Source organism: Cypionkella sp., from assembly GCF_034376685.1.
In the GTDB taxonomy this organism is placed as follows: Bacteria; Pseudomonadota; Alphaproteobacteria; order Rhodobacterales; family Rhodobacteraceae; genus Cypionkella.
Map to the genome: position 1 here is coordinate 1 of NZ_JAXMJJ010000097.1, position 55,010 is coordinate 55,010.

Sequence of the window (55,010 nt, forward strand, 5' to 3'; positions counted from 1 at the left end):
GGCCATTCGGGCTCGCAGACGCCGCAATCGATGCATTCATCGGGGTGGATGACCAGCATGTTTTCACCCTCGTAGAAGCAGTCCACCGGACAAACTTCAACGCAGTCGGTGTATTTGCAGGCGATGCAGTTGTCGATCACCACATAGGTCATGGTCCGCGCTCCTATTTCCGCGAGGTCTGACTACTAAAGCTGCGCCGATCATTCAAGCGGTGCATCGGCGGTTGGCGCAAGATCGTGATAAAGCTCTTGCGCCTCAGAGGCAGGACCACGGCGTTCAGACAGGGCAAGCACGCGGATCAGTCGAATAACCCGGCCCTGCGGAAAGGTCAGCGTATCGCCTTCCATCACGCTATGACCGGGCTTTTTACAGCGTTGCCCATTCAGCCGCAGATGGCCCCTCTCAATCACTTCGGCGGCGAGGTCACGGTTCTTGAAAAATCGCGCCGCGAAAAGCCATTTGTCCAGCCGAAGTTTCGGCTGAACATTTTTTTGTGGTTTTGCCCCCGGCCCGGCCAATCAGATCCCGAAGATCAGAGCTTGGCCTTCAACGCCATCAAAGCGGCGAAGGGATTGTCGGGATCAATCGGCTTTTCAGCGCGCGGCGGGCGCTGTTCGTAAGTCTTCGGCTTGTTGTCACGCTCACCGCCCGGTTTGCCACCATGCGGCTTGTTGCCCTTGTAGCCTTCACGCTTTTCGCCATCGCGGCGCGGGCCACGATCGGCTTGCGCGGGCTTGTCGCCTTCGGCGCGCGGTGCGCGATCCGGGCGAGGACCACGTTCGCCAGCAGGGGCGTCGCCTTCCTTCTTCGGACCGCGATCCGGCCGAGGCCCACGATCCGGGCGCGGGCCGCGCTCGGCTGCGGGCGCATCGCCTTCCTTGCGTGGAGCACGTTCGGGGCGCGCGGGACGTTCCGGGCGGGGCCGCGGTTTTGGTGCCCAAGTGAAGGTATAGAACGACTCCATCTCAGGTGCCGCTTCCGGGTCGGGCAGAACGAAAGCCGATTCGCCTTCCGGGATCGGCTGAACAGGTGCATCGGGATCAACCGGCACCGGGATTGGTGCGGCTTTCACCTTCGGACGTTCCGCTTTCTCGCCCTTGTAGCCCAAGCCGCCCATCAGGTCGTTGAACTGCTCCAGCGTCATACCGGTGATCGACAGCATGTCCGGCGTGGCTTCAAAGCCTGCGCGGCTGTCTTTGGTGCGCAGGATGTCGGCCAGACGCTCCAGCATATCAATGCGGATCGCGCGTGCGCCTGCCGGGTGGTAGCCCGCCAGCGTGTAGTGCATCTTCGGCACGGCGGGCAGGTTCGGAATGGTCACCAGACCCGGCGGTGGGCTTTCGGGGAATTCATCCAGACCGTTCCACAGCGACCACAGCACCAAACGCAACCGCGTGGGCGCAGGCTTCAGCAAAGCGGGCAGGAACACGGTGAACTGACCAAAGCGCACGCCATGCTTGCGCAAGGCACCACGGGCTTCCTGATCGAGCTCTTTGACTTCATTGGCGATGGTTTCGCGCGGGATCACGCCCAGCCCTTCGGCCAGACGGAACGCAAAGCCGCGTGCAAGGCCCGCGAGGGTCTCATCGCGGCCCATCGCCAGCAAGGGCTCAAAGTTCGCCGCGACCTTGCGGTCAATGAAATGCTGCAAGCGGCGACGCACCTTGTCGGCGACATCCGGGCCAGCCTCGTCATCGACGAAAGCCTCGACGCTGGGACGGGCGGGTTCAGCGCCCTTGACCAGCTTGCCCATCGCCTGAGTGCCCCACATCAGGCCGCCCTGCTCGGTGAAATCCAGCTCGGTATCGGGTGCGTTGTAGAAACGATCCGCCCGCAGATGGAATTCCGGCTTCAGCGCGGCAAATGCCGCTTGCCGCAGCGTTGCCGCCTCTTCAGTGGAAGTCGTCGCATCCTGACGGAAACGGAACCCCTCAAGACGGCCGACGAACTCGCCTGCAACCGTCACTTCGCCTTTGTCATTCACCTCGGCCACGAGGGTCTCCTTCTGCTTCAACCGCCGCAACAGCACGGACGTGCGCCGGTCAACAAATCGTTGCGTCAAGGCGCTGTGCAAGGCGTCTGACAATCGGTCTTCTACAGCGCGAGTCTCGGCGCGCCAATGGCTTTCGTTCTCAACCCAGCCTTTGCGTTGCGCAACATAGGTCCAGGTGCGGATATAGGCCAGTCGTTTCGAGATAGTATCAATGTCGCCGCCCGCTTTATCTATGCGTGCGATGGCCTTTTCCAACCATTCCGACGGGATGCGGGTTTGCGCAAGCCCTCTGCCCGTCAGAAAATCAAAGATCCGCGCCAGCAGAGTAACATGTTCCGTGCCCGCCGCATTGCGGAAATCCGGGATACGGCAGACATCCCACAGCAGTTTGATGCGCTGCGGTGTGGTCAGCTTTGCTTTCACCTCGGGCAGATCCGACAGGTATTTCAGCGCCAGCATGTCATCAGCATCGCGGGCACGCGCCAGCCATTTGTTCTGTGTAGGCGCTTCCAGCGAACGGATCAGACGATCAACCGAGCCAAACTCCAGATCGTGGTTGCGCCACTCCAGTTTGCGCACCGGGTCAAAGCGATGCTCTTGAATCGCCTCGACGGTTTCCTCATCGAGTGGCCGCACTTCACCCGTCACGCCGAAGGTGCCGTTTTCCAGATGCCGCCCTGCCCGCCCGGCAATCTGCGCCAATTCTTGAGGATACAGCGCGCGCATCCGGCGGCCATCGAATTTTGACGTGGCCGCAAAGGCGATATGCTTGATATCCAGGTTCAACCCCATGCCAATCGCATCGGTGGCCACCAGATAATCAACATCGCCGTTCTGATACAAAGCCACCTGCGCGTTGCGGGTGCGTGGGGAAAGCGCGCCCATCACCACCGCACAACCACCCTTGGTGCGGCGGATCAGCTCGGCAATCGCATAGACGTTTTCGACGGAAAACCCAACGATGGCAGAGCGTTCCGGCATCCGGCTGATCTTTTTTGAGCCGGTATAGGTCAGTTCAGAGAACCGCTCGCGCTTCAGAAACTGCACATTCTTCACCAGCCCCGCAATCGCCGGCCGCATGGTTTCCGCGCCCATGAACAACGTCTCATGCAGACCCCTTGCCCGAAGCAAGCGGTCGGTGAAGACATGGCCGCGCTCAGGGTCGGCGCAGAGTTGAATCTCATCCACCGCCACGAAATCCGCACCGAGATCCAGCGGCATCGCTTCGACGGTGCAGACCCAATACTGCGCGCGATCCGGCACGATACGCTCTTCCCCCGTCACCAGCGCCACCACCGATGGCCCGCGCGAGGCGACGATGCGGTCATAAACTTCACGCGCCAGCAGCCGCAACGGCAAGCCGATAACGCCGGTGCGATGCCCGAGCATCCGCTCGATGGCATAGTGGGTTTTCCCGGTATTGGTCGGCCCAAGGACCGCCGTGACCTGTCCGGCAGCAGTCATATCTTTGGCCCTGTCTTAGAGGTCTTTACCCTGAAGCTCGGTTTCAATCCGGCTGACGGCTTCAGTCACCCCCGGCGCATGGGGATCTATGGCCAGCGTCGCCTTGTAGACCTCTAGCGCCTGTGCGGGCTTGCCAAGTTCTTCAAAGATCGACCCCAAGCCCGACAGCGCCCCGAAATGCCGTGGGTTCAGCGACAGCACCCGGCCAAGATCGGAAATTGCAGGACCAAACTCGCCCAGCTGATAATAGGCGGTGGCGCGGGCGTTCCAGCCTTCGGCAAAATCTGGCGCATGATCGACCAAAGCCGTCAGATGCTGCACCGCGATATCCGGCTGGCCATTCGACATCGCCTCTTTGCCGCGTTGCAGCAGCAAATCCATCGCCGGAGAGCCGGATTTCGACCATTCCATCCAGATATCAGCTTCGATCTGGCTTGCCTCCGCCTCATCGGCTTTTTGCAAACGTGCAAAAAGCTCGTCCAATTTGGCGGTTTGAGCAGCAACCGGCAGGCATGACAGAAAAACCAGCATAAATGCCGCAACGATACGATTGTGTAACCAATGATGCGCTTTCATAAGGATAGGGTAACGCAATGGGCAGGGAATTCCAGTGCTGCCTGTTCACGAAGGAGAGTGTGATGAGCGATGTGATCTCGACCGCCGTTGAGGCATTGGCGAAAAAGCTGCCGGACGGCTTTGATGGCGTGGCAAAATTTGTGCTGGTGGGCGAAGGTTCGATCATGGTCGACCCCAATGGGGTGCGCGCGGGCGATGAGCCTTCGGATGTGACGCTGACGGCTGATACAGAGGTGTTTCAGGCGATGTTGGCAGGTGAGATGAACCCGACCACCGCCTTCATGACCGGCAAGCTGACCGTCGAAGGCAGCATGGGCCTTGCCATGCAGCTTGGCGCGGCGATGTCGTGAGCGAGGCTCCGCTTTACGACATTGCCGAAGGGCCTGCTGGGGGGCGTGCCTTCTGGGTGACCGCCGCTGACGGCGTGCGGCTGCGGATTGGCCTGTGGACGCATGACGGCGCGCAAGGCACGGTGCTGTTGTTGCCGGGGCGGACGGAATATGTTGAAAAATATGGCCGGGCGGCGGGCGATCTGCGCGCGCGCGGCTTTGCGACGCTGGTGATCGACTGGCGCGGCCAGGGTCTGGCCGACCGCGCCTTTGATGATCCGATGGCGGGGCATGTCAATGATTTTGCCGAATATCAGCTGGATTTCGACGCAATGCTCGGCTTTGCACGCGCCCAAGGTCTGCCCGAACCGTATTACATGATGGCGCATTCGATGGGCGGCTGCATTGGCCTGCGGTCGTTGATACGCGGTGCTCCGGTGAAGGCTGCGGCATTCTCGGCGCCAATGTGGGGCATTCTGATTGCGGCATGGATGCGGCCAATGGCTGTCGCGCTGACCACGGCCTCGCGCTGGTTCAGGTTTGACAGTCGCTACGCGCCGGGCACGGGGGCAAAAACCTATGTGCTGAGCGCGCCGTTTAATGGCAATTCACTGACCACCGATGCCGAAATGTGGGATTACATGCGCCAACAGGCGCTGGCGCATCCCGAACTGAGCTTGGGTGGCCCCAGTCTTGGCTGGCTGAAAGCGGCGCTGACCGAATGTCATGCGCTGACCTTGCTGCCTTCGCCCAAAGTGCCAACCATCACCGCGCTTGGGGCGCAGGAAAAGATTGTCGATACCGCACCGATCCATGCCCGTATGGCGATCTGGCCGGAAGGGCGGCTGGATCTGTATCCCGGCTGTGAGCATGAAGTTCTGATGGAACGTGTGATGGCCCGCAGTCGGTTCTTCGATACGTCAACGGCGTTGTATCTGAAGCACCGCTGACCCAGCACCCTCGTTTTCCCGTAACCCGCAGGCTGTTTCGTCAAAGACCCGATTTCTTCAAAGAAATCGCGGCTCTCCTCACAGCGTAATCTGCGTGAACCCATCGCGCAGCGCCTTGGACCAAGCCTCGGACATCTCTCGAAAACTCTCATCCCCCGCCTCAATCCGCCGCTTGCGACTGACCCGGCAGGCGTCTTTCTCGATCACGCAGAGATCCAGCGGCATCCCGACCGACAAGTTGGAGCGCAGCGTCGAATCCATCGACAACAGCACCGCCTTCTCGGCGTCTGCCAAAGACGTGCCCGGTTTCACCACGCGATCCAAGATAGGCTTGCCATATTTATGCTCGCCAATTTGCAGAAACGGCGTGTCTTCGGTGGCTTCGATGAAATTGCCCTCAGGATAGATCAGGAACAACCGCATCGCGCCGCCGCGACGCTGCGCCGCCACGATCATGCTGGCCGAAGCGCTTTGCTTCATCGTGGCCATTTTCTCATCAATCTCTTGCCGCACGCTCGACAGCGTGTTGCCGATGATCAAAGCGACCTTCAGCATGGTCGGCGCTTTCATGATCGAGGTCGCCTCGTTCGCGTCTGGATCATCAATCGCCTCCCGCAGCCGCGCGAGGGTGGTTTGCGTCACCGACAAAGACCCGGCGGTGACGATCGAGATCACCCGCTCACCCGGTTCCTCAAAATGGAACATCTTGCGATAGGTCGCGATATTGTCCAAGCCCGCGTTGGTGCGGGTATCCGACAGCAACACCATGCCCGCATTCAATAAAAGTCCGACGCAATAGGTCATGGCACACTCCGTTTCAAGCCGGGTGACCCTATTGCTCCTGCGTCTGGACCGCAACCGTCACTGACAAGATTTCCGAGCCAGAACCCCGTGAAATCCCCCGAATTGGTGCTGCATCTTGTGCATCCAACCCAGATCCCAGCCGGATATAGCGGGCATCCGGGCAACAGCGGTTCGCCGGATCAAAGCCAATCCAGCCGATCCCTGACACATGTAACTCACCCCAGGCATGGGCCGCTTCGTGATCCACCCCTTCCTGGCCAGATTGCAGATAGCCCGAGACATAGCGCGCCGGAATCCCCGCCGCCCGCGCCACCGCAATCAAGGCCTGCGCGTGATCCTGACAGACGCCCTCGCCTTGGGCCAATGCCTCGGCTGCCGTGGTCCGTGCGCGGGTTGTGCCGGGCTTGTAGGCAATCGCATCGGAAATCGCGTCGCAAAGATTGTGGCAGCCCGACAGCACCGAGTCTGCCGTCAGAATGATCTGCGCCATTTCGGTCAAAGCGGCATCGGCAAAGGTCGCCTCGGTGTCCCGCAGATAGGCCTCTGGCGGCACCAGTTCTTTATGTCCGCGCAAAACACCAGCAAGATCCGTGGTTTGCACCCGACCAGAGACATGCACCTCGATCTCATCGACCGGGCCTGCCACTGTCCAGCCCTGCACCCAATCGCCCGCGCCATCGCGAAACGCGCTGCCCAAGGTGCCGCCGGTCATCGTCACCGACCATTCCAGTACTTTTTGCCCATCAAATTTCGATGGCATCAGGCGGTGGCTTTGCACCACTCCGCGCACCGGGCGATCATAGCGATAGCGCGTGACGTGATCGACGCTGAGCAACATTATTGCATATCCCCCGAGAGATAAGAATTGTGGATGATCGCGCCCAAGCCAGCCGCCTCGCCGATGAATCGGGTTAGAAACTCGTGCAGACCTTCTTCGAAAATCTGTTCGGTCGACTGATTCTCCAGATCGCTCAGCAACCGGGCCGCCACCGCTTGCGCTTCCGTATCCCGGCCATAAAGCTTGGCAAGGCGTGACAAATGGTTGTTCATCCCGGCGACGCAGGTGATCAGACTGCGCGGGCATTGCGGGTTCAGGATCAGGAAATGCGCGATCTTGGCCGAGGTGATCTCACCGCCATAAGCCCAGTGAAACGCGCGGTTGGCTGACATCGCCCGCAGCAGCATCGCCCATTGATCATTGTCCAAACCGCTGCCCACATAATCCGCACGCGGCAGCAGCACATAGTATTTCACATCCATCAGCCGGGCGGTGCTGTCACCGCGCTCCAGATAATAGCCGATATTCAAGACGTTATAACCGTCGTTGCGCAGTTGCGTTGCATCAATCGCGCCGCGCACCATTGCGGCGTGACGCATCACCCAATCGGTCAGCCACGACAATTCGCGCGGGCCGGTTTTCGCCTCGATCTGGCGCAGTTCCTGAAACGCGGTGTTCAGCGCGTCCCAGACTTGCGTGGTCAGAGCGGTCCGGATGATGCGGGCGTTTTCGCGCGCATTGGTGATGCAGGACGCCACCGAGTTGGGGTTATCGCGGTCAAAAAACAGATAGGATTCGATCTTTGACTGCGCGGGCGCGCCATATTTCGCGACATAGCCGTTGGCATTGCCCGAAGCGCGCAACAGGCTGTCCCAGTCATTGCGATAGCCCTGCGCCGAGGGCAGCAGCGAAATCCGCGCGCCCACTTCCAACAGACGGGCGGCAGTTTCGGCCCGCTCCATGTTGCGGGCGATCCAGTAAAGGTTGTCGGCGGTTCTTGAAAGCATGATTTACTCCGCCAATACCCAAGTGTCTTTCACGCCGCCGCCTTGGCTTGAATTCACCACCAGCGACCCCTCACGCAAAGCCACCCGCGTAAGGCCGCCCGGCACCAGTTCAATCCGCTCGCCCACCAAGCAATACGGCCGCAGATCGACGTGGCGCGGGGCAATTCCCTCTTCCACAAAGGTCGGCGTTGTTGACAGCGCCAGCGTTGGTTGGGCGATGTAGTTGCTGGGGTCGGCCAGCACCAGCGCGCGAAACTCCTCGATCTGCTGCTTGGTCGATTTTGGCCCGACCAGCATGCCGTAACCGCCCGAGCCGTGCACCTCTTTCACCACCAGCTCATGCAGGTTCTCATTGACATATTTCAGGTCTGACGCATCGCCACATTTCCACGTCGGCACATTGTTCAGGATCGGCTCTTCACCCAGATAGAACCGCACCATTTCGGGCACATAGGTGTAAACCGCCTTGTCATCGGCGACCCCTGCCCCCGGTGCCGAGCAGATCGACACCCCGCCCGACCGATACACATCCATCAGCCCCGGCACGCCCAGCATAGAATCCGGGCGGAAACACAAGGGATCAATGTAGGCGTCGTCCAGGCGGCGGTAGATCACATCAACCCGCTTTGGGCCTTCGGTGGTGCGCATATAGACGAAGGCCCCGTCGACGAACAAATCCTGCCCCTCGACCAGTTCGACGCCCATCAGATCGGCGAGGAAGCTGTGCTCGTAGTAAGCTGAGTTGAAATGCCCCGGCGTCAGAATCACCACCGTTGGATCGCGGTCACATTTCGCAGGGGCGACGCTTGCCAAAGTGCGGCGCAGCTTCTCGGGATAGCTGTCAATTGGCTCAATCCGGTTCTCGCGGAACAGATCGGGGAACATCCGCATCATCATTTCGCGGGACTCGAGCATATAGCTGACCCCGGACGGCGTGCGGCAGTTGTCCTCCAGCACATAGAACTCCCCCGGTCCGGTGCGCACGATATCAATGCCAACGATGTGGGAATACACACCCTTCGGAGGGATAAAGCCGCACACCGATTTCTCGTAGGCGTCGTTCTGATAGACCAGCTTGCCCGGAATGCGCCCCGCCCGCACGATCTCGCCGCGGCCATAAACATCGACCAGAAATGCATTCAGCGCACGGGCGCGTTGCTTGATACCGCGTTCAAGCTTCGCCCATTCAGTGGCGGTAAACACGCGGGGGAACATATCGAACGGGATCAGGCGATCCGGGTCGCCGCCCTCGCCGTAAACCGCAAAGGTGATGCCAATGCGTCGAAACAGTGCCTCGGCTTCGGCCTGTTTGGCCAGCCGGATATCGGCGGGCATATCCGCGCTCCAGCCTTCCAGCCCGGCATAAGGCGGCCTAACCGCATTATTCTGGAACATTTCGTTGAAATAAGGGGTCATGCCGTGCCGCCTTTTCGTGCTGATTGATGCGAGTAAATGCTGCTGATTCCGCGCCGTAAAGGGCAGAAGATTGAAAGCGCTTCGATTTTCACACATTCGCCCGAAATAGTCGCAAATCACCGCCCAAATTATAAGCAAACGCGGCCAGTCAAGTTTCCGCGCGCCACCTTGCACAACCCCAGCTTTGCCCCCTAGATGCTTTTAACAATGAATGAGGTTCCCATGTCGCTTCCCCTGCCCCGCCCCGGCCAGCAACGTCCGGTTTTCGATGCCCGCATCGGGTCGAACACATTCGGAGATCTGCCCGATTGGGATCTGAGCGACCTTTACCCCAGCCCTGACGCGCCGGAGTTGCAGCGGGATATGGCATGGCTGGAGACCGCCTGCGCCCAGTTTGCCGCGAAATATGAGGGCAAACTGGCCAGCTTGACAGCCGCTGAACTGCTGGACTGCGTCACCTCATATGAACAGATCGACGTGATCGCTGGGCGGATCGGGTCTTATGCGGGCCTGCGCTATTACCAGAACACTATGGATTCTGAGCGCGCCAAATTCATGGCAGACGTGCAGGACAGCATCACCAATTTCACCACGCCTCTGGTGTTTTTCAGCCTAGAATTCAACCGCTTGGATGATGGATTTCTGTCAGGCCTGACCGCTGAAAACGCGGCTCTCGCCCGCTATAACCCGGTATTTGCACGGATGCGCGCCATGCGCCCGCATCAACTTTCCGATGAGATGGAGAAGTATCTCCACGATGCCTCGGTCGTCGGCGCTTCAGCTTGGAACAAGCTGTTTGACGAGACGATGGCGGGCCTGATGTTCACCGTGGCGGGAGAGGAAGAAGAGCTTAACCTTGAGGCCACACTGAACCTTTTGACCGACGCGAACCGCGCCAAACGTGAGGCCGCAAGCCATGCTCTTGCCGCCGTATTCGACAAACATATCAAGCTGTTCGCGCGGGTCCACAACACTCTGGCGAAGGAAAAGGAAATCGAGGATCGCTGGCGCAAGATGCCCAGCCCGCAATATTCCCGCCACCTTGCCAACCATGTGGAACCCGAGGTGGTTGAAGCCCTGCGCAATGCTGTGGTTGCCGCCTACCCGAAGCTGAGCCACCGCTACTACAAGCTGAAGGCCAAATGGATGGGCCTTGAGCGCCTGCAAACCTGGGACCGCAATGCTCCCCTGCTGACCGAAGCGCCGCGTCTGATCAACTGGGCCGAGGCCACCGAGACTGTGCTGTCTGCCTATGCCGCCTTTGATCCGCGCATGGCCGAAATCGCCAAGCCGTTCTTCACCGATGGCTGGATTGATGCAGGCGTGAAACCCGGCAAGGCCCCCGGTGCTTTTGCCCACCCGACCGTCACCACCGTCCACCCCTATGTGATGCTGAACTATCTTGGCAAACCGCGCGATGTGATGACCCTCGCACACGAGTTGGGCCACGGCGTGCATCAGGTTCTGGCAGCAGGTCAGGGCGAGCTTTTGTCCTCCACCCCGCTTACCCTTGCCGAAACCGCTTCGGTATTCGGGGAAATGCTGACCTTCCGCAAACTGCTCGACGCGGCCAAGACGCCTGCCGAGCGGAAAACCCTGCTGGCTGGCAAGGTCGAGGATATGATCAACACGGTGGTCCGCCAGATCGCGTTCTATGATTTCGAATGCAAACTCCATGCTGCGCGTGCTGAGGGTGAGTTGACGCCGGATGACATCAACTTGCTCTGGATGTCGGTGCAGGCGCAGTCTTTGGGAGAAGCCTTTGATTTTGCGGATGGATATGAAACCTTCTGGGCCTATATCCCGCATTTCGTTCACTCGCCGTTCTATGTCTATGCCTATGCGTTTGGCGATGGCTTGGTGAACGCGCTTTACGCCGCCTATGCCGATGGCCTGCCGGATTTCCAGGAAAAATACTTCGACATGCTGAAAGCCGGAGGTTCGAAGCACCATAAGGAGCTGTTGGCACCGTTCGGTCTGGACGCCAGCGATCCGAAATTCTGGGACAAGGGCCTGTCGATGATCGCGGGCTTCATCGACGAATTGGAAGCGATGGAAGACTAAAGTCCCAAAGCCGCAAAATCTGCCCCTGCAGCGCGCATGCGCGTCAGCAGGGGCGCTATCATGTCTTTGCCGCCACGCAGGTGCTGCTCGCAGAACCAATAGACAAAAGCCTCATAGGGCCAATCTTGGCTTAGGGCGCGGCGCAACGCTTCAGGCCAATCCGCTGCTTGTCGCACCGTGCTTGCACAGTGGTGCAGGTCAGATCGGCCAAACAGCACCACAGGTTTGCGGTGCAGCATCGCCTCAAGCGCCACCGAGGACGAGATCGTCACGCAGACGGCGGCACTTGCCAGAATATCATGCAGGTTGCCTTCGGTGACGATGACCTCGGGATGCTGTAGCGCCAGATCCTGCAGCAGTTCCAACGTCTCAAGACCGCGTGTGCGCGGATGCGGTTTGATCACCACAGGCCGTCCCATCGCCCCGGCAACAACGGTCTGCACCATCTCAGCGGCTGTCATATGGCGGGCACGCGCCACGGGTTCCGACCAGTCTTGCAGGAAAACCGCAATCGCGCCTATGGGATAGCTTTGCACTGGCGCGGGCTGCGCATAACGGCTGATCCGGGGTTCAACATAGCGCGCCCGCAACATCTGAAAACGGCGCATCATCTGTGCTTCGGGCTGCAGCGTCGGGTCAAACCGTGCCGACGTGACGCGGCTTTCAAAATAGATCCCCTGCGGATCGGCATAGAAATAGGGTGCGAGATAGGCAACCGCACAGTTCAGCAGGCAAGCGCCCTGTGCCGCACCATTGTGCACCAAATGGAAATCCGGCCCCGGCGGCAGGCCTTGCAGCGCCTCGATTTGCCTGTGGACCACCGCAACTTCAGCGCCGCGCTGATGCAAGCCGCGGGCTATGGTGCGGTAGAACTGAGGCAAGCGCGCCTCATCTGCAAGGTGCTGCGGCATATGCAGCAGCACCCGGCCAGATCTTGTCACAGCGAAATTTCAACCCCAACACGGTAGACCGTATCCATCATGGCTTGGGTGCCCTTCACGAATTCCAGCGGGCAAGGATAGGCAGCATCCTCGCGCACCGAACGACCAAAGGCTTCAACTTGCAGCACATAATGGTTCGAGGTCGGGAAACGCTCGGTCGTCACCCGATTGCCGTTCTGGTGCAGTTCGATCTCGGCAATGTCGTTGGTATTGGCGTTGAACGGGCCACCATCCAGCCGGATCATGCCCTTATCGCCTTGGAACGTCACGGTCTGCCGGTTGTAAAGCCGCATCGAGGTCATCGAGGCATAGGTGAAGCGGCCATAGGGGCCGTCCATGATCCCCGCCACTTGCGCGAAGGTGTCGACGCCGTTTTCAAGGATCAGCCGGGCCGAGATATCCACCGGCTCCGATCCGGTGACAAAGCGGGCCGAGCCGAAAGTATACACGCCGATATCGCGCAACGATCCGCCGCCTGCATCGGGACGGTTGCGGATATTGGTCATGTCTTCCAGACAGAAGCTGAACGACGCATCGACATGGCGCAGTTGGCCGATCTCCCCGGCCTCCAGCCATTTTTTCGCAAGCTGCCACTGCGGATGATGCACGATCATATAGGCTTCTGCGGCCAGCAAACCGCTGGCATCGCGGGCGGCGATGATCTGGTCGATTTCACTGGCCTGAAGCGCAATCGGCTTTTCAGTGAGCACATGCTTGCCCGCCGCCAGCGCTTTCAGCGTCCATTCGACATGCAGATGGTTCGGCAGCGGGATGTAGACCGCGTCAATCGACGGATCAGCCAGCAGCGCCTCATAGGTCGCGTGGATTTTTAGGCTGGGGCAAAACGCTTGAAACCCGGCAGCCTTTTCGGGGCTGGACGTCGCCAAAGCCGCCAGTTCCGCGCCCTTTGCCGCGTGAATTGCCGGAGCCATATGCTCCCGCGCAAAATTTGCAGCTCCCAAAATACCCCAACGCACTGGCTTCATCGCTTCATCCCCTTGATGCTTCGCGCCGAAACTAACGGGCCTGACATGTTAGCGCAATCGCTTAGGCTCCGGGGGCGGTATCCTCTGCCGATTTGCGTGGTTTTCTAATGAACGTATAGGCGAGTGCCACAAGATATGCGCAATCAACCAAGGCCAGGGTGATCCACGGATAAGTCAACAGGGCCGCCACCAAAGCCACAAAGGCAAGCAGCACAAAGCTGACATTCTCGGCATAGATCGTGGCGCGTTTGAACGATGGCGTGCGGAACCGCCCCACCATCAGCCCGCCGACCAGCGCCATCCAGAGTGCGACAAGGCCGTTGGCATAGGGCTGACCATCGCCCAAGGCAAAGGCCAAAAACATCGGCAGCATCACGAGCAACGCCCCCGCAGGAGAAGGCACACCTTGGAAGCTATTGGAATCATTGTCAGGTTGGCGGTTGCCGATGTTAAAGCGCGCCAGCCGCAACAGGCAGGCCACCGCATAGATCAGGCAAGCAATCCAACCCTCTGCCCGCATCCCCTGCAACGCCCAGAGATAGGTGATCAGCGCCGGAGCCACACCAAAATTGACCAAATCGCACAGGCTGTCCAACTCGGCGCCCATGTCGGATTCGCTTTTCAGATAGCGCGCGAGGCGGCCATCAAGCCCATCCATCACCGCCGCCGCGATGATCAGCGCCACCGCAAGGCCAAAGCGGCCCTCAATCGCAAAGCGCACCCCCGTCAGCCCCGCACAGAGGGCGGCGACGGTCATGAAATTGGGAATAAGCTGCACGATGTGCAGTTTTTTGCGCAGACGCCGTCCGGCCTTCGCGGGCTGAGGTTCGGCAGGCACGTTCATTCGCGCACAGCCGAACGGCGCAGCATGTCACGGTCCAACTCGGCCAGGACGGTTTCGCCCCCAACCATCGTTTGACCCAGCGCGACCAGCGGCTCTACCCCGTCGGGCAGATAGACATCCAGCCGCGAGCCGAAGCGGATCAGCCCGAAACGCTCGCCGGTGCGCAGGGATTGGCCCTCCGACACAAACGGCACAATCCGCCGCGCCACAAGGCCTGCGATCTGCACAACGATAAGATTGCGGCCATCGGGAAGCTCCAACAGCAGGCTGTTGCGCTCGTTATCTTCCGAGGCCTTGTCAAGCGAGGCATTAAGGAACTTGCCCGGACGATACGCCATCTTGGCGATCCGCGCCGCAATCGGCGCGCGGTTCACATGGCAGTTGAACACCGACATGAACACCGAAACCCGCGTTAGCGCGTCATTGCCCGCCCCCAATTCCGGCGGCGGCACCGCGCGTTCGATCAAGCTGACCACGCCATCAGCGGGAGAGACGATCAGCCCGCGCCCCTGCGGAACCGAGCGTTTCGGATCGCGGAAAAAGTAATAACACCAGATGGTTGCACCGACACCCAGCCAACCCAATGGATCCCAGATCAAAAACAGCACCAAGGTCACGACGGCGAAGATGCCGACGAACTTATAGCCCTCGCGGTGCATCGGTTTCAGAAAGGTTTCCAGCATGGTCATTCGTTGCGCCCTTTTATGGCCCGGCAGTTTGATCCAGCTGTCTAGCCCCTACGCAGCCGTGGCGCAACCTTTGGGCGCAGTTGCGCCCAAAGGAATGCTCCAAAACTTATGCCGGAACCACCATACCCTTGCCCAAAGCCAAGGAACGCATCCGCTCTTGCAGCTTTTCAAAGGCGCGCACTTCGATCTGCCGAATCCGCTCGCGGCTCACGCCGTAGACTTCCGACAGTTCTTCCAGCGTGATCGGGGTTTCAGACAGACGGCGCTTCATCAGCACATCTTTTTCACGATCATTCAGCGCTGACATCGCCTGATGCAGCAGGTTCATCCGAATATCGAACTCGTCGCGGGCCTCATAATCCCCTGCCTGATCGCTGTCCTCATCTTCCAGCCAATCCTGCCATTGTGTCGTGCCTTCGCCATCCGAGCCGACCGTGGCGTTGAGCGAGGCATCACCGCCCGACAACCGGCGATTCATATCAACGACTTCGTGTTCCGACACGTTCAGATCGGTGGCGATTTTGGTGACATTCTCAGGGCGCAGATCGCCTTCCTCCAGCGCGCCGACTTTCGCTTTCGCCTTGCGCAGGTTGAAGAACAGTTTTTTCTGTGCCGAGGTGGTGCCCAGCTTCACCAAAGACCACGAGCGCAGGATATATTCCTGAATGCTGGCACGGATCCACCACATCGCGTAGGTCGCAAGGCGGAAGCCTTTTTCCGGGTCAAACCGTTTTACTGCCTGCATCAGGCCGACATTGGCTTCGGAAATCACCTCAGCCTGCGGCAATCCATAGCCGCGGTAGCCCATTGCAATTTTCGCAGCCAGACGCAGATGGCTTGTCACCATCCGGTGTGCGGCGGTGCTGTCCTGATGGTCCACCCAGCGCTTGGCCAGCATGTATTCTTCTTCGGGTTCCAGCAGCGGAAACTTGCGGATTTCCTGCATGTAACGGTTAAGGCCCTGTTCGGGGCTTGGTGCTGGCAGATTTGCATAGGTGCTCATGTAAGACGCTCCCTTGTTGGCCCGGTGCAGTTTCGCCCCCGGACGGACGAATTTATGTATGCCAGATGCACAGTTCAAGCATCTTTGATACAACTTGTTGAACGAAAGATGGTTCCGTTTCCGTCGCAGGGGAAGCTTTGTAACACTCCAGTCACGGGAATGTCAGCGCAACCACTTCAGCCGCGCGGCGGCACCCGGCGCAGCGTCATCGCTTGCTTTTCATCGGGATCAAATCCCAGCTTGGCGTAAAAGCCCTTGGCCGTGTTGTGTCGCCCGGTCAACAGCATGATTTTATAGGCATCTGCCGCCCAAGCCCGCGCAATCAGCGCCTGCATCACCGCCCGTCCCAAACCTTGGCCGTGATGGGCGCGCAGCGTCACCACGTTTTCGACCAAAGCATAGGGCCGCCCGCCATAGGTCAGGTTTGGCAGCAGATGCAGCGTCGCCATCGCCAACACCTGTCCCGCGCGCTCCGCCCCGATCACGGTCGTGCCGGGGTGATCCAGCAGCGTGCGAAACTGCGCTTGCGCCAGATCCGGCTCAGCCATCCGCGCAGCACCGACCAGATCGGTGTAAAGCGCATAGGCATCCGCAAAATCGGTCAGCGCAAGCGGGCGGCAGATGGGCTCAGACACCACGGCGCAAGGCGTCCAGCAGCCCCACCAAATCGGCTGGCAGCGGAGAGGTGAATTCAAGCATCTCGCCGGTCACCGGATGCTCAAAGCCAAGGCTCGCCGCGTGCAGGGCCTGGCGGGGGAAGCTGTTGCCCAGCTCGGCCACATCCGCACCGAACAGCTTGGGCGAGACCTTTTTCTTGCCGCCATAGGTCTGATCGCCGATCAAGCCATGCCCGGCATAGGCCATATGCACCCGGATCTGATGCGTGCGTCCGGTCTCCAGCCAGCATTCCATCAGCGCAGCCCCGCCCTTCAGATCCTCCATCACCCGCGCCCGCGTCACCGCATGACGGCCTGAATGCCAGACCACCGCCTGCCGCTGTCGGTCAGTCTTGTGCCGCTCCAGATGCGTGGCGATTTTCAGGATGCCGCCCGCCTCAAAGCTGATGCCTTTCAACCCCCGCAAGCGCGGATCGTAGGCCGAGGGCACACCGTTCACCACCGCCATATAGTGACGGTTGACGGTATGCGCCTCAAACTGCGCCGCCAGTCCGTGATGCGCGCGGTCGGATTTTGCCACCACCAACAGGCCGGTGGTGTCTTTGTCGATGCGGTGGACAATGCCGGGGCGACGCTCGCCGCCAATGCCAGACAAAGTATCACCGCAATGATGCAGCAGCGCATTGACCAACGTGCCCGACGGCGTGCCGGGGGCCGGATGCACCACCATGCCGGCAGGCTTGTCGATCACGATCAGATCGCCATCTTCCCAGATCACCGACAGCGGAATGTCTTCCGGCAAGGTCGCCACATCCACCGCAGGGGCCAGGATCAGGGTATATTCGTCGCCCGCTTTCACCTTGGTTTTCGGATCGGTCACAGCGACACCGCCGCGCAGCACATCGCCCTCGTCGATCATCTTCATCAGACGCGAGCGCGAAAGCGCCGCTTCCTCTGGCACCGCCGCCGCAAGCGCCTTATCAAGGCGCTGGGGGGCGTCGTCACCGATCACGATGGTCAGACGTCCGCCCGCTACAGCGTCTTCGTCTTCAAAAGGGCTCGCCATGTCTGACACTCCGATCGAGCCGGGCTTGCCGCCCTCGCTCCGCTTGCTGAAAGGTCTGGTGATCGTGCTGATGATCACCATGATTGTCGGTGTCATAACCGTGGTCGGCCTGCTTGTCACCCGCATGCCGGATTTGCGCAATCTGGCCCCCGCCCTACCTGCCACGCTGCAGATGCCCGCGGGTGCCACAGCGCAGGCCGTCACGATGGGCTCGGGTTGGATCGGCGTGGTCACCACCGACAACCGCATTCTGATCTTCACGCCAGAAGGCATCCTACAGCAAGAGATTGCTGTTGCGCCGATAACCTCGCCATAACGCAAGCTTTTTCTTGACCACCGCCCCGCGGTGATCTTTGCTGGCAGGGTAGAACCCAAGGATATTGCGATGAATGTGCTGCGGTTGTTGCTGCCCCGCGATACGGATGCAGCGGCGCAGATTGACAATCAGTTGCGGGTGCTCAGCGGGGTAGAGCCTGCGCGCCTGGTCAGCATGTGCGTCGGGTTCGTGCTGATGGCAATATTTCTGCCGCCCTGGCTGGCGCTCGCGGCAATGGTCGCCGATCTGACCTTCGAGCGTTTGGGCGTGCAACTGATGCGCAAGCTTGACCCAGCGCGCCAGCCCCTGCGCTATCTCGCGGTTCTGGTCTCTATCGTGCTGATGGAGCTGAGCTACGCCCTGCCCTGCGTGCTGATCTGGCAGCAAGATGGCGAATTTGCCAAGGCCACAGCGGTTGCCCTGCTCAGCATGACGCTGTTTCAACTCAGCACGGTGCGGGCGATCCATCTGCCGTTCGGGATGATCGGCACCCTGACCGTGGCGGCAACGGCCTTTATCGGCAATGGCCACTACTGGGTCCAAAGTCAGGCATGGCCGGGGTTTTTCGCCTCAACCCTCGCGCTGATCGCGGCCACCGCCTATACTGTCGAAACCATGCGCTCGAACCATTTGCTGCATCTGGAGGTCAGTCGGCGTGGCATCAAAGCCGATGCCGCCAACCGTGCCAAGGGGCTTTTTCTGGCGCAGATGAGCCACGAGCTGCGCACGCCGCTGAATGCCATCGTCGGCATGGGCGAGGCCGAGTCAACGCAAACCATCGACCCTGAAGCGAGGGAGCGGATGCGTATATTGGTCGGCTCGGCGCTGGATCTCGCAACGATTCTGGACGATATTTTGCAAATGGCGGCGGTTGAAGAGTATCAGCTGCCGATCCGCCCGCAGATCGCACCGCCGAAAGAGGTGATTGAGGCGGTGGTGGCGCTGTTTCAGCCCGTCTTTGCCAAATCAGGCCTATGGCTTCGGCTGGAGTTTGTCGCGCTGCCGCAATCCAACGACGCACCGGCGCTCCATCTACCCGATCAGGCCGAATTTGATCCACAGCGTTTGCGGCAATGCCTGTCCAATCTTCTGTCGAATGCGCTGAAGTTCACCGAGACCGGCGGCGCGACGGTCCGGGTCAGCTACCGCCCACGCAATCTGCGCAAGCCAGACGAGAACCCGTTCGGCCAGTTGCAGATTGACGTGTCAGATACCGGCAAGGGCATCCCTGCACCCGAGCGCGATTTGATATTTCAGCCGTTCCAACGCGGCGCGGGCGCGAACGCAGGCGCGGGCCTTGGGCTTGCGATCAGTCGCGGCATCGCGCAGCAGATGCAGGGCGATTTGCAGCTTTTGCCCAGCACCACGGGCGCACTGTTCCGACTTAGCCTGCCGATCCGGCCCGCCAGTTTGGCAGAGCTTGGCACAGAGGCCCCGTTCGATCTGTGCGGGCGGCGGATTCTGGTGGTGGATGACATTGCCACAAACCGTCTGGTCGCCGCGACCTATCTGCGCGGCATGTCGGCTGTGGTGGAAGAGGCCCCAAGCGGTGCTGCGGCGCTGCGAAAAATTACCGCGCATCGCCCCGATCTGGTGCTGCTGGATCTGCATATGCCGGGGCTTTCGGGCGTCGAGACCTTGGCCGCCATCCGCGCCTTGCCGGGGCCGCATTTGCCAGTGGTTGCGATGACGGCAGATGTCTCGGCTGCCAACCGGGCTTTGTATCTGTCCGCCGGACTGGATGGTTTTTTGACCAAACCGCTGACGATGGCCGCATTGCGGCTTGGCCTCGCCCGGCATCTGGCAAAGCCTGCCACTGCACATTGATTGAGGTCGTTTAGTGCACATTGCTGGCCGGGACAGGCTGGACGCCGCGCGCTTGCGGGCGTCAACTGGCACAAACAAGCAGGAGAATCGGCATGATGGGTGATCTGGGCGCGCGTGACGCCACCGAACTGGCAGGCATGGTCGCATCGGGCGAGGTTTCAGCCTCTGAGCTGCTGGACGCGGCACTGGCAGCGGTAGAGGCGCGCAATCCGGCGATCAATGCCGTGGTGCTGGTGCAGGAAACCGCCGCCCGGCGCGCCATTGCTGAAGGCTTGCCGCGCGGACCGTTCCGGGGTGTGCCGTTCCTGCTGAAAGATCTTGGCTGCGAGGCGGTGGATTTCCCCGGCCACAACGGCTCGCGTCTGTTGATGAACACCACCTACGCCCGCGACTCGGCGATTTGGGAACGCATCCGGGCCACGGGTGTGGTGAACTTCGGCCGCACCACCAGCCCCGAGGGCGGCGTCGGCACCGTCACCGAAGCCACCGTCTATGGCGGCCCTACCCGCAATCCGTGGAACCTCGATCACACCTCGGGTGGCTCATCCGGCGGTGCGGGGGCTGCAGTGGCGGCAGGGATCGTCGCCTTCGCGCATGGCTCGGACGGTGGCGGCTCGGTGCGCATCCCGGCTTCCAGCTGTGGACTGTTCGGCTTCAAATCCACACGCGCCCGTCTGCCCGATGGCCCCTATTCCGGTGAAGGCTGGGCGGGCATGGCGATTGATGGCTTCCTCACCCGTTCGGTCCGCGACACAGCGATCATGCTGGACGCCTGCGAAGGCCCCGATCTTGGCGCGCCCTACGTCGCCCCCCCTTTGGCCCAAGGTCATGCCGCCGCGATCAGCCGCCCACCGCGCCGCCTGCGCGTAGCACTCTGCGACACCACCTTCACGGGCGAGGTGATTGATCCAGAAGTCGCCGCAGCCGTGCGCGACACCGCAAACCTGCTGGAAAGCCTGGGCCACCATGTTGAACCCGGTCGCCCCACCGCGGATGTTGAGATGATGATGCGGGCATGGACCGATATCGTTGGCGTCGGTACCGCCCTGTCCATTCAAAAAGCGCTGAAGGGACGCCCGTTGACCGCTGATCTGGTTGAAGGCATCGGGCGCTCGGCCTGCGCGCATGCAGCGACCCTGCCACCCACCCGCTATCTGGAAGCCGTGGGCGAGATTCACAGCTTCGGCCGTCAGATGGCCGCGTATTTCGCAGACGGTCCCGACATCCTGCTGTCAGCCACCCTCGCCGAACTGCCCGCAAAAGTGGGACGCTATCACCACGACCGCAACGATTATGTGAATTACCGCATCGGCCCCGGCGGTATCTTCTCATACTCACCGTTTTGCGCGGTATTCAACGCCTCGGGCCAGCCTGCGGCGTCTTTGCCTCTGGCGCAATCGGCCAGCGGTTTGCCGATCGGCATCCACCTTGCCGCCGCCTATGGTCAGGATGAAGACCTCATCGCTTTGTGCGCCGAACTGGAAGCGGCACGGCCTTGGTCCGGGCGCCGCGCCGCCTTGGCTTAAGCCTTGCCTAAGCGCTGCAAAGGCCAAGCCACAGCCTAAGCCGTTGGTAGCGTTATCATCCTGCCGCGCGCTTAGGCATTCACACAACCTAAGCGGCACCTACCCGGTCTTTCGGCCCATCCGGTGAAGTTTATGTTGCGCCAAGGCTTGCCCGCAGCACAATATGATCAAAACCAACGGGAGCGAGTCACCTTGAGCCAAACCAACGCCGTCGAGGCCCGCAATGTGATCAAAGCCTTCGGACAAGGTGACAATGCCGTCCGTGCGCTGAATGATGTGTCTGTCGAAATCCGTCAGGGAGAGTTCTTCACCCTGCTTGGTCCCTCGGGCTGTGGCAAGACCACGCTCTTGCGGCTGATCGCCGGGTTTGAGATGCCGTCCTCGGGCACCATCCTGCTGGAAGGGCAAGATATCACCTACCTGCCGCCGAACAAGCGCCCGGTGAACACGGTGTTCCAATCCTATGCCCTGTTCCCGCATCTGACCGTGGCGCAGAACATCGGCTTCGGTTTGCAGATGCAGGGTCGCCCCGCCGCCGAGGTGAAAGAAACCACAGCGCGGATGCTGGCGCTGGTCAAACTCGAGCCACTGGCCAACCGCAAGACCAGCCAGCTTTCGGGCGGGCAGCAGCAACGCGTGGCGCTGGCCCGCGCGCTGGCCCCACAGCCGAAAGTGCTGTTGCTGGACGAACCCTTGTCGGCGCTTGACCTCAAGCTGCGGCGCGAGATGCAGATCGAACTGAAACGCCTGCAAACCGAAACCGGCATTACCTTTATCTTCGTCACCCACGACCAGGAAGAAGCCCTGACGATGTCGGATCGCATCGGCGTCATGTCGGCGGGCAAGCTGCAACAGGTCGGCACCCCGCGTGAAATCTATACCCGCCCACTGAACCGCTTTGTCGCAAGCTTTATTGGCGAGACGAATTTTCTGCCTGCCAGCTCGGACGGCAAAAGCCTTACCGTGGCCAGCGGACATCAGATCGACGCCCCCGCAGGCACCCGCTCGGGGCAAGTCACGGTTACAGTGCGGCCTGAACAAGTCAAAATCACCGCCGCAAATGAGCCCGGCAGCCTGCCCGCCACGGTGCGTGGCGTGGTCTATTTCGGCACCGACATGAACTATCAGCTGCATCTGGCCGATGGCACCGAGATCGAGGCCTGCGTCGTGTCGGATGTCACCGGAGAGGCCGCTTTGACCGCAGGCCAAACCATTGGCGTGCGCTTTACCCCCGGTGCCGCCCAAGTGTTGGAGGATTGAATGAGCGCCGCTGAAAAAGCTCAAGCTGCGCAATCGGTCCGCAACGGTTGGCTGCTCTCTGCCCCCGCCTTGGTGATCCTGACCCTGTTCGCCGTTGGCCCGCTGATGATCGTGGTGGTCTATTCCTTCCTCGCCGCAGGTCAGTATGGCAATGTCGAATGGTCGTTCTCGCTGGATGGCTGGCGCGGCATTCTGTGGACCAAGGACATCTTTGACGAAACCTATGGTCTTGCCGATGCCAATATCAGCATCTTCTGGCGCTCGATCAAACTGTCGGTGCTGACCACAATCCTGACCTTTGCCGTGGGCTTCCCCACCGCTTGGTTCATCGCGACACGGCCGCAGAAATCCCGCGCTTTGTGGCTGTTTCTGATCACGATCCCGTTCTGGACCAACCTCTTGATCCGCACCTATGCGATCAACGAAGTGATCCGCAACGAAGGCCTGATGAACACCGTGTTGATCAAGATCGGCCTGATTTCCGAACCGATCCGGCTGATCTACACCGACACCGCCGTGTTCATCGGCATGGCCTATGTCTATCTGCCGCTGATGGTGCTGCCGCTGTTCGCGGCGATTGACCGCTTTGACATGCGGCTTCTCGAGGCGGGATATGATCTTTACGCCAGCCGGATGCAGGTGCTGCGCCGGGTGATCCTGCCGATTGTGAAGCCGGGGATCATCGCCGGATCAATCCTCGTGTTCGTGCCGTCGCTGGGGGCCTATGTCACCCCGCGCGTGTTAGGCGGCGGCAAACAGATGATGATCGGCAACTTCATTGATCTGCAATTCGGTCAGGGCCGCAACTGGCCCTTGGGTGCTGCGCTGTCGCTGACGCTGCTGGTGATCGTGACGGCCGCCCTGCTGATCTATGTGAAATACGCAAACCGGGATACCACTCATGGCCACTAAAACCTTCTCAGTCGCCAAACTGCCCGGCTTCACCACCACCGCCGTGATCGTGTTCATAGCGCTTTACCTGCCGATTCTGACGCTGGTGGCCTATTCGTTCAACGCCAGCCAGTCGGTCGCGGTCTGGGGCGGGTTTTCATGGGACTGGTATGTGAAGGCCTGGAACAACGACAGTGTCAAAGACGCCACCATGCGCTCTTTGCTGATCGCGGTCTGTGCGGCGGGGATCTCTACCACAGTCGCCACGATGGCTGCCTTGGGCACCACACGGCGCAAGGCCTTCAAGGGCCAGACCTTCATCTATGTCATGATCAACCAGCCCTTGATGGTGCCGGAAATCGTCACCGCCGTCTCACTGTTGATCCTGTTCGGCATGGTCAAGCAGGCCACCGGGATCCAAGGCATCGGCTATGTGATCTTCGCCCACTCTGCCTTCTGCATCCCCTTCGCCTATCTGCCGATCCGCGCCCGACTGGAAGGCATGGATATGACGCTGGAAACCGCCGCGGCTGACCTATACGCCACACCCTGGCAAACCTTCCGCCATGTCACCCTGCCGATCCTGCTGCCCGGCGTGATCGCGGGCGCGATGCTGGCCTTCGTGATCAGCCTCGATGACGTGGTCATCACCGAGTTCACCAAATCCGGCGGCCAAGACACCCTGCCCACCTATATGCTCGGCCAGATGCGCCGCCAGTTGACCCCGGAAATCAACGCGATTTCCTCGATGTTGCTGGCGCTGACCATCGTGCTGTTGACCGCCTTCTTCCTGCTGACCCGCAAAAAAGACTGAAACAACGATAACAATCAAACGCCCAACATCGGAGCCTCCACCGCATGAAAAAGCCCCTGCTTGTCGCCCTGCTGCTGACCACTGCCAGCCCTGCCCTCGCCGAAGGTCAGCTCAACCTGTTCAACTGGGGCGATTACACCTCACCCGAACTGCTGGAAAAGTTTGAGAAAGAGACCGGCATCAAGGTGACGGTTACCGATTACGACAGCAACGACACCGCTTTGGCCAAGATTTCGGCAGGCGGCAGCGGCTTTGATCTTGTGGTGCCCTCAGCGCATTTCGTGCAGATCTATGTCGAGAAAGGCCTGATCCAAAAGCTGGATCTGACCAAACTGCCGCACCACAGCAACATTGCACCCGAATGGATGGATGTGGAGTGGGACAAGGGCCGCAATTACACCATTCCTTGGCAATGGGGCACCACCGGGATTTCAGTGGATACCTCCGTCTACAAGGGCGATCCCAACACCTCGGAAATCTTCCTGAACCCGCCTGAGGAACTGAAGGGCAAGATCAACGTTGTCCCCGAGATGAATGAAGTTGTTGGCCTCGCCGTGATGTGGGCCGGCGGCGAACCCTGCACCGAGGACGTCGCCGTGCTGAAAAAAGCCCATGACGCCCTGATCAACGCCCGGCAGTACTGGATCTCGATGGATTACGGCACCACCGAGCGCATGGCCAACGGAGATTGGGCGGCATCGGTGAACTGGTCGGGCGAAACCTTCCGCTCGCGGCTGAAAAACCCCAATGTGGTCTATGGCTATCCGAAAGAGGGCTACCCATTGTGGATGGACTCGGTCGCCCTTCTGACCGAAGCTCAGAACGTGGATGAGGCCTATAAATTCCTCGATTTCATCAGCCTGCCGGAAAACGCCGCCTTGGTTTCAGCCTTCGCACGCTATCCCAATGGCATCACCGGCTCAGAAGCCTTCATGCCCGCAGACATGGCAACCGCACCAGAGGTTAACATCCCGGCTGAATTCAAGGCCGCCGGACATTTCATGCCAGCCTGCTCTGGCAAGGCGCTGGAATACATGACGGCGATCTGGACCGATCTGCAAAAATAACCAAGAAACCTAGGGAGACGAAAATGAAAAAACTATTCTCTGCCACCCTTCTCTTGCTGGCCAGCACCTCGCTGGCCTCCGCAGAAGGCACGCTGCAACTGTTCAACTGGGGCAATTACACCAGCCCCGAACTGCTGGCAAAGTTTGAAGCCGAGACCGGCATCAAGGTGACGGTCACCGATTACGACAGCAACGACGCGGCTTTGGCCAAAGTCGAAGCCGGTGGTTCGGGCTTTGACCTTGTGGTGCCTTCGGCCAACTATGTGCCGATCTGGGCCGAAAAGGGCCTGATCGTGCCGCTGGATGACAGCAAGCTGAAAAACAAGGGCAACATCGCACCCGAGTGGATGGATGTGGCTTGGGACAAGGGCCGCGTTTACACCGTGCCGTGGCAGTGGGGCTCGACCGGGATGGCGGTCAACACCAAGGTTTATGGTGGCGACATCAACACCTCGGACGTGTTCCTGAACGTGCCGCCGGAACTGGTCGGCAAGATCAACGTCGTCCCCGAGATGAACGACATCGTCAACCTCGCGATCATGTGGGCAGGCGGGCAGCCCTGCACCGAAGACACCGAGGTGCTGAAAAAGGCGCGTGACGCGCTGATTGCGGCCAAGCCGAACTGGATCTCGATGGATTACGGCGCCACCGAAAAGCTGTCGAACAACGATTGGGCGGCGTCGGTGAACTGGAACGGCTCCACCATGCGGGCACGTCTGGCCAACCCGGATGTCAAATATGGCTATCCGAAGGAAGGCTATGTGCTTTGGATGGATTCGATCGGCGTGCTGAAAGACGCCCAGAACGTCGAGGAAGCCTATAAGTTCATCGACTTCATCATGATCCCCGAAAACGCCGCGATGATCTCGGGCTTTGCACGTTATGCCAACGGCATTGCGGGTTCGGATGCGTTCATGCCGGAAGACATGAAAACCGCACCGGAAGTGGTGATCCCGGAAGAGTTCAAGGCGGCTGGCCGGTTCCTGCCGACCTGTTCGGCCAAAGCGCAGGAATACATGACCGCAATCTGGACCGAGCTGCAGAAGTAATCTGCGTGATCTGACTGCGATGCGGGGGTGAACAACCCCCGCATCATTTTTGTAAGCGCTTTCGCGCGTGAATGGAGGGGGCTTTCTGCCCCCTCCAAACCTCCCCCGAGGATATTTGACCACAGAGGATGACCCCATTGTCATTGCACGAACTCTCGGCTTCCGAGCTGTCACGGATGATCACCGCGCGTAAGGTGGCCCCTTCGGAAGTGATGGCCGCACATCTGGACCAGATCGCGGCGGTTAATCCGGCGATAAACGCCGTGATCTCGCTACGCGACCGCGATGACCTGCTGGCCGAAGCCAAGCGCGCCGATGACGCCCCAGCGACCGGCTGGCTGCACGGCCTGCCGCTGGCGGTGAAAGATCTCTGCGCCACCAAAGGCTTGCGCACCACCTATGGCTCACCGCTGTTTGCCGATTTCATCCCGGCAAAGGATGATCTGCTGGCCGCCCGGATGCGAAGCGCGGGTGCGATCTTTATCGGCAAAACCAACACGCCGGAATGGGGCCATGGCAGCCATTCCTTCAACCCCGTGCATGGCGTCACCCGCAACCCCTATGATCTCGCCGTGACCGCAGGCGGTTCTTCGGGCGGCGCTGCGGCTGCACTGGCCGCACGACTGGTGCCGGTGGCGGATGGCTCGGATATGATGGGTTCGTTGCGCAACCCCGCCGCGTTCTGCAATGTCTATGGTTTCCGCCCGTCTTGGGGCCTCGTGCCCGGAGATGCCGAGGGCGACACCCATCTGGCCACCCTGGCGACGGAAGGCCCGATGGCCCGCACGGTGGAAGACGTGGCGAACCTGCTGACGGTGCAGGCCGGGGTGAACCCGGAAGTGCCATTTGGCCGTGAGGGCAGTCATTTTGCCAGCCATCTGACCACCGATCTGCGCGGCAAACGCATCGCGTGGGCAGGCGATTGGGGCGGTGCCTACCAATTCGAGCCGGGGATTCTCGATCTCTGCGAAGCCGGCCTGCGCGTGTTCGCCGAACAGGGTGCCAAGGTGGAGGCCATCGCAGCACCCTTCCCTGCCGAAAAGCTGTGGCGGTCCTGGACCACCCTGCGCGCCATGCTGAACGCAGGCGGCATGAAGCCACTGTACGACGATCCCGCCAAGCGTCTGCAGTTGAAACCCGAAACCATCTGGGAAATCGAGCAGGGGCGCGACCTGACAGCGCAGGCCGTCTATGAGGCCAGCACGATCCGCAGCCGCTACTACGCCCACATGGCCCGCCTGTTCAGCAAATATGACGCCGTGGTGCTGCCAACCGCACAGGTCTGGCCGTTCCCGGTGGAAACCCGCTGGCCGCAAAGCATCAACGAGGTGACAATGGACACCTATCACCGCTGGATGGAGGTGGTGATCCCGATCAGCCTGATCGGCCTGCCCGCGTTGAACGTGCCGGTCGGCTTTGGCGCAAACGGCTTGCCGATGGGGATGCAGATTGCGGGCCCGGTGGGCGCGGATGCGAAGATCCTCGCGCTGGGGCAGGCCTATCATCTGGCCACCGATTGGCCCGCCAAGCGCCCGCCTGCGCTATAGAATCCGACGCCGCAGGAAGTCCAGAATATCTGCCTGCACCTGCGACCCGGCCTGATCCAGACTGTTGACGCAAATAAACAGCGCATCCTCGCGCGCTTCGGCTTCGGCAATCTTCTCGCGCACGCGATCGGGCCTATCCACATCGGCGCGGAAATACACTGTGTTGTCCGACGCCGCGACCGTCGCCGTCCCCGCCGCCAGTTCTAGATGCGTGCCAAGGCTGGTCGGATTGAACTGGCTGCCATGCCGGAAGCGCGGGGCCATATTGGCCTCAATCACGCCGGGATGGCTGGCTTCAAAGCGCTGGAAGGTCGAGCGGCGCAGCGGGTGCGGGGTGTGGCCAAAGCTGAAAAGCCGCCAGCCGGGCGCTACCAGCCGCGCCGCATTCAACTGGCCCGCCTTGAACCCAGACGGACGCCAATTCTTGCCCCGCCCCTTCAGCCGTCCCACCACAAGCTGCATCCAGACAACCAGCCCGTAGGCTCGCGTAATCCAGCGGCCGCGCAGGATCGGTCCGGTTTCCGTGAAGAAATCCGACGCTTGCACCGGGCGGATCAGGAAAAAGTCATCGTTCAGGTAAATATACCGCTCTGCCAGATCGGGGATGCGATACAGCGCCGTCTCAATCGAGCGGCTGGAGAATACCGGCAACAGATCCTCATGCCCGCGATAGATCACCGCATGATCAACGATCTTCACCCGCGCCCGCATCGCAGGGTCCGCCCACAACTCTTCCACCACCGCCGGGGTCTGCCCGTCCGTCACGATATGAATACAGCGCAACCACGGCGCAAACTTCAGTAAAGCACTCAGGCTAAAGCGAATCTCATCGCGGCTGGCAAAGCGCGTCGCCTCAACCCCCGCCGCACCAAAGCCCGGATCATAGGCCTTGCGCTTGGCGACATGGGCGGGGTCTTCGCCATCCACCCATGTCAGCACCGCATCAATCGGCTGGCTCAAAGCACCGCCCTCAACCGCTCCGGGATGATCACCACCGGCGGCCCCGGCAATTTCGCCGGTTTGTTCCACGCCAAAGGCCTGCGCACCCAAGTCATCCGCCGCCGGAAGCCTTCAAACAGCGGCTCGCCTTCCACCGGGGTCGCCGCCTCGACCATGCGGAACAGCACTTCGCGGCGTTGCATATGCGGCCCCCAGCCTGCGGCGATCAGATTCGGATCATTCGCCCGCCCCATCGCGGTCTCGTAATCAATCATACCGAAGTGGAACATGTAGAGGTCAGGATGAATGTGGAAATTCCGCCGCTTCACCCGGTGCAATCCCGCGCCCCACGTCACCGGTTTGAACGCCAACACCGGCTTGGTATAGGCGTTTGAGACCACCGCCACCCGCCTTTGCGCCAAAAACGGCTGCGCAGGATCAATCGCAGGTTCCGATTTCAAATCCTGCACCACATCCAGCCCCAATCCCGACAGCGTCGAGGTCCGCGCCTGATGGCCCTGAATGAACGCATTCAAACTCGCGTGCCGCGCCGGGTCCGCCACCAGAAACTCATCCACATCCGTGGCAATCACCGCATCGTAATCATAGCGCCACAGCGTCCGCGCCAGATCGGAAATCGCGCGGCTGCGGTTATGCTCCATCACCACCCGCCGCATCGGGGTGTTGCTGATTTCCGCTGCCCAGTCACGGTGGCGCAGATGCAGAAAATTCACGCCTTCAAAGCCTTGCGGGATTGTCTCGTCCAAGCCGTCGATGATCACGAACAGCGACTGCCGCCCGAAATTGCCGCCGTAATAGTCGATCCATTTGCGCAGAAAAATCCGGTCATTGCGCACCGTGGTGATACAGGCGACCTTGACGCGCGGGGCTGGCTCAGCATGTTCTGACACGGGTTTCTCCGGCTAAAGCTTGGCTTGGCTTTAGCGCAAGGCCAGACAAACCGCAACTTGACCCACCATCACGGCGCGAAACCCGGCTCAGGCCCGCGCCAACGCCGCCACCCGCGCCCGCAGCTCATCGCAAATTGGCCCTTCACGCGGCGCGTCCCGCAAAGTGGTCAACAGCGCGGGCTCGGGCAGAGGCCGACCACCGCCGCCCCAACTCAGCTGCCGCAAGACCGCCTGCGCCGCATCTGGCAAGACATCGGGCACGTCTTGCCCCGACAACTCTGCCCAAAGCAGCGTCCAGCACCGCCCCACCGACCACGGATTATAGCCTCCCCCGCCCAGCAGCATCAGCCGGGAAGCCAGTCGTTTGATCTCCCGCAACGCTTCGACATAGGCATTGTTCGACAAAGCCAGACGTGACAGCGGATCCTCCAGTAATGCATCCGCGCCCGCTTGCACCACGATCACCTGCGGTGCAAACGCGTGCAACCGCGGCAGGATCATCTCGTGCAGCACCAGCCGCGCCGCACTGTCGTTATACTGCGGTGGCACCGGCAGATTGACGCAATTTCCCGCGACCACGCCCAAAGCCCCGGTAAACGGCCAACGCGCCTGTTCATGCACCGAGATCAGCAGCACCTCGGGCACCCCGGCAAAAGCAAACTCCACCCCATCGCAATGATGCGCGTCAAGGTCGACATAGGCCACCCGCAACCCCATCCGCCGCAGCGCCATGATCGCCAGCACCGGATCGTTCAGATAGCAAAACCCATTGGCCCGGTCGGGCAGGCCATGATGGGTGCCGCCGCCCGGCACATGCACAGCACCACCCTCGGACAGCAACTCTGCCGCCAGCAACACACCGCCCGCTCCAGTTGCCGGACGGCTGTATATCTGCGGAAAAACCGGATTGGACAAGGTGCCGATCTGATGCCGCGCCATCGCCTCAGCCCCGATCATCCCGGCCTCTGCCGCCTGCAAGGCTGCGATGTACTCGGCGGTATGAAAGGCCAGAAGCGCCGCAGGTTTGGCGCGCGGACTGGTGCGATATCGCCCCGCAAGCCAACCCAGACTGCGCGCCAGATCCATCACCGTCGAGACCCTCGGCACCCGCAATGGATGCGCGCCGCCATAGCTTGATCCGCGATAGATTTCCGAACCGATGAAGATTGCGGCAGTTTCCAAAATGTCCGCCTCTTTGGCCTGCCTGTTTGATCATCGTTACCGAACGTAACAGTTTTGTAACAGGTGTTGACCCAAAACTGCCTTGCAATGCTATGCAAATCTTCAAGAATATGCGATACATACTCTTGAATGCGGCTCTGAAGAACCGCAGTTTATAAACGTACGAGTGAAGGCAGATGCAGATGAACCAAACCCTACCCATAGCGCCTCTGGACGAGGCCGCCGTTTGCCCGGAACAATACGGCGCGATCTGCTGGCGCATGCACCGCGGCAAGGTTGAGGTGTTGTTGATCACCAGCCGCGACACCGGGCGTTGGGTGATCCCGAAGGGCTGGCCGATGGACAAACGCTCGCCGGCCGAGGCTGCCCAGCAAGAGGCATGGGAAGAAGCAGGCGTACGCGGTGATATCGCAGAAACCTCGATTGGCCGGTTCAATTACGTCAAATTGCTGACCCCCAAACGCAGCTGCGAATGTGTGGTCAAGGTCTTTGCGCTGCGGGTGTCGGAGCTTGTCGACAAATTCCCTGAACGCAATGAGCGTCGGCGCAAATGGTTTGCCGCCGAGAAAGCCGCCCGCAAGGTGTTGGAGCCTGAACTGCGTCAGGTGCTGCTGGGCCTCAGCGCCAATTTCGCGATCGAACCCCCCGAACTTGTGGTCGAGCAAGCGCTTGCAACCGCTTGAAAAGCGGCGCAGCCTGCTTAGGTAAAGATCCTACCCAGTTTTGGCCAAAGCATGATCAGCTATTCCCTTCGGTGCAGCAATTCCCACGGTTTTGACAGCTGGTTTCAGTCTGCCGGGGCCTATGAAAGCTTGCTGACTGCGGGCAGGATCAGCTGCCCGATCTGTGGCGATACGGCCATCGACAAAGCCCTGATGGCCCCCGCTGTGCGCCCGGCCCGCAAGGCGGGTGAGCCTGCGGCCAAGCCCAAACTCAGCGAGCCGACCTCCGAGCTTGAATCCGCACTGGCCGAGTTGCGCCGTCAGGTCGAGGCGAATTCGGAATATGTCGGGATGAACTTCGCCGCCGAGGCCCGCCGCATGCATGACGGCGAGATCGACCAACGCGCGATCTATGGTGAGGCCAAGCCCGCCGAGGCCCGCGCGCTGATCGAAGATGGCGTGCCGGTGGCCCCGCTGCCGTTCATGCCGCCCCGAAAGGCAAACTGATGACCACCCTGATCACCGGAGCCAACCGAGGCATCGGTCAGGCCTTGTTCGCGCACTATCAGGCTGCGGGCGAAACCGTCATCGGCACCGCCCGCAAGCCTGCGCCGGGGCTGGTGACGCTGGATGTGACCGATCCGGCAGGCCAACGCAGCTTTGGGCAAAGCATTGAAAGTCTTGATCTTCTGATCTGCAACGCTGGGGTCTACCCTGATCGCGGTCAACGGCTGGACGACGGCTATGCGCCCGAACTTTGGGCCGAGGGTTTCAGCACCAATGTCGTCGGCGTGTTCCTGACCATCCAAGCCCTGCTGCCCGCTTTGCGCCGCGCTGGCGGTAAGATCGCGATCATTTCGTCACAAATGGCGTCGGATACCCGTGCGCCCGGTGGCAGCTATATCTACCGCGCCTCAAAGGCCGCAGCGCTCAATCTGGGCCGCAACCTTGCCACCGATCTGAAACCGCAGGGCATCGCTGTCGGCATCTATCACCCCGGCTGGGTGCAAACCGACATGGGCGGCGCGGGCGCTGATATCACCGAAGCGCAATCCGCGCAGGGGCTTGCAGAGCGTTTTGCCGCCCTGTCACTGGCAACAACCGGGTGTTTTGAAACCTGGGACGGGCGGGCGCATCCGTTCTGAAGCGAAGCCGAAATTCATAGTAAGGCGAATTTCATTGGGGGGCTAGCCCCCAGCCCCCCAGAGTATTTCTAAAAGAGCAAATGCCCTAGATCTGCTTTTGCGGCATCTGCACGCGCAGACCATCCAGCGCATCGCTGACTTTGATCTGACAGGTCAGGCGCGAGCGCACCGGATCGGGCTGCCAGGCGAAATCCAGCATATCCTCTTCCATCGCGTCTTTTGCAGGCAAGCGGTCCACCCAAGCCGGATCAATATAGACATGGCAAGTCGAGCAGGCACAGGCACCGCCGCAATCGGCTTCGATGCCCGGAATGCCGTTGTCGCGCGCGCCTTCCATCACCGTCAGGCCATTTGCGACGTTAACAACGTGTTCCTTGCCACCAAATTCGACGTAAACGATCTTCGCCATGCTGCTTTCCCTGTTTCTTTGTGCCCAACGGCTCTGCCGCCGACATAGGCCAAACCCACAGGATTTGCCAGTGCACCACCGTCACAGTTCGGTGCAATTGCGTCACCCCCGCAGATCCCCCACGACACCCAGCGGCCCAAGCCATCTTTGCACAGCAGCGCTTTGCGGTTAAGCTTGCCACAACAGGACCCGGAGCAACCGGGGCGCAATACGGGCATGGCATGATTTTTCGTCTGATTTTTGGCTGCGCTCTGGTCCTGACTGGCTGTAGCGACCAAGTCCGGGTAACCGCACCGGGCGTGAGCGACCTTGGCATCGAGTTGCTGCGCCTGAAAGAAGGCGCACAGCCGCCCGCAAAACCCGGCATCTGTTGGGCGAAAGACACCACCCCCGCGGTGATTGAGACCACCACCGAGCAATTCGTTGTCACCGACGAACAGCGCGATGCCGCAGGCACCGTCACCGCCCCCGCCACCTATCAGACCAAGACCCACCAGCGGCTGTTGCAGGATCATGAAGAGGTTTGGTTCCGTGCGCCCTGCCCGCAGGATATGACGGTCAATTTTGTGGCCACGCTGCAACGCGCCCTGAAAGCACGCGGGCTGTACCTCGCACCGGTCACCGGGATGATGGACGCCACCACCGCCGAGTCTGTGCGCCGCTTTCAAGCCGAACGCGGCCTTGACAGCCCCGAGCTTTCGCTTTCCGCTGCCAAAGAGCTTGGCATTATCGCCACGGATGTCGCCCACCTATGACCCATGCCACCACACAATCCCGCTATGAGACCGAAGTGATCCGGCAATGGTCGGCGCATCCTGCCGATGGCGCGCATGATCTGGGCCATCTGCGCCGGGTCTGGGCGCGGGCAAAGCTGATCGCGATGGACGAGCCTTGCGATCTGGAAGTCCTGCTGCCCGCCTGCATTTTCCACGATCTGGTCAACCTGCCGAAATCTCACCCCGAGCGCGCCCGTGCCTCAACGCTGTCTGCCGAGGCCGCCTGCCACTTTCTGCGCGCCGATGGATTCCCCGCGGCCAAGCTGTCGGCGGTCGGCCATGCCATTGCCGCGCATAGCTTTTCTGCCGCAATCACCCCGGTGACCGCCGAAGCCCGCGTGCTGCAAGACGCTGATCGGTTAGAGGCTCTGGGCGCTATCGGCATCGCCCGGATGTTCCACGTCTCGGGCGCTATGGGCGGTGGCCTGTTTGACGCCGAAGACCCGATGGCGCTGCACCGACCACGCGACGACCGCGCTTTTGCGTTGGATCATATCGAGACCAAGCTGCTGAAACTGGTCGATACCATGCAAACCGCCCCCGGTCGCGCCATGGCCATCGAGCGCGCCGACTGGATGCTGTCATTCCGCACCCGCCTGCTGTTCGAGATCGGTTGAAACTTGGCCCTCCGGCTCTCGCTCCGCTTCATGTTGGTGCTGGTGCTGTGCGCCGCCGCGACCGTTGCATTGATCCTGATGTTCGAGGCGGTGATCAAGGCGCGGCTCAGCTTTGGCACGGCGCTTGCCGTGGTGCTGCCGCTGTTGGTCGCCGCGCGTTCTTGTGGTGGCGCTTGGGTTGCGCGCAGCCAAACGCCAGCCGGGATCAGGCCGATACTGGGCTATGGCGCGTGGTTTGCGCTGCTGGCCCTGATCCTGTTCGTTCTGCACAGCTTCGCGCTGCGGCTGTGGCTGGGTCTTGACCCTGCCGAGACGGCTCAGGCGCTTGCCAGCCGCCCTCTGACCATGCTGACCGTCGCCGCATTGGCCTATGCCACTTGCGCGCTGATCACCTGTGCGGGCTTTGCGTTGGGGGCACGCGCGCAAAGCCGCCTGCTGCCCCGCCCATAGCAAAGGGCGGCAGGTTTCCCCGCCGCCCCCTATGCTGCACGCCTGAACGCCTACTCGACCGACAGCGCCACAAAGCGCGGATCGCCAGAGCGGCGCACCAGCAACAGGATCGACTTGCGCCCCGCCGCTTTGGCTTCGGACACACGGTCTTGCAGATCGCTGATGCTGACAATCTTCTGCTGCCCGGCCTCGACGATCACATCGCCCGGTGCCACGCCCTTTTCAGAGGCCTCAGAGCTTGCATCGACATGTGTGACCGCAAGACCAGTGGCGCCTGTTGACAGGTTCAGATCCTTGGCCACCTGCGCGTCCACCGGCACCAAAGTCAGCCCCAGCACTTCTGCCTTTTGCGGCTCAATAGGGGTGTCCTTTTGCGCCGCAGGCACGGGCTTGCCAGCCTCATCGGTTTCGCGACGGCCCAGCTTGATTTGCAGCGTTTGCTGCACGCCGTCGCGCAACACCACGGCGGCCACTTCTTCGCCAATCGGGCTGTCTGCCACGGTGCGAGTCAGGCTGCGCACATCGGTGATTTCCTTGCCATTGAAGGTCTGGATCACGTCACCCGCCAACATGCCGCCCGCCTTGGCCGGACCATCCGGCACATCGGTGATCAGCGCACCCTTGGCTTCGGTCAGCCCCATCGCTTCGGCCACATCCGGCGTCACATCCTGAATCCGCACGCCCAGCCAGCCACGCCGGGTTTCGCCGAACTCTTTCAACTGATCGACCACATGCGACACCACGTTGGAGCCCATCGAAAAGCCGATACCAATCGAGCCACCGGTGGGCGACAGTATAGCGGTGTTCACGCCAACCACCTGCCCCTCCATGTTGAACAGTGGCCCGCCCGAGTTGCCCTTGTTGATCGCAGCATCGGTCTGGATGAAATCGTCATAAGCGCCGCTCAGCTCACGTCCACGCGCCGAGACGATCCCGGCAGAGACAGAGAACCCCTGTCCCAGCGGGTTGCCCATCGCCATCACCCAATCGCCCACCCGCATCGTATCCGAATTGCCAAAGTTCACGAACGGCAGCGGCTCGGGGCTTTCGACTTTCAGCAAAGCGATGTCGGTTTTCAGATCGGTGCCGACCAGTTTGGCTTTCAGCTTCTTGCCCGAGAAGAACTCGACCTCGATCGCATCGGCGCCCTCGATGACGTGGTTATTGGTCACGATATAGCCGTCAGCGCTGATCACAAACCCCGATCCCAAAGCTTCCGAGCGTTGCGGCTCGTTGTTGCCTTGGCCGTTCTGGTCCATGAAATCCTTGAAGAAATCCTCAAACGGCGATCCGGGCGGCACCATCGGCGCGCCATCGGTGGCCTGCGCCACCACGGAAGAGGTGGTGATGTTCACCACAGAAGGGCTGATTTGTTGCGCAAGATCGGCAAAGCTTTCAGGTGCGCCGAACGCCAGCGCCTGATGCGCAGGCCCGGTGGCCAGCGCCATGGTCAGCCCCAGGCCAAGGGCCAGCAACAGCCGGGGGCGCTTGGGCGCGACCATCGCCGGAACCGTCAGCGCGCGCGCAGTGGGAAGTTGAAGCACGTCCGAACTCCTTTTCGTATAGCGGGGTCCAATCTCAAGATCGGCGGCCCCATCGGATCACATCCGCATATTCATTTAGGCGACGAAATGCGCAATGCAAACCAGATCGCGTCGTCTCAACCCTGCGTGAATGAATTTGTCACCTGCGTGAGCCTGTGTGCAAGTGACATCGGCAAGATGCGCCAATCCTCGCCGCAAAGAAAAAGGGCCAGCGCAGGCGCTGGCCCTTGATGATTGTCAGACCCAGCCCGGTTTACGGCTGTGCCGCCGGGGCAGCCGGAGCCGCCGGTGCGGCAACCGGGGCCTTCTCGCTGCGCAGATATTCGAAGAATTCGCTATCCGGCTGCATCACCATCGACGAATTCCCCGCCTGCAATGCCCGCTCATACGAGGTCAAGGACCGCGTGAAGGCAAAGAACTCGGGGTCTTGGCCAAAAGCTTCGGCATAGATTGCGTTGCGTTGCGCATCGGCTTCACCGCGGATCACCTCGGCCTCTTTGCCAGCCTGCGAGACGATCTCAACCTTCGAGCGTTCCGCCGCTGCCCGCACCCGCTGTGCGGCCTCGTTACCGCGACCGATCTCGTCCGCCGCTTCACGATCCCGCTCTGCCCGCATCCGCGCAAAGGTGGCTTCAAGGTTCTGTTCCGGCAGATCGGTGCGCGTCAGCCGCACGTCGATCACATCCACCCCAAGCCCTGCCGCCTTGGCCCGCGCATTGTTGCGGATCTGGTTCATCAGCGAGGTGCGGTCTTCCGACAGCACCTTCTGGCTGTTCACGCCACCCAAAACCTCACGGATTTCGGCGTTGATGATCTTGTCAAGGTTGCTGCGCGCCGCATCGACGCCGCCCGAACCCACCGCACGCCGGAACGCTTCCAGATCCACGATCCGCCAGCGCGCAAACGCATCCACCACCAAACGGCGGTCATCGAGCGGCGTTACCTCCAAGGGCTGCGTTGGCAGTCCAAGGATACGGTCGTCATAGCGGAAGACTTCCTGCACCAAGGGAATTTTGAAGCCAAGGCCGGGCTTGTCCACCACTTGCTTCACTTCACCAAACTGCAAGACCAGCACTTTTTCACGCTCGTCGACGATGAACACCGAAGACAAAAGCAACGCGCCTGCAAGTATCAGGCCGGGTAGAATATAGATCGCACGCATCAGTTCGACCCTCCGGTTGGGGTTGCAGGTCTGGTCAAGCCGTCCAGCGGCAGATAGGGCAACACGCCCTGCCCGTCCTGGCCCGAGACACCATCCAGGATCACCTTGTTCATCCCGCCCAGAACTTTCTCCATCGTTTCCAGATACATCCGCTTGCGCGTCACTTCCGGTGCCTTGATGTATTCGGCATAGATCGACGAGAAGCGGCTGGCTTCACCTTCAGCGTTGTTGACAACTTGCGCGCGGTAACCCTGCGCATCTTCCAACAACTGCGCCGCTTGACCGCGCGACGCGGCCCCAATGGTGTTGGCATAAGCGTCGGCTTCTTTTTCCAGACGGTCGCGCTCTTGCTGCGCCGCCTGCACCTTGCGGAAGCTGTCGATAACTTCGCGCGGCGGGTCCGCCTTGTCAAAGTTGACGCGGATCACGTTGATCCCGGCATCATAGCTGTTCAGCGTGCCCTGAATGGCCGAGGTGACTTCCGAGGCAATCACCCCCCGGTCACGGTTCAACACCGGCGACAACTCTGACCGCGCAATGATATCGCGCATCGCAGATTCAGACACCGCGCGGATGGTATCTTCCGGGTCGGCGAGGTTGAACAGGAACTTCGCCGGATCCGCGATGTTCCACACAACCTGAAACTCGATATCGACGATGTTCTGATCACGGGTCAGCATCAGGCCATTGTCCAACTGGCCCGCCGCCCCATTGCCGATATCGGTGGTGCGCTGCTTGCGCGCCTCGACGATTTCGGCGGTCATCACTGGCCAAGGCGCGAAATGCAGACCTTCTTCGGTCACACCACTGAACTTGCCCAGCATCAGCGTCACGGCCTGTTCTTCCGGCTTGACCGAATAGGCCGAGGACCAAACCCAGACGCCCAGCGCCACGATCACGCCCAGCGCGATGCCTTGCTTGCTGAACAGCGGCCCAGCCGAACCACCCCCAGCAGGCCCACGGCCATTGCCACCACCACGCCCGCCCATCAGAACGCGCAGATGTTCCTGGCCCTTCTTCACCAGCTCATCAATCTCGGGCATCTGCGGGCCTTCACCCGGTCTGCGCCCACCCGGACGGTCTTCTGGCCGCTGGCCATTCCGGTCATCCCCACCAGAACCGCCATTTCCGCCCCAAGGGCCGCCACTACCCGCCATTGATAAACCTTTCGTCTTGTTATGCTGCTGCCTGAATTGGGCATGAACGCGCGGAAATCAAGCAGATACCCCGCGCAAATTGCCACATCAGACCACTCTTGTCGGCTTTCTCATCGTTACAAGTTCCTCCGACACCGTCGGATGCACCGCCACGGTGCGATCAAAATCGGCCTTGGTCGCCCCCATCTTGATCGCAATCGCCGCAAGCTGGATCATTTCGCCCGCGCCCGCGCCCACGATATGGCAGCCCAAAACCCGCTGGCTGGCCTGATCGACCACCAGTTTCATCAACACCCGATCCTGCCGCCCGGCGAACAGGCTTTTCATCGGGCGGAAGCTGGCACTGAAAATCTCGATCGGCCCCCGATCGTCGGAAGGATCAAGGCCCTTGGCGGCTTCTTCTGAAAGCCCCACGGTGCCCAATTCCGGCTGGGTGAACACGGCCGAGGCCACCAAGGCGTGATCGGCCTTGGTCGGCACCCCGCGAAACACCGTATCGGCAAACGCATGGCCCTCGCGGATCGCCACCGGAGTCAAATTAATCCGGTCCGTCACATCGCCCACCGCATAGATCGACGGCACCGAGGTCTGGCTCCACTCATCCACCAGAACTTGGCCCCGCGCGCCAATGCCAACGCCAAGGCTTTCCAGCCCCATGCCGCCCGAATTCGGCAAACGCCCGGTGGCATACATCACCAGATCGACCTCGCGCGCATGGCCATCAGTGCCATGCGCTACGATGCCATCTGCGCCCTGCTCCAGCCGCGCCACATCGACACCGCACTGAATATCAATCCCGCGCGCGATCATCGCGGTTGAGACCATCCCCCGCGCCTCGTCATCAAAGCCGCGCAAGATCGACGCGCCGCGATACATCATCGTCACCTGCACGCCCAACCCATGCAGAATGCAGGCGAACTCGCTGGCAATATAGCCGCCGCCCACCACCAAAGCCCGCTTCGGCAAGGCATCCAGCAGGAACATCTCATTCGAGGTCACCGCCAACTCACCGCCCGGCACTTCCGGCACAAACGGCCGCCCGCCCGTCGCGATCAGTATATGCTTGACGCTGAACTCCTCACCCGAGGCCAGCCGCACCCGATGCGGGTCCACCACCACGGCGCGCGCGTCATAAATCGTCACCCCGGCGTTCAGCAGCGTGCTGCGATACGCCGCCTCCAACCGATCCAATTCCTTGTCCAGCGTGCCGCGAAACCGCCCCCAGTCAAACGCCCCCAGCGTGGCATCCCAACCATAAGCCCGCGCATCCTGCACCTCCTCGGGATATTCCGAGGCGAACACCATCAGCTTCTTCGGCACGCAGCCCCGAATGACGCACGTGCCGCCCATCCGGCTTTCCTCAGCCAGCGCCACCTTCGCGCCACCCTCCGCAGACGCAATCCGCGCCGCCCGCACCCCGCCCGAGCCACCACCGATGACGAAAAGATCGTAGTCGAAAGTCATACTGTCCCCACTTCTGCAGCTTTGGCGTCAAGCAAATCCGGGCGATGCTGGCAGATCGCTTTCAACATCATCCGGTAGCTTTTAGTCTCGCATTCAGCCCTTCGTATCCAAAATAGTGTGAAGCCTCCATTGCGAGTGCTGCAACGCAGTCGAACAGAGCGTTTCGTCAATTTTACGTCAATCAAATCTGACCAAATCATCTGACGCGAACCCCAAGCGTAAACGGCGGGCACAGTGATGCCCCCTTGCTCAACAACAGCAACTGGAAGCGCCCACGACATGATCAAAGCAAGTGCGATAGCAGAAATAAGAAAAAGGGCGGCATATATCGCAGGCCAGATGTAACTTTCGCCATTCTGCCAGTGATCTATCGCACCCATCGCGTATACCCCCGCTGACAGACCAAACACTACCAGCGAAATGTTGCGGAGAAATCTATCCCTTCGGCTTCGCTCAACCACCAACCTCAAATCACTCCCCTAAATCAGCGAAGATATTATCCGTCGGCGCGAACAAGATCTGATCGTCCGTTTCCGACCCCGAGTTGATATCGCGCACCGTCACCCGGCCATCGCCGTGGCCGATGATCACAATGTCACAGATATCTATGAACAGCCCGTTTTCAACCACGCCCGGAATCTGGTTCAACACCAAGGCCAGTTGCCGAGGATTACCGATCCGCTTCAGATGCAGGTCCAGAATGTAATTGCTCTCATCCGTCACCAGTGGCCGCTCGCCATTCATCCGCAGGGTCACATCGCGCGCCAGCACATCCATCGACACCAGCATTTCCTCAACCAAAGCTTTCGAGGTCTGCCAGCCGAACGGAATGATCTCAATCGGCAGCGGAAACGCCCCCAGCTGCTGCACTTCCTTCGCCGCATCCGCGATCACGATCATCTGATCGCTGGCGGTGGCGACAATCTTTTCCTGCAACAACGCAGCCCCGCCGCCCTTGATCAGCGCAAGGTTCTGGTCAAACTCATCCGCACCATCAATGGTGATGTCCAGCCATTTCGCCTCATCCAGCGACGTCACATGGATGCCGACCTGCCGCGCCAACTCGGCCGTGCGGGTCGAGGTCGGAACCCCCACAATCTTCAACCCCTCCTCGCGCACACGCTCACCCAGACAGCGCACCATCCACGCCGCAGTTGATCCGGTGCCCAACCCCACCTTCATGCCGTTTTCAATGAAATCCACCGCCCGCTTGGCGGCAACGAATTTGGCTTTGTCGATGGGGGAAAGCTCGGCTGGCATCTGGTTTCCTCAGTCTGATGCGCCCGACCGGGGGCGCGGGCTCCTACGCTGTTGCGTCCTTATAGGCAAAGCAGGCGGAGGGGGCGAGAGGGGAATCGCGCAGCCCCTTGACAGTCCCCGCGGCAAAGTTAATTTGCGAATAATTCTCAATATCAGAGAGCCGCCATGTCATCCCTCTTCGACCTTCGCACTGACTGGAAGCAACCCCGTGGCGATGCAGCGCTTGCCGATGTGCATCGCTCGGTGCACCTGCCGAAAGGCGCATGGCGCCGCTTCGCCGCCTTCCTTGGCCCCGGCTATATGGTGGCGGTGGGCTATATGGATCCCGGCAACTGGGCGACCTCGCTCGCTGGCGGCTCCAAATTCGGCTACACCCTGCTGGTGGTGGCGCTGATTTCCAACCTGATGGCGATCGTGCTGCAATCGCTCTGCGCCCGCCTCGCCATCGCCTCGGGCCGCGATTTGGCGCAAGCCTGCCGCGATGCCTTCCCGCGCTTCGTATCGATCCCGCTGTGGCTCGCCGCCGAAATCGCCATCATCGCCACCGACATCGCCAAGGTGATCGGCACCGCCATCGGCCTGAACCTGCTGTTCGGCATCCCGCTGGAACTCGGTGTCCTGATCACCGCCCTTGACGTGTTCTTGATCCTCTGGCTGCAAAGCAAAGGCTTCCGCTGGCTGGAAGCCTTCATTGTCACCCTGCTCGGGGTGATCGCCCTTTGCTTTGCCGTCCAGATCGCCATGGCCGATCCCGATTGGGCCGGCGTGATCAAAGGCTTCGCTCCCACCACCGAGATCCTACGCAACCCCGAAATGCTCTACCTCGCGCTTGGCATCCTTGGTGCTACGGTGATGCCGCACAACCTCTACCTGCACTCCGCCATTGTGCAAACCCGCGCCTACGGCGACAGCATCGAGGAAAAACGTGAGGCGCTGAAATTCGCCACCATCGACAGCACCGTCGCCCTCTGCTTCGCCCTGCTGATCAACGCCTCTATCCTGATCCTCGCCGCCGCCTCATTCAACGCCAATGGCCAGACCGAAATCGCCGAGCTTGGCGATGCCCACCAACTGCTCGGGCCGCTGCTCGGCTCGGGCATCGCGCCCAGCCTGTTCGCCATCGCCCTGCTGGCCTGTGGCCTGAACTCCACCGTCACCGCCACCCTCGCAGGCCAAGCGGTGATGGAAGGCTTCCTGCAAATCCGCCTGCCACCATGGCTGCGCCGCCTGATCACCCGCGCCATCGCCATCATCCCCGCCGCCGCCGTCACCATCTATTATGGCAGCGCGGGCACCGGCAAACTGCTGATCCTGACCCAAGTCATCCTGTCGCTGCAACTTTCCTTCGCCGTGGTGCCCTTGGTGATGTTCACCGCCAACCGCGCAAAAATGGGCGCTCTCGCCGCCCCGCGCTGGTTGGTCGCCTTGGCCATCCTGATCGCTGTGGTGATCATCGCGCTGAACCTGAAACTGCTGTGGGATTTCTTCGGCTAGCCCGTCCAAGGCTAGCCCCCACAACTGCCTAAAACTTATCTCAAATTTGCTTTCAGACTGGCTTAAATACTCCACGGGGGTGCGGGGGGGTGAAAACCCCGCGCACCTTCAAGCAGAGCGGCCCAGATCAGAACCAAGCCACCCGTCGCCGCTGCACACCAAATAGTGTCGGTTTTCGCATGGTATCCCCCGGCCCATCCGCCATACTGCCGCGAAATGAGGAGCCCGCGATGTATGTTCTGCACCACACCCCCGACTCGGCAGCCCTGATCGTCCGGCTGGTGCTGGAAGAACTCGGTCTGCCCTACCAGATCGCCGCGCTCGACCGCGCAGGCGGCGCGCTCGACAGCGCCGCATACCGAAAACTGCAACCCTTGGGCAAAATCCCGGCGCTGGAAACCCCAGACGGCACCATGTTCGAGACCGCCGCGATCCTGCTGCATCTGTCCGAAATCGCGGGCAAACTCGCCCCCGCCCCGAACACGCCAGAGCGCGGCCAATTCCTGAAATGGCTGTTCTTCACCTCCAGCAACCTGCATCCCACCGCGATGAATTACTATTATCCGCACCGCGTCGCAGGCCCGCAAAACGCGGATGCCGCCAAGGCGCAAGCCGAAGCCAACCTGAAATCGCTGGTGCAAACCCTCGAAGATATGATCGCCCTAGACACCCCCGACTGGCTTTCAGCCGAACCCTCCATCCTCGGCTATTATATCGCCGTGCTGATGCGCTGGCTGTTCGAGCCTTGCCCCGCCACCGACTATCCCGCCTTGCACAAAATCCTGCTGGCGCTCGAAGCCCGCCCCGCCGCACAAACCTGCGCGCAGGCCGAGGGCTTGGCCAGCACGATGTTCTCGAACCCTTATTGATCGGACCCCAGCCTCATGTTCCTCTCGGTTTTCGACATGTTCAAAGTCGGCGTCGGCCCGTCCTCGTCGCATACCATGGGCCCGATGGTCGCAGCCGCGCGGTTTCTCGACCTGATGCGCGCCTCGCCGTTCCAATTCGGCGGCGTCAAAGCCTCGTTGCACGGCTCCCTCGCCTTCACCGGCATCGGTCACGCCACTGACCGCGCCACCATCCTTGGCCTCGCAGGCTTCCACCCCGCCACCTATGATGCCGCGAAAGCCGATACCGTGCTCGCCGCCATCCATGAGACCAGCACCATCCACGCTGATGGCCTGCCACCTTTGCGCTTCAACCCCAAAGCCGACCTTGCCTTCGACTACGGCCCCGCGCTGCCCGGCCACGCCAATGGCATGGTGCTGAAAGCCACCGACGCGCAGGGCGACGTGATCTTGCAGGAAACCTACTATTCCATCGGCGGCGGCTTCGTGCTGACCGCAGGCGAGTTGGCCGAGGCAGGTGCTGGCAAATCCAAAACCAAGGCCGATGTGCCCTACCCATTCGAGTCCGCCGCCGAAATGCTGGCGATGGCGAAAGCCTCTGGCCTCTCCATCGCCCAAATGAAGCTGGCGAATGAGCTGAAGTTCCGCTCCAAGGCCGAGATCGACCAAGGCATCGCCCGGCTCTGGCAAGTGATGAACGACTGTATCTCACGTGGGATGGAGGGCACCGGCATCCTGCCAGGTGGCTTGAAAGTACGCCGCCGTGCCAAAGGCATCCACGACGCCCTGCTGGCCGAACGCGGGCTGAACATGACCGCCCCGCACACCATCAACGACTGGATGTCGCTGTATGCCATGGCGGTGAACGAGGAAAACGCCGCTGGCGGCCAAGTCGTCACCGCCCCCACCAATGGCGCGGCTGGCGTGCTGCCCGCCGTGCTGCGCTACTACCTCGACCACGTCCCCGGCGCTTCCACCTCCAAAATCGCCGATTTCCTGCTCACCGCTTCGGCCATCGGCGGGCTTTGCAAACATAACGCCAGCATTTCCGGTGCGGAATGCGGCTGCCAAGCCGAGGTCGGCTCCGCAGCCGCTATGGCCTCCGCCGCCCTCGCCGCCGTGCTGGGTGGCACGGTGATGCAGGTCGAAAACGCCGCCGAAATCGCCCTTGAACACCACCTCGGCATGACCTGCGACCCCGTCGCAGGCCTCGTGCAAGTGCCCTGTATCGAGCGCAACGGCCTGGGTGCCATTAAAGCCGTCTCGGCGGCCTCGCTGGCCCTGCGCGGCGACGGCGAGCATCTGGTCAGCCTTGATGTCTGTATCGAAACCATGCGCCAAACCGGCCATGACATGCATGAGAAATACAAGGAAACCTCGCTGGGCGGTCTCGCGGTGAACGTGCCGAACTGCTGAAACGGTGATCCAGCAGAGCCGCCAAGGCGGCAAGAGTGCTCCCTTCCCCCGGCCTTCGGCCGGGATGAAGGGCTGCCGCCGCGATAAGCCTGAAGCCGTGCGCATCGGGTCGCGGTTGCATTTGAGTATTTCCAAAAGAGCAACTTCTGCATCCGCAGCGCCGCCTGAGGTCGCTTTTAGGCACGACACCCGCCGCTCACCCGACTAGCCATGCGCTATGAACAATGATCGCATCCTTCGTGGCATCCTGTTGATGCTGGCCTTTTGTGTGATGGCACCGCTGCTCGACACCGCCTCGAAGCTTGCCACCGCCGATATTCCGGTCGGCCAGATCACCACCGCGCGGTTTCTGGTGCAAGGGGCGCTGATGCTGCCGATTGCCCTGCTGATGCGCCTGCCGCTGCGGATGAACGGCAAGACCACCGCTTTGATCACCCTGCGCGCGGTGTTCCTGATCGCCTCGACCTATGGCTTTGTCGCAGGCGTGCAGGTGATGCCCATCGCCGATGCCCTCGCCATCGTGTTCATTGAGCCGTTTATCCTGTTGATCCTCGGCTATTTGCTGTTCGGCAACCCCGTCGGCCCCCGCCGCATCGCAGCCTCCATTGTTGGCTTTGCCGGGGCGCTTTTGGTGATCCAGCCCTCGATCACCCATTACGGCACCGCTGCCCTCTATCCTCTGGGCACCGCGTTCAGCTTTGCCTTCTACATGCTGATCACCCAAGCCATCGCCACCGGCATGCACCCCGTTACCCAACAGTTGCACACCTCCATCGCCGGAAGTCTGCTTTGCCTGCCGATCATGCTATGGGCCAATGGCAGCGGCATCACCGAACTTGATCCGGTCATGCCGCAGGGCCTGAACTGGCTCTGGCTGTTTGGCGTCGGCTTTTGGGCGGCGGCAAGTCATATGTGCATGACCGTGGCGCTGAAATGCGCCCCCGCCTCTACCCTCGCACCGTTGCACTATCTGGAGATCGTCACCGCCGTCACCCTCGGCTATCTGGTGTTCGGCGATTTCCCCAATGCGCTGACCTGGGCCGGCATCGTGATCATCGTGGCCTCGGGCCTTTACATCATCCACCGCGAACGGGTCACGCTACACCAAGCCCGCTCAGTGCTGCCGTCAGAGATTTGATCGGCAGGATCACCAGCATTTTCCGCGCCGAGAACCGCAACTCCACCGGCCCCGACACCTCATTCGAGGTGCCGATCATCTGATCCGGCGCGAAATCCAAGCCCTGCAACGGCCAGCGCAGCCCCTCGCTTTCCCCGGTCACCTGCGCCATCGGAAACAGTGAGAACCGCGACCCCAAAGGCAAATCCAGCCGCATCTGCAAAGGCGCCAGAAAGATCACATCCTGCGGCGACAGCACCAGACAGCGCTGCTCCGGCGCACGCACCAAGGCGTTCAGCACCGCCAAGCCATGATCCAGCCGGGCGCCCGCGAATCCTATCCCCAGCACAAACGGCGCCTTGATCGACCGCAACGCCTTGTCAAAATCGGTGGTGATTTGTTCTGCGATCGGAAACAACCGCCCCGCCAGCCGCGCCCGCGCGCCCGCACTGATCGAATCCATATCACCAACCACCGCCTCAGGCTCCACCCCCAGCGCCAAAAGCCGGTCCGCCCCGCCATCCGCCCCAACAATCCTTGGCGCAAACCGCACAGCCCGCGTCAGCTGTGCCTTGCCGAACGGTCCGCCGCCCGCCAAAGTCACCCCCTGCAAAGAGTCGACAATCACCTGCATATTCCCGATACTGTCCTTTGAATTGCGGCACAAACTCCGTGCCGTGAACACAATCAATCCTTCAAATTACCCTGTTCTGTCCACGGAATTGAACAAAGCGCAGTGCAGGTTGGCGACGTGAACTTTGTAAAGGCGGCATCCCGATGATCGGTGCAAGTAAAATTCTTACCGTATCTTATGGAACTTTCAGCTGCACGCTGGAAGGTTTCGACGAACCTTTCAACACCATGAAGGCGATTGCCGAATATTTCCGCGATCTCGCCGCCGAAGACCGCTACTTTGGCGCAGAGCCGCCCACCCCCGACGCCGCCATGCTGCACCGCATTGCCGAACGGGAAATCCAACGCCGGGTTGAGGCGAAAATTCAGGATAACGGCGTGATCCTGCGCGCAGGTGATGCCGAAGCGCCTGCCCTTGCCGCCCCCGCAGTCGCCCCTTCCGTCGCAGCGGCCCCCGCTGTGGAAGCGGATGGCGAAAGCGTGGCCGCCCGGCTGTCTCGCTTGCGTGCGGCCCAAACCGCAGCACCTCTGGCCGCCGTTGCCGCCGAGCCCACAATCCACCACATCGCCGAAGCCGCAGCATTGGCCGATGATGCCTATAGCGAAGATCAGCATTCCGATGACATTCTGGCCGGGATCGCCGCTCTGGCCGCCCCCGAGGCTGTCGCGCCGCAGGTTCAGCACGACACCGCGCTGCAGGATCTGATCGCCTGCGACACAGCCGTTGATCAGCAAGACACATCAGCAGCCGAGATCGACACACAAGATCTTGCTGATCTCACCGCCCTGGATGCCGTGGCGCAAGCGCCCGTTGCGGAAGCGGCAGCGCAAGACCTTGGTTTTGCACCAGATCTGGGCTTTGAAGAAGATCCTGACGCGCAGGACGCTCCTGCCGCCGACCTCGCCGCCGCATTTGCCGATGATCTGCCCGCACCCGCAGAACCGTTCACCGCTGAAAGCCTGATCGCCAGCGAAGACCCGGTGATCGAAGATTTTGTTGCAAGCGCCGAGACTGCAACGGCTGAAGACTATGACGACGAAATCCTTGCCGATCTGTTGCCCGAGCACGATCCCATCGCCGAGGCTGCGGCCTATGCGGATGAAGACATGCTGGCGTCTTTGGGTGCGCTGATCGCTGAAAACGATCAAATCCAGCCGGAAGCGGTTGTGGCCCAACCGGCTGCGCCGCAGGCGACCGAAGCCTACGACGAGGATGACGCAGAAGACGATCTGCTGCTCAGCGCCATCGCCACCAAGCTGACCGCGACGCCCCCGCCAGCACCCGCCGCCGAACCCGCCGCTATGGACAGCGCCGCGCTTGCCCCGCAACCCGGCGAGAAAATTCAGCGCGCCCGCGCTCGGGTGATCAAGATCCGCCGCGCCGATGCCCCCCGCCCCGAAGCGGCAGCGCCACCGCAACACTCGCTGCTCTCGCCCGAAGCCGAAGCCGCGCTGCAAGCCGAGCTTGCAGCACTTGAGGCCGAAACTCCGGTGGAAATCTCTGCCCCAGTGCGCCCGACCCGTCCAGTGCGTCACTTGACACAACACAGCGCTGCGGTTGCGACCGACCTCGAAGATGACGCCATTCTTGCCGCCGCTTTGGCCGACCCTCAGGCAGACGCAGAGCTGCCTGAGGCCCCCGCCGAAGCGCAGCCCAGCGCACAGGCCGAAGGCCGCAAACTGTTGGAAACCGAATCAGATGACGATGCGGTTGAACGCCTGATGGCAGCGACGAATTCTGCGATGGATGACGAAGAAAGCCGCCGCCGTCATTCTGCGATCTCGCACCTGAAAGCCGCCGTCGCCGCGACCGAGGCCGAGCGTCAGATCAATGCCGGCCACCCCGGCAAAACCCAGCCCGATCGTCAGGACATCTACCGTCACGATCTGGAAAGCGTCGTGCGCGCCAAGCCGGTTGACGGCACCATTGAGGCTCGCGCCGCCGCCAATGCCGAACGCCTGACGCCCTTGGTGTTGGTGTCCGAACAGCGCATCGACCGCGCCAAGACACCTGCGGCACCGCTGATGTTGACGCCGGTCGCCACGCCCGCCCCCATCGCTTCTTCTGCTGCGCCGCGCGTGGTGATGCCGGTGCGCCCGCGCCGCGTCAGCGGTGCCGCCAGCATGGCCGCGATGCAAGCGATGCCGCACGACAACCACCTGCTCGACGATGTGGCCGATGATCTTGACGATGAAGACCTGCTCACCGCTGAAGAGGAAGGTAATTTCTTCGCCGAAGGCCAGAACTTCGCTGATTTCGCCGAAAAGCTGGGGGCCAATTCGCTGGCCGATCTGTTGGAAGCCTCTGCCGTCTACTGCACGCATGTGCTGGGCCGCCCGCAGTTCAGCCGCCCCTTGGTGATGCGTCAGCTTGAAACCCTGATCGACGAACCCGATCATCCGCGCGAAGATCGCCTGCGTGCTTTCGGCACCCTGCTGCGCCAAGGTCGCATCGCGAAAATCAAACGCGGTCAGTTCGCCATGACGGCACATTCGCCCTTGATGGCGGAAGCGCTTCGCATTACCGCGTAACACAACCGAACAGGGCCGAGGCTGCCACTCGCGCCCCATGAAACAGCCGCAACATCGGGGGATGTTGCGGCTGTTTTTCATTTCTGATCAGGGTTTGCGATCAGCTTCTGGGGCCGCATCCGGGTCAGGCTGCCCCACCCCCAGAAACACCGAGCGGAACGGCAAGATCCACGCCACCCCAAGCAGCAGATAGGCCGGAACCTCAGCCCAGATCGGCAGCCGATCAATTTTGTCGATCAGATTGACCGCCACCACGACATAAATCGGCATCCCTACCAAAAGGATCAGCAAAGACAACCGCTTACGGGCCTTGTAACTCAGCGCCATCGCACCCTCCTGAAACCAAAACGCCCCCTGCATCGTCGCAGGGGGCGCAATGAAAGCTAAACCGAAAGCTCAATCCGCAAAGGGATCGGTCACCAGAATCGTATCGTCGCGCTCAGGGCTGGTCGACAACAGCGCCACCGGACATTGGATCAACTCTTCAATCCGCCGCACATATTTGATCGCAGCCCCCGGCAGATCCGCCCAAGACCGTGCGCCTGCGGTATTCTCGGACCAGCCTTCCATCTCTTCATAGATCGGCGTGCACCGCGCCTGCTGATCGGCGGCCGTCGGCAGATAATCCAGCCGCACACCGTCCAGATCATAGCCGACGCAAATCTTCAGCACCGGGAAACCGTCCAGCACATCCAGCTTGGTCAGCGCAATCCCCGACACACCGCTGGTCGCACAGGTCTGCCGCACCAGCACCGCATCAAACCAGCCGCAGCGACGTTTGCGGCCCGTGACAGTGCCAAACTCATGCCCGCGCTCGCCCAGACGCGCGCCATCGGCATCGAACAACTCCGCCGGGAACGGCCCCTCACCCACGCGCGTGGTATAGGCCTTCACGATCCCCAACACGAAATCAATCGCCGTCGGGCCAAGGCCAGTCCCCGTCGCCGCCTGCCCCGCAATGACGTTGGACGAGGTCACAAACGGATAAGTCCCGAAATCAATGTCCAGCAACGCGCCCTGCGCGCCCTCGAACAAAATCCGCTTTCCGGCCTTGCGCGCCTCGGTCAGCACCTTCCACACTGGTTTCGCATAAGGCAGAACCTGCGGCGCAATCGACCGCAACTGATCCAGCAGCGACTCGCGGTCAATCGGCGCAATCCCCAAGCCGCGACGCAACGCATCATGGTGGCCCATCAGGCGATCCACCCGGGTTTCCAAAGTGCTTTCGTCCGCCAGATCCGCCACCCGAATGGCCCGCCGACCCACCTTATCCTCATAAGCCGGCCCAATGCCGCGCCCGGTGGTGCCGATCTTGGCCACGCCAGTCTGCCCCTCGCGCGCCCGGTCCAACTCGCCATGAATTGGCAGTATCAGCGAGGCATTCTCGGCAAGCATCAGGTTGTCGGGCGTGATATCAACGCCCTGCCCGCGCAGCTTTTCGATCTCGGTCACCAGATGCCACGGGTCCACCACCACACCATTGCCGATTACCGACAACTTGCCACCGCGCACAATCCCCGAGGGCAGCAGCGACAGCTTATAGACCTTGCCGTCAATCACCAGCGTATGCCCGGCGTTATGACCGCCCTGAAAACGTGCGATCACATCGGCCCGCTCTGAGAGCCAGTCGACGATTTTCCCCTTACCTTCGTCGCCCCACTGGGCTCCGACGACAACAACATTGGCCACGGCATATCCTTCGCGTTTTGGAAAAACCGCGCGACCTATAGCGACACCTGCACCGCGATGAAACCGCTAAATCGCACAAGGCCGCGATGGCCCGCTGGACAGACAGCCGCAGATACGCCACCAAAGACCAAACGAGGGGACAAACATGGGCATTATCCTGCGCTGGTTCGGAGCATTCGTGCTGCTCGCAGCCACCTACAACCCGACGCAATGGAACTTCACCCGCTGGGCCGAGGCAAACTGGCAGACCCAGATGCCGCTGACCATCCTGCTCGGCCTCTTGCTTGGCGTCGGCTACATGATCTACATCGGCGCCACCCTGCGCTCGATCGGTGCCTTCGGTATTATCCTTGTCGGCGCCATCGTCGGCGCCTTGGTCTGGGTGCTGATCGACTACCAGATCCTCACCCTGCAAAATCCGCAGGTCAACCTCTGGCTCGGCATCTTCGCGCTGTCAGTGGTGCTTGGCATCGGCCTGTCATGGAGCATCATCCGCCAGCGCCTGTCAGGCCAAGCCACGGTGGACGAAGTGCAAGAGTGACGCCGCGCTAAACAGTGCGTCCGAATGCCCACATCCCGACAACCATCGCCACCAGCAGCGCCAACAGCGCCATACTGCGTCGGCCCAAAATCAGCATGATCAGACCCTGCACGCTGATGATGCCACCCAACAGCAAAACGAAAAGGCCCGCCAGACCCGGCGTGCTGCGCAACCGCTGCGCATCGGTCGAGCTGGCATCTAGCCCTTCAATCCGCACCCCCGGCCCCGGCGTGATCGCCTCGGGCAGCCAGTCTGGCATCGGTCGTGCCAGAATAAACCGCAACAACCACAGCCCAATGGCCAGAATGGGCAGGCCACAAATCAACACAAACACGCCCCGGATACGGGCGCTGCGCGCGCTCATCTCTTGCATGAATATCTGTCCCAAAAAACGCCTGAACGCGTCGATTATGATCGCCTCGCGCCAGCAAGCAAGTGGTCTGCGCGCCAATCTGCCGCTAAGCTGCGCGAACATACCCCAAACCAGCCGCCACAGTGAGACATCATGCTGCTCTACATCACCCTTGGCACCAACAACCTCGCAGTAGCCAAGCGGTTCTACGACGCCGTGATGCCCTGCCTCGGTCTGGTGTTCCGCGCCGAAGACGCCGATGAGATCGGCTATGGCCCGCCAACGGGTCGTATCCGGTTCTGGGTCACCCGCCCCTATGACGGCAAGCCCGCCAGCAACGGCAACGGCGCGATGCCCGCATTCGAGGCCGCCAACCGTGCCGCCGTCGATGCCTTCTACCATGCCGCTCTTGCGCACGGCGGCACGGATGAGGGCGCGCCCGGCCTGCGTCCGTTCGGCCCATCTTTCTACGCGGCCTACGTCCGCGACCCCGATGGCAACAAACTCTCTGCCGTCTGCGAAACGCCCGAACACCCCGAAAGGCCCATCTGATGCTGCTCTACATCACCCTTGGCACCAACAACCTCGCCGCCGCCAAGCGCTTCTACGATGCCACGCTCGCCCCCATAGGCCTGCATTTCATGGGCGAGTTTGACGGTGAAATCGGCTATGGCCCCACCCTCGCCGAAAATCCGCTGGTCTGGATCAACCAACCTTATGACGGCAACCCCGCCACCATCGGCAACGGCTCGATGCCCGCGTTCAACGCCTCCACCCGCGCCGCCGTCGATGCCTTTTATCAAGCAGCCCTCGCTCATGGCGGCACAGATGAGGGCGCGCCCGGTCTGCGCTACAGCCCGAACTTCTACAGCTGCTACGTCCGCGACCCCGACGGCAACAAGCTCTCCGCCGTCTGCACCGCCGCCGAATAACCGCCGCGCCCAAGGTTTCATCTGTTTCTGAATATCCCTGCCGGAGGCTCCTTTCTGGCTGCGGATGCCTCCGGCGGGGATATTTGCGCACAGAGGATGACCAACAGCACCCGAAGGGCTTGCACGCCTGACTGCATCCGCCTAGATAGGCCGCGACCTCTTAGAAAGCCCGGCCCGTATGGAAAACGTTATCCTCACCGTCCACCTCATCCTCGCCCTGCTGTTGATCGGCGTGGTGCTGCTGCAACGGTCGGAAGGTGGCGGGCTTGGCATGGGCTCTTCGGGTGGCGCGGTTTCCGGTCGCGCTGCAGCGACGGCCTTGGGCAAAGTGACGTGGATCCTGGCAATTTGCTTCATCGTGACTTCGATCACCATGACCATCCTCGCCGCAAGCAGCGCCTCGACCTCGTCGGTGATCGACCAGTTTGGCGCCGAGCAACCCGCAGCTCCCGCCCCGGCGCTTCCGGCTGGTGGTGATCTGCTGCCGCCCTCGAACGATGGCAGCCCGGCAGCCCCTCCGGCAGCTACCGAACCCGCAGCGCCTCCGGCAGCCGCCACTCCAGCAACCCCGGACGCTCCTGCTCCGGCCACCCCGGCACCTGCCCCGGCAGAGCCTCCGGCCTCAAACTAACACCAACTGTTGCAGCGCAACACCGCCAACCGACAGCATCTAGCGGTCGGGTTGCGCTCTCGCTTTGCTTAAGCTATTGCTCAACTCCCGTGATGCTGTGATTCCAAGGCTGCGAATCAGAGCCGTTTCAACCAATTCACGGGGGCCCCCACATGGCACGCTATATTTTCATCACCGGCGGCGTGGTGTCCTCTCTCGGCAAAGGCCTCGCCTCCGCCGCCCTTGGCGCGCTGTTGCAAGCCCGCGGCTACACGGTGCGATTGCGCAAACTTGACCCCTACCTGAACGTCGATCCCGGCACGATGTCGCCCTTTGAACATGGCGAAGTGTTCGTCACCGATGACGGTGCAGAAACCGATCTCGACCTTGGCCATTACGAGCGTTTCACCGGCGTTTCCGCCCGCCAGACCGACAGCATCTCCTCCGGCCGGATCTATTCCAACGTGCTGGAGAAAGAACGTCGCGGCGATTACCTTGGCAAAACCATCCAGGTCATCCCCCATGTCACCAATGAAATCAAAGACTTCCTGCGCATCGGCGACGAGGAAGTCGATTTCATGCTCTGCGAAATCGGCGGCACCGTCGGTGACATCGAAGGCCTGCCGTTCTTCGAGAGCATCCGTCAGTTCATCCACGAACGCCCGCGCGGCCAGTCGATCCTGATGCACCTCACCCTGCTGCCCTACCTTGCCGCCAGTGGTGAGCTGAAAACCAAACCCACCCAACACTCGGTCAAGGAACTGCAGAGCATCGGCCTCGCCCCTGACGTGCTGGTCTGCCGCTCCGAACACCCGATCCCGGATCGTGAGCTGGAAAAGATCGCCCTGTTCTGCAACGTCCGCAAAGAACACGTCATCCCGGCCTATGATCTGAAAACCATCTACGAGGCCCCGCTCGCCTACCACCGCGCCGGTCTCGATCAGGCGGTCTTGGATGCGTTCGGCATCACCCCCGCCCCCAAGCCCAACCTCGCCCGCTGGATCGACGTGATGGACCGTCTGACCCATGCCGAAGGCCAGGTCCGCGTCGCCATCGTCGGCAAATACACCCAGCTGGAAGACGCCTACAAATCCATCGCCGAGGCCCTCACCCACGGCGGCATGGCCAACCGCACCCGCGTCAAAGCCGAATGGATCGACGCCGAAATCTTTGAACGCGAAGACCCCGCCCCCTACCTCGAAAACTTCCACGCCATCCTCGTCCCCGGCGGCTTTGGCGAGCGCGGCACCGAAGGCAAAATCAAAGCCGCCCAATTCGCGCGCGAAAAGAAAATCCCCTATCTCGGCATCTGCCTCGGCATGCAAATGGCCGTCATCGAATCCG

At 61.2% G+C, this 55,010-nt stretch carries 56 protein-coding genes and 1 pseudogene (1 of these 57 running past the window's edge); 28 read left to right on the plus strand and 29 right to left on the minus strand.

All coding sequences use genetic code 11. From position 1 onward, the window contains the following. The 4 genes and pseudogenes from U1A24_RS18550 to U1A24_RS18565 form a co-directional block, all read right to left on the minus strand. Positions 1 to 152: pseudogene (locus tag U1A24_RS18550) on the minus strand (ferredoxin family protein); the annotation flags it as partial. Positions 153 to 200: 48 nt separating this feature from the next. After that, positions 201 to 518, minus strand: coding sequence for an RNA-binding S4 domain-containing protein (locus U1A24_RS18555; RefSeq protein ID WP_322323469.1), 318 nt, complete (start codon positions 516 to 518; stop codon positions 201 to 203). Positions 519 to 532: 14 nt separating this feature from the next. Continuing rightward, entirely contained in the window at positions 533 to 3,457 is a 2,925-nt protein-coding gene (locus U1A24_RS18560; RefSeq protein WP_322323470.1) for a helicase-related protein, read from the minus strand. 15 nt (positions 3,458 to 3,472) lie between these two features. Next, positions 3,473 to 3,988 carry a tetratricopeptide repeat protein gene (locus U1A24_RS18565; protein ID WP_322323471.1) on the minus strand — a complete coding sequence of 172 codons (516 nt, stop codon included), beginning with the start codon at positions 3,986 to 3,988 and terminating at the stop codon, positions 3,473 to 3,475. Between the two features lie 107 nt (positions 3,989 to 4,095). Here U1A24_RS18565 and U1A24_RS18570 point away from each other — a divergent pair, with 107 nt between their 5' ends. Then, positions 4,096 to 4,383, plus strand: a complete 288-nt coding sequence (locus tag U1A24_RS18570) for an SCP2 sterol-binding domain-containing protein (protein ID WP_322323472.1) — start codon at positions 4,096 to 4,098, stop codon at positions 4,381 to 4,383. Continuing rightward, positions 4,380 to 5,312 carry an alpha/beta hydrolase gene (locus tag U1A24_RS18575; protein ID WP_322323473.1) on the plus strand — a complete coding sequence of 311 codons (933 nt, stop codon included), beginning with the start codon at positions 4,380 to 4,382 and terminating at the stop codon, positions 5,310 to 5,312. The genes U1A24_RS18570 and U1A24_RS18575 overlap by 4 nt, the downstream gene beginning before the upstream one ends. A 78-nt stretch (positions 5,313 to 5,390) precedes the next feature. Here the strand turns inward: U1A24_RS18575 and U1A24_RS18580 are convergent, their stop codons facing one another. Genes U1A24_RS18580 through U1A24_RS18595 form a run of 4 tightly spaced genes read right to left on the minus strand, consistent with a single transcriptional unit; the run spans position 5,391 to position 9,317 of the window. Then, positions 5,391 to 6,116, minus strand: coding sequence for a proteasome-type protease (locus U1A24_RS18580; protein WP_322323474.1), 726 nt, complete (start codon positions 6,114 to 6,116; stop codon positions 5,391 to 5,393). Between the two features lie 28 nt (positions 6,117 to 6,144). Beyond that, entirely contained in the window at positions 6,145 to 6,954 is an 810-nt protein-coding gene (locus U1A24_RS18585) for a transglutaminase family protein (protein WP_322323475.1), read from the minus strand. Further along, positions 6,954 to 7,901 carry an alpha-E domain-containing protein gene (locus U1A24_RS18590; RefSeq protein WP_322323476.1) on the minus strand — a complete coding sequence of 316 codons (948 nt, stop codon included), beginning with the start codon at positions 7,899 to 7,901 and terminating at the stop codon, positions 6,954 to 6,956. The genes U1A24_RS18585 and U1A24_RS18590 overlap by 1 nt, the downstream gene beginning before the upstream one ends. Positions 7,902 to 7,904: 3 nt before the next feature. Then, the gene (locus tag U1A24_RS18595) at positions 7,905 to 9,317 is read right to left on the minus strand and encodes a circularly permuted type 2 ATP-grasp protein (protein ID WP_322323477.1); all 1,413 of its coding nucleotides are present in this window, start codon (positions 9,315 to 9,317) and stop codon (positions 7,905 to 7,907) included. Positions 9,318 to 9,539: 222 nt separating this feature from the next. On the opposite strand from U1A24_RS18595, the gene U1A24_RS18600 reads away from it, so the two are divergent. Next, entirely contained in the window at positions 9,540 to 11,381 is a 1,842-nt protein-coding gene (locus U1A24_RS18600) for a M3 family oligoendopeptidase (protein ID WP_322323478.1), read from the plus strand. On the opposite strand, the gene U1A24_RS18605 is transcribed toward U1A24_RS18600, so the two are convergent. The 7 genes from U1A24_RS18605 to U1A24_RS18635 form a co-directional block, all read right to left on the minus strand. Further along, the gene (locus U1A24_RS18605; protein WP_322323479.1) at positions 11,378 to 12,292 is read right to left on the minus strand and encodes a hypothetical protein; all 915 of its coding nucleotides are present in this window, start codon (positions 12,290 to 12,292) and stop codon (positions 11,378 to 11,380) included. The genes U1A24_RS18600 and U1A24_RS18605 overlap by 4 nt on opposite strands. Positions 12,293 to 12,318: 26 nt before the next feature. Beyond that, entirely contained in the window at positions 12,319 to 13,308 is a 990-nt protein-coding gene (locus U1A24_RS18610; protein ID WP_322323480.1) for a Gfo/Idh/MocA family oxidoreductase, read from the minus strand. Between the two features lie 61 nt (positions 13,309 to 13,369). Then, positions 13,370 to 14,152 (minus strand): CDP-diacylglycerol--serine O-phosphatidyltransferase, encoded by a 783-nt coding sequence (pssA, locus tag U1A24_RS18615; RefSeq protein WP_322323481.1) that lies wholly within the window; start codon positions 14,150 to 14,152, stop codon positions 13,370 to 13,372. After that, a complete protein-coding gene (locus tag U1A24_RS18620; protein ID WP_322323482.1) occupies positions 14,149 to 14,841 on the minus strand; it encodes a phosphatidylserine decarboxylase in 693 nt (230 codons plus the stop codon). The genes pssA and U1A24_RS18620 overlap by 4 nt, the downstream gene beginning before the upstream one ends. Positions 14,842 to 14,947: 106 nt before the next feature. Next, complete coding sequence (rpoH, locus tag U1A24_RS18625) at positions 14,948 to 15,844, minus strand: RNA polymerase sigma factor RpoH (RefSeq protein ID WP_322323483.1); 897 nt, start codon at positions 15,842 to 15,844, stop codon at positions 14,948 to 14,950. A gap of 176 nt (positions 15,845 to 16,020) precedes the next feature. Continuing rightward, positions 16,021 to 16,479 (minus strand): GNAT family N-acetyltransferase, encoded by a 459-nt coding sequence (locus U1A24_RS18630; protein WP_322323484.1) that lies wholly within the window; start codon positions 16,477 to 16,479, stop codon positions 16,021 to 16,023. Next, complete coding sequence (locus U1A24_RS18635) at positions 16,472 to 17,527, minus strand: RluA family pseudouridine synthase (RefSeq protein WP_322323485.1); 1,056 nt, start codon at positions 17,525 to 17,527, stop codon at positions 16,472 to 16,474. The genes U1A24_RS18630 and U1A24_RS18635 overlap by 8 nt, the downstream gene beginning before the upstream one ends. Here U1A24_RS18635 and U1A24_RS18640 point away from each other — a divergent pair. The 9 genes from U1A24_RS18640 to U1A24_RS18680 all read left to right on the plus strand — a co-directional run bounded on the left by U1A24_RS18640 (position 17,526) and on the right by U1A24_RS18680 (position 27,824). Beyond that, positions 17,526 to 17,843 (plus strand): DUF6476 family protein, encoded by a 318-nt coding sequence (locus U1A24_RS18640; protein ID WP_322323486.1) that lies wholly within the window; start codon positions 17,526 to 17,528, stop codon positions 17,841 to 17,843. The two genes, U1A24_RS18635 and U1A24_RS18640, sit on opposite strands and share 2 nt — an antisense overlap. Positions 17,844 to 17,912: 69 nt before the next feature. After that, positions 17,913 to 19,670 (plus strand): response regulator, encoded by a 1,758-nt coding sequence (locus tag U1A24_RS18645; protein ID WP_322323487.1) that lies wholly within the window; start codon positions 17,913 to 17,915, stop codon positions 19,668 to 19,670. Positions 19,671 to 19,762: 92 nt separating this feature from the next. Continuing rightward, positions 19,763 to 21,196, plus strand: coding sequence for an amidase (locus tag U1A24_RS18650; RefSeq protein WP_322323488.1), 1,434 nt, complete (start codon positions 19,763 to 19,765; stop codon positions 21,194 to 21,196). A gap of 192 nt (positions 21,197 to 21,388) precedes the next feature. Beyond that, a complete protein-coding gene (locus U1A24_RS18655; protein ID WP_322323489.1) occupies positions 21,389 to 22,456 on the plus strand; it encodes an ABC transporter ATP-binding protein in 1,068 nt (355 codons plus the stop codon). Continuing rightward, on the plus strand, positions 22,457 to 23,368 hold the full coding sequence (locus U1A24_RS18660) for an ABC transporter permease (protein ID WP_322323490.1): 912 nt from the start codon (positions 22,457 to 22,459) through the stop codon (positions 23,366 to 23,368). Further along, positions 23,358 to 24,161: an ABC transporter permease gene (locus tag U1A24_RS18665; protein WP_322323491.1), complete on the plus strand. Its 804-nt coding sequence runs from the start codon at positions 23,358 to 23,360 to the stop codon at positions 24,159 to 24,161. The genes U1A24_RS18660 and U1A24_RS18665 overlap by 11 nt, the downstream gene beginning before the upstream one ends. A gap of 44 nt (positions 24,162 to 24,205) precedes the next feature. Then, the gene (locus U1A24_RS18670; protein ID WP_322323492.1) at positions 24,206 to 25,228 is read left to right on the plus strand and encodes an extracellular solute-binding protein; all 1,023 of its coding nucleotides are present in this window, start codon (positions 24,206 to 24,208) and stop codon (positions 25,226 to 25,228) included. 23 nt (positions 25,229 to 25,251) lie between these two features. Beyond that, positions 25,252 to 26,277: an extracellular solute-binding protein gene (locus U1A24_RS18675; RefSeq protein WP_322323493.1), complete on the plus strand. Its 1,026-nt coding sequence runs from the start codon at positions 25,252 to 25,254 to the stop codon at positions 26,275 to 26,277. 128 nt (positions 26,278 to 26,405) lie between these two features. Next, complete coding sequence (locus U1A24_RS18680) at positions 26,406 to 27,824, plus strand: amidase (protein WP_322323494.1); 1,419 nt, start codon at positions 26,406 to 26,408, stop codon at positions 27,822 to 27,824. Here the strand turns inward: U1A24_RS18680 and U1A24_RS18685 are convergent. The 3 genes from U1A24_RS18685 to U1A24_RS18695 all read right to left on the minus strand — a co-directional run bounded on the left by U1A24_RS18685 (position 27,819) and on the right by U1A24_RS18695 (position 30,859). Then, a complete protein-coding gene (locus U1A24_RS18685) occupies positions 27,819 to 28,853 on the minus strand; it encodes a Stealth CR1 domain-containing protein (protein WP_322323495.1) in 1,035 nt (344 codons plus the stop codon). The two genes, U1A24_RS18680 and U1A24_RS18685, sit on opposite strands and share 6 nt — an antisense overlap. Next, complete coding sequence (locus U1A24_RS18690) at positions 28,781 to 29,674, minus strand: glycosyltransferase family 2 protein (RefSeq protein ID WP_322323496.1); 894 nt, start codon at positions 29,672 to 29,674, stop codon at positions 28,781 to 28,783. Before U1A24_RS18690 ends, U1A24_RS18685 begins: the two co-directional genes overlap by 73 nt. An 87-nt stretch (positions 29,675 to 29,761) precedes the next feature. Beyond that, entirely contained in the window at positions 29,762 to 30,859 is a 1,098-nt protein-coding gene (locus U1A24_RS18695; RefSeq protein ID WP_416173507.1) for an acetoin utilization protein AcuC, read from the minus strand. Positions 30,860 to 31,038: 179 nt separating this feature from the next. On the opposite strand from U1A24_RS18695, the gene U1A24_RS18700 reads away from it, so the two are divergent. The 3 genes from U1A24_RS18700 to U1A24_RS18710 are packed head-to-tail and all read left to right on the plus strand — an operon-like array spanning position 31,039 to position 32,663. Next, positions 31,039 to 31,539: an NUDIX hydrolase gene (locus tag U1A24_RS18700; RefSeq protein ID WP_322323498.1), complete on the plus strand. Its 501-nt coding sequence runs from the start codon at positions 31,039 to 31,041 to the stop codon at positions 31,537 to 31,539. A gap of 51 nt (positions 31,540 to 31,590) precedes the next feature. Next, entirely contained in the window at positions 31,591 to 32,025 is a 435-nt protein-coding gene (locus U1A24_RS18705) for a DUF1178 family protein (protein WP_322323499.1), read from the plus strand. Then, a complete protein-coding gene (locus U1A24_RS18710) occupies positions 32,025 to 32,663 on the plus strand; it encodes an SDR family NAD(P)-dependent oxidoreductase (protein WP_322323500.1) in 639 nt (212 codons plus the stop codon). The genes U1A24_RS18705 and U1A24_RS18710 overlap by 1 nt, the downstream gene beginning before the upstream one ends. A gap of 85 nt (positions 32,664 to 32,748) precedes the next feature. On the opposite strand, the gene U1A24_RS18715 is transcribed toward U1A24_RS18710, so the two are convergent. Further along, on the minus strand, positions 32,749 to 33,072 hold the full coding sequence (locus U1A24_RS18715; RefSeq protein ID WP_322323501.1) for a 2Fe-2S iron-sulfur cluster-binding protein: 324 nt from the start codon (positions 33,070 to 33,072) through the stop codon (positions 32,749 to 32,751). Between the two features lie 299 nt (positions 33,073 to 33,371). Between U1A24_RS18715 and U1A24_RS18720 the strand changes: the two genes are divergently transcribed. From U1A24_RS18720 to U1A24_RS18730, 3 genes are read left to right on the plus strand one after another with little or no spacing between them, the layout of a single operon-like run. Further along, the gene (locus tag U1A24_RS18720; protein ID WP_322323502.1) at positions 33,372 to 33,827 is read left to right on the plus strand and encodes a peptidoglycan-binding domain-containing protein; all 456 of its coding nucleotides are present in this window, start codon (positions 33,372 to 33,374) and stop codon (positions 33,825 to 33,827) included. Beyond that, complete coding sequence (locus tag U1A24_RS18725; RefSeq protein ID WP_322323503.1) at positions 33,824 to 34,465, plus strand: HD domain-containing protein; 642 nt, start codon at positions 33,824 to 33,826, stop codon at positions 34,463 to 34,465. The genes U1A24_RS18720 and U1A24_RS18725 overlap by 4 nt, the downstream gene beginning before the upstream one ends. Positions 34,466 to 34,495: 30 nt before the next feature. Then, positions 34,496 to 34,915, plus strand: coding sequence for a hypothetical protein (locus U1A24_RS18730; protein ID WP_322323504.1), 420 nt, complete (start codon positions 34,496 to 34,498; stop codon positions 34,913 to 34,915). Positions 34,916 to 34,965: 50 nt separating this feature from the next. Here U1A24_RS18730 and U1A24_RS18735 read toward each other — a convergent pair whose 3' ends face one another. The 6 genes from U1A24_RS18735 to rpiA form a co-directional block, all read right to left on the minus strand. Next, the gene (locus U1A24_RS18735; protein WP_416136330.1) at positions 34,966 to 36,417 is read right to left on the minus strand and encodes a Do family serine endopeptidase; all 1,452 of its coding nucleotides are present in this window, start codon (positions 36,415 to 36,417) and stop codon (positions 34,966 to 34,968) included. A 295-nt stretch (positions 36,418 to 36,712) separates the two neighbouring features. After that, complete coding sequence (gene hflC, locus U1A24_RS18740; RefSeq protein WP_416136327.1) at positions 36,713 to 37,621, minus strand: protease modulator HflC; 909 nt, start codon at positions 37,619 to 37,621, stop codon at positions 36,713 to 36,715. Continuing rightward, a complete protein-coding gene (hflK, locus tag U1A24_RS18745) occupies positions 37,621 to 38,778 on the minus strand; it encodes an FtsH protease activity modulator HflK (protein WP_322323505.1) in 1,158 nt (385 codons plus the stop codon). Before hflK ends, hflC begins: the two co-directional genes overlap by 1 nt. An 87-nt stretch (positions 38,779 to 38,865) precedes the next feature. Beyond that, the gene (gene gor, locus U1A24_RS18750; RefSeq protein WP_322323506.1) at positions 38,866 to 40,242 is read right to left on the minus strand and encodes a glutathione-disulfide reductase; all 1,377 of its coding nucleotides are present in this window, start codon (positions 40,240 to 40,242) and stop codon (positions 38,866 to 38,868) included. After that, a complete protein-coding gene (locus U1A24_RS18755) occupies positions 40,239 to 40,622 on the minus strand; it encodes a hypothetical protein (RefSeq protein ID WP_322323507.1) in 384 nt (127 codons plus the stop codon). The genes gor and U1A24_RS18755 overlap by 4 nt, the downstream gene beginning before the upstream one ends. Before the next feature lie 91 nt (positions 40,623 to 40,713). Continuing rightward, positions 40,714 to 41,502, minus strand: coding sequence for a ribose-5-phosphate isomerase RpiA (gene rpiA, locus U1A24_RS18760; RefSeq protein WP_322323508.1), 789 nt, complete (start codon positions 41,500 to 41,502; stop codon positions 40,714 to 40,716). Positions 41,503 to 41,667: 165 nt separating this feature from the next. Between rpiA and U1A24_RS18765 the strand changes: the two genes are divergently transcribed. The 4 genes from U1A24_RS18765 to U1A24_RS18780 all read left to right on the plus strand — a co-directional run bounded on the left by U1A24_RS18765 (position 41,668) and on the right by U1A24_RS18780 (position 46,398). Continuing rightward, complete coding sequence (locus tag U1A24_RS18765; protein ID WP_322323509.1) at positions 41,668 to 42,996, plus strand: Nramp family divalent metal transporter; 1,329 nt, start codon at positions 41,668 to 41,670, stop codon at positions 42,994 to 42,996. 230 nt (positions 42,997 to 43,226) lie between these two features. Then, on the plus strand, positions 43,227 to 43,865 hold the full coding sequence (locus tag U1A24_RS18770; RefSeq protein ID WP_322323510.1) for a glutathione S-transferase family protein: 639 nt from the start codon (positions 43,227 to 43,229) through the stop codon (positions 43,863 to 43,865). Between the two features lie 15 nt (positions 43,866 to 43,880). Beyond that, positions 43,881 to 45,260: an L-serine ammonia-lyase gene (locus U1A24_RS18775; protein WP_322323511.1), complete on the plus strand. Its 1,380-nt coding sequence runs from the start codon at positions 43,881 to 43,883 to the stop codon at positions 45,258 to 45,260. A gap of 217 nt (positions 45,261 to 45,477) precedes the next feature. Continuing rightward, positions 45,478 to 46,398 (plus strand): DMT family transporter, encoded by a 921-nt coding sequence (locus U1A24_RS18780; protein ID WP_322323512.1) that lies wholly within the window; start codon positions 45,478 to 45,480, stop codon positions 46,396 to 46,398. On the opposite strand, the gene U1A24_RS18785 is transcribed toward U1A24_RS18780, so the two are convergent. Continuing rightward, positions 46,355 to 47,011, minus strand: a complete 657-nt coding sequence (locus U1A24_RS18785) for a thiamine diphosphokinase (protein ID WP_322323513.1) — start codon at positions 47,009 to 47,011, stop codon at positions 46,355 to 46,357. The two genes, U1A24_RS18780 and U1A24_RS18785, sit on opposite strands and share 44 nt — an antisense overlap. Before the next feature lie 143 nt (positions 47,012 to 47,154). Here U1A24_RS18785 and U1A24_RS18790 point away from each other — a divergent pair, with 143 nt between their 5' ends. After that, positions 47,155 to 49,542: a hypothetical protein gene (locus tag U1A24_RS18790; RefSeq protein ID WP_322323514.1), complete on the plus strand. Its 2,388-nt coding sequence runs from the start codon at positions 47,155 to 47,157 to the stop codon at positions 49,540 to 49,542. An 87-nt stretch (positions 49,543 to 49,629) separates the two neighbouring features. Here U1A24_RS18790 and U1A24_RS18795 read toward each other — a convergent pair whose 3' ends face one another. After that, entirely contained in the window at positions 49,630 to 49,869 is a 240-nt protein-coding gene (locus U1A24_RS18795) for a DUF2842 domain-containing protein (protein WP_322323515.1), read from the minus strand. 69 nt (positions 49,870 to 49,938) lie between these two features. Beyond that, the gene (locus tag U1A24_RS18800) at positions 49,939 to 51,231 is read right to left on the minus strand and encodes an adenylosuccinate synthase (RefSeq protein ID WP_322323516.1); all 1,293 of its coding nucleotides are present in this window, start codon (positions 51,229 to 51,231) and stop codon (positions 49,939 to 49,941) included. Between the two features lie 145 nt (positions 51,232 to 51,376). Between U1A24_RS18800 and U1A24_RS18805 the strand changes: the two genes are divergently transcribed. Further along, on the plus strand, positions 51,377 to 51,772 hold the full coding sequence (locus tag U1A24_RS18805) for a DUF6524 family protein (RefSeq protein WP_322323517.1): 396 nt from the start codon (positions 51,377 to 51,379) through the stop codon (positions 51,770 to 51,772). A 7-nt stretch (positions 51,773 to 51,779) separates the two neighbouring features. Here the strand turns inward: U1A24_RS18805 and U1A24_RS18810 are convergent, their stop codons facing one another. After that, positions 51,780 to 52,145 carry a hypothetical protein gene (locus U1A24_RS18810; protein WP_322323518.1) on the minus strand — a complete coding sequence of 122 codons (366 nt, stop codon included), beginning with the start codon at positions 52,143 to 52,145 and terminating at the stop codon, positions 51,780 to 51,782. A 132-nt stretch (positions 52,146 to 52,277) separates the two neighbouring features. Here U1A24_RS18810 and U1A24_RS18815 point away from each other — a divergent pair, with 132 nt between their 5' ends. From U1A24_RS18815 to U1A24_RS18830, 4 genes are all read left to right on the plus strand, one after another. Then, positions 52,278 to 52,676, plus strand: a complete 399-nt coding sequence (locus U1A24_RS18815) for a VOC family protein (RefSeq protein WP_322323519.1) — start codon at positions 52,278 to 52,280, stop codon at positions 52,674 to 52,676. Then, entirely contained in the window at positions 52,676 to 53,056 is a 381-nt protein-coding gene (locus U1A24_RS18820; protein ID WP_322323520.1) for a VOC family protein, read from the plus strand. Before U1A24_RS18815 ends, U1A24_RS18820 begins: the two co-directional genes overlap by 1 nt. Positions 53,057 to 53,234: 178 nt before the next feature. Then, positions 53,235 to 53,687 (plus strand): preprotein translocase subunit SecG, encoded by a 453-nt coding sequence (secG, locus tag U1A24_RS18825; RefSeq protein ID WP_322323521.1) that lies wholly within the window; start codon positions 53,235 to 53,237, stop codon positions 53,685 to 53,687. Between the two features lie 152 nt (positions 53,688 to 53,839). Next, on the plus strand, positions 53,840 to 55,010 hold the 5' portion of the coding sequence (locus U1A24_RS18830) for a CTP synthase (protein ID WP_322323522.1). 473 nt of this gene lie beyond the right edge of the window; the window shows 1,171 of its 1,644 coding nt (coding positions 1–1,171); its start codon is at positions 53,840 to 53,842; the stop codon falls past the right edge of the window.

Excerpts from the sequence above, each read along its gene's own strand:
- U1A24_RS18590 (WP_322323476.1), bottom strand. The coding sequence starts at position 7,901 with ATGCTTTCAAGAACCGCCGACAACCTTTACTGGATCGCCCGCAACATG.
- U1A24_RS18735 (WP_416136330.1), bottom strand. The coding sequence starts at position 36,417 with ATGGTCGCGCCCAAGCGCCCCCGGCTGTTGCTGGCCCTTGGCCTGGGG.
- rpiA (WP_322323508.1), bottom strand. The coding sequence starts at position 41,502 with ATGCCAGCCGAGCTTTCCCCCATCGACAAAGCCAAATTCGTTGCCGCC.
- U1A24_RS18670 (WP_322323492.1), top strand. The coding sequence starts at position 24,206 with ATGAAAAAGCCCCTGCTTGTCGCCCTGCTGCTGACCACTGCCAGCCCT.
- U1A24_RS18810 (WP_322323518.1), bottom strand. The coding sequence starts at position 52,145 with ATGCAAGAGATGAGCGCGCGCAGCGCCCGTATCCGGGGCGTGTTTGTG.
- U1A24_RS18765 (WP_322323509.1), top strand. The coding sequence starts at position 41,668 with ATGTCATCCCTCTTCGACCTTCGCACTGACTGGAAGCAACCCCGTGGC.
- U1A24_RS18600 (WP_322323478.1), top strand. The coding sequence starts at position 9,540 with ATGTCGCTTCCCCTGCCCCGCCCCGGCCAGCAACGTCCGGTTTTCGAT.
- U1A24_RS18795 (WP_322323515.1), bottom strand. The coding sequence starts at position 49,869 with ATGGCGCTGAGTTACAAGGCCCGTAAGCGGTTGTCTTTGCTGATCCTT.
- U1A24_RS18605 (WP_322323479.1), bottom strand. The coding sequence starts at position 12,292 with ATGCCGCAGCACCTTGCAGATGAGGCGCGCTTGCCTCAGTTCTACCGC.
- U1A24_RS18650 (WP_322323488.1), top strand. The coding sequence starts at position 19,763 with ATGATGGGTGATCTGGGCGCGCGTGACGCCACCGAACTGGCAGGCATG.
- secG (WP_322323521.1), top strand. The coding sequence starts at position 53,235 with ATGGAAAACGTTATCCTCACCGTCCACCTCATCCTCGCCCTGCTGTTG.
- U1A24_RS18635 (WP_322323485.1), bottom strand. The coding sequence starts at position 17,527 with ATGGCGAGCCCTTTTGAAGACGAAGACGCTGTAGCGGGCGGACGTCTG.
- U1A24_RS18725 (WP_322323503.1), top strand. The coding sequence starts at position 33,824 with ATGACCCATGCCACCACACAATCCCGCTATGAGACCGAAGTGATCCGG.
- U1A24_RS18790 (WP_322323514.1), top strand. The coding sequence starts at position 47,155 with ATGATCGGTGCAAGTAAAATTCTTACCGTATCTTATGGAACTTTCAGC.
- gor (WP_322323506.1), bottom strand. The coding sequence starts at position 40,242 with ATGACTTTCGACTACGATCTTTTCGTCATCGGTGGTGGCTCGGGCGGG.
- U1A24_RS18730 (WP_322323504.1), top strand. The coding sequence starts at position 34,496 with ATGTTGGTGCTGGTGCTGTGCGCCGCCGCGACCGTTGCATTGATCCTG.
- U1A24_RS18820 (WP_322323520.1), top strand. The coding sequence starts at position 52,676 with ATGCTGCTCTACATCACCCTTGGCACCAACAACCTCGCCGCCGCCAAG.
- U1A24_RS18610 (WP_322323480.1), bottom strand. The coding sequence starts at position 13,308 with ATGAAGCCAGTGCGTTGGGGTATTTTGGGAGCTGCAAATTTTGCGCGG.
- U1A24_RS18665 (WP_322323491.1), top strand. The coding sequence starts at position 23,358 with ATGGCCACTAAAACCTTCTCAGTCGCCAAACTGCCCGGCTTCACCACC.
- U1A24_RS18585 (WP_322323475.1), bottom strand. The coding sequence starts at position 6,954 with ATGTTGCTCAGCGTCGATCACGTCACGCGCTATCGCTATGATCGCCCG.
- U1A24_RS18785 (WP_322323513.1), bottom strand. The coding sequence starts at position 47,011 with ATGCAGGTGATTGTCGACTCTTTGCAGGGGGTGACTTTGGCGGGCGGC.
- U1A24_RS18565 (WP_322323471.1), bottom strand. The coding sequence starts at position 3,988 with ATGCTGGTTTTTCTGTCATGCCTGCCGGTTGCTGCTCAAACCGCCAAA.
- U1A24_RS18815 (WP_322323519.1), top strand. The coding sequence starts at position 52,278 with ATGCTGCTCTACATCACCCTTGGCACCAACAACCTCGCAGTAGCCAAG.
- U1A24_RS18675 (WP_322323493.1), top strand. The coding sequence starts at position 25,252 with ATGAAAAAACTATTCTCTGCCACCCTTCTCTTGCTGGCCAGCACCTCG.
- pssA (WP_322323481.1), bottom strand. The coding sequence starts at position 14,152 with ATGAACGTGCCTGCCGAACCTCAGCCCGCGAAGGCCGGACGGCGTCTG.
- U1A24_RS18705 (WP_322323499.1), top strand. The coding sequence starts at position 31,591 with ATGATCAGCTATTCCCTTCGGTGCAGCAATTCCCACGGTTTTGACAGC.
- U1A24_RS18715 (WP_322323501.1), bottom strand. The coding sequence starts at position 33,072 with ATGGCGAAGATCGTTTACGTCGAATTTGGTGGCAAGGAACACGTTGTT.
- U1A24_RS18710 (WP_322323500.1), top strand. The coding sequence starts at position 32,025 with ATGACCACCCTGATCACCGGAGCCAACCGAGGCATCGGTCAGGCCTTG.
- U1A24_RS18775 (WP_322323511.1), top strand. The coding sequence starts at position 43,881 with ATGTTCCTCTCGGTTTTCGACATGTTCAAAGTCGGCGTCGGCCCGTCC.
- U1A24_RS18570 (WP_322323472.1), top strand. The coding sequence starts at position 4,096 with ATGAGCGATGTGATCTCGACCGCCGTTGAGGCATTGGCGAAAAAGCTG.
- U1A24_RS18595 (WP_322323477.1), bottom strand. The coding sequence starts at position 9,317 with ATGACCCCTTATTTCAACGAAATGTTCCAGAATAATGCGGTTAGGCCG.
- U1A24_RS18580 (WP_322323474.1), bottom strand. The coding sequence starts at position 6,116 with ATGACCTATTGCGTCGGACTTTTATTGAATGCGGGCATGGTGTTGCTG.
- U1A24_RS18645 (WP_322323487.1), top strand. The coding sequence starts at position 17,913 with ATGAATGTGCTGCGGTTGTTGCTGCCCCGCGATACGGATGCAGCGGCG.
- hflC (WP_416136327.1), bottom strand. The coding sequence starts at position 37,621 with ATGCGTGCGATCTATATTCTACCCGGCCTGATACTTGCAGGCGCGTTG.
- U1A24_RS18680 (WP_322323494.1), top strand. The coding sequence starts at position 26,406 with ATGACCCCATTGTCATTGCACGAACTCTCGGCTTCCGAGCTGTCACGG.
- U1A24_RS18620 (WP_322323482.1), bottom strand. The coding sequence starts at position 14,841 with ATGACCATGCTGGAAACCTTTCTGAAACCGATGCACCGCGAGGGCTAT.
- U1A24_RS18805 (WP_322323517.1), top strand. The coding sequence starts at position 51,377 with ATGGGCATTATCCTGCGCTGGTTCGGAGCATTCGTGCTGCTCGCAGCC.
- U1A24_RS18780 (WP_322323512.1), top strand. The coding sequence starts at position 45,478 with ATGAACAATGATCGCATCCTTCGTGGCATCCTGTTGATGCTGGCCTTT.
- hflK (WP_322323505.1), bottom strand. The coding sequence starts at position 38,778 with ATGGCGGGTAGTGGCGGCCCTTGGGGCGGAAATGGCGGTTCTGGTGGG.
- rpoH (WP_322323483.1), bottom strand. The coding sequence starts at position 15,844 with ATGAGCACCTATGCAAATCTGCCAGCACCAAGCCCCGAACAGGGCCTT.
- U1A24_RS18755 (WP_322323507.1), bottom strand. The coding sequence starts at position 40,622 with ATGGGTGCGATAGATCACTGGCAGAATGGCGAAAGTTACATCTGGCCT.
- U1A24_RS18700 (WP_322323498.1), top strand. The coding sequence starts at position 31,039 with ATGAACCAAACCCTACCCATAGCGCCTCTGGACGAGGCCGCCGTTTGC.
- U1A24_RS18560 (WP_322323470.1), bottom strand. The coding sequence starts at position 3,457 with ATGACTGCTGCCGGACAGGTCACGGCGGTCCTTGGGCCGACCAATACC.
- U1A24_RS18640 (WP_322323486.1), top strand. The coding sequence starts at position 17,526 with ATGTCTGACACTCCGATCGAGCCGGGCTTGCCGCCCTCGCTCCGCTTG.
- U1A24_RS18660 (WP_322323490.1), top strand. The coding sequence starts at position 22,457 with ATGAGCGCCGCTGAAAAAGCTCAAGCTGCGCAATCGGTCCGCAACGGT.
- U1A24_RS18770 (WP_322323510.1), top strand. The coding sequence starts at position 43,227 with ATGTATGTTCTGCACCACACCCCCGACTCGGCAGCCCTGATCGTCCGG.